Annotated in this window: 48 protein-coding genes (1 of these 48 only partly in view); 23 read left to right on the top strand and 25 right to left on the bottom strand. The window is 36.8% G+C overall.

All coding sequences use genetic code 11. The features are described 5' to 3' along the window. The first annotated feature begins 158 nt into the window (after positions 1-158). The 6 genes from BC008_RS16530 (at position 159) to BC008_RS16505 (ending at position 4,244) form a co-directional block, all read left to right on the top strand. A complete protein-coding gene (locus tag BC008_RS16530; RefSeq protein ID WP_058183681.1) occupies positions 159-557 on the top strand; it encodes a PepSY domain-containing protein in 399 nt (132 codons plus the stop codon). A 293-nt stretch (positions 558-850) separates the two neighbouring features. After that, entirely contained in the window at positions 851-1,129 is a 279-nt protein-coding gene (locus BC008_RS16525) for a response regulator (RefSeq protein ID WP_027846289.1), read from the top strand. A gap of 244 nt (positions 1,130-1,373) precedes the next feature. Continuing rightward, on the top strand, positions 1,374-2,141 hold the full coding sequence (locus tag BC008_RS16520) for a DUF6817 domain-containing protein (protein WP_027846288.1): 768 nt from the start codon (positions 1,374-1,376) through the stop codon (positions 2,139-2,141). 121 nt (positions 2,142-2,262) lie between these two features. Further along, positions 2,263-2,901 carry a hypothetical protein gene (locus BC008_RS16515; RefSeq protein WP_036268279.1) on the top strand — a complete coding sequence of 213 codons (639 nt, stop codon included), beginning with the start codon at positions 2,263-2,265 and terminating at the stop codon, positions 2,899-2,901. 93 nt (positions 2,902-2,994) lie between these two features. After that, complete coding sequence (locus tag BC008_RS16510; RefSeq protein ID WP_027846286.1) at positions 2,995-3,663, top strand: cytochrome b/b6 domain-containing protein; 669 nt, start codon at positions 2,995-2,997, stop codon at positions 3,661-3,663. Positions 3,664-3,854: 191 nt separating this feature from the next. Beyond that, on the top strand, positions 3,855-4,244 hold the full coding sequence (locus tag BC008_RS16505) for a 6-pyruvoyl trahydropterin synthase family protein (RefSeq protein WP_027846285.1): 390 nt from the start codon (positions 3,855-3,857) through the stop codon (positions 4,242-4,244). 1,104 nt (positions 4,245-5,348) lie between these two features. Here the strand turns inward: BC008_RS16505 and BC008_RS16500 are convergent. The 3 genes from BC008_RS16500 to BC008_RS16490 form a co-directional block, all read right to left on the bottom strand. Further along, complete coding sequence (locus BC008_RS16500) at positions 5,349-6,767, bottom strand: sensor histidine kinase (protein WP_027845701.1); 1,419 nt, start codon at positions 6,765-6,767, stop codon at positions 5,349-5,351. A gap of 464 nt (positions 6,768-7,231) precedes the next feature. Further along, positions 7,232-7,987, bottom strand: a complete 756-nt coding sequence (locus tag BC008_RS16495) for a DUF4079 domain-containing protein (protein ID WP_027845702.1) — start codon at positions 7,985-7,987, stop codon at positions 7,232-7,234. 430 nt (positions 7,988-8,417) lie between these two features. Beyond that, the gene (locus BC008_RS16490) at positions 8,418-8,903 is read right to left on the bottom strand and encodes a DM13 domain-containing protein (protein ID WP_027845703.1); all 486 of its coding nucleotides are present in this window, start codon (positions 8,901-8,903) and stop codon (positions 8,418-8,420) included. A 327-nt stretch (positions 8,904-9,230) separates the two neighbouring features. Here BC008_RS16490 and BC008_RS16485 point away from each other — a divergent pair, with 327 nt between their 5' ends. The 3 genes from BC008_RS16485 (at position 9,231) to BC008_RS16475 (ending at position 13,561) form a co-directional block, all read left to right on the top strand. Then, the gene (locus tag BC008_RS16485) at positions 9,231-10,283 is read left to right on the top strand and encodes a DMT family transporter (RefSeq protein ID WP_027845704.1); all 1,053 of its coding nucleotides are present in this window, start codon (positions 9,231-9,233) and stop codon (positions 10,281-10,283) included. 1 nt (position 10,284) lies between these two features. Further along, the gene (locus tag BC008_RS16480) at positions 10,285-12,579 is read left to right on the top strand and encodes a glycosyltransferase (protein ID WP_027845705.1); all 2,295 of its coding nucleotides are present in this window, start codon (positions 10,285-10,287) and stop codon (positions 12,577-12,579) included. Positions 12,580-13,189: 610 nt separating this feature from the next. Next, a complete protein-coding gene (locus BC008_RS16475; RefSeq protein ID WP_027845706.1) occupies positions 13,190-13,561 on the top strand; it encodes a hypothetical protein in 372 nt (123 codons plus the stop codon). Positions 13,562-14,027: 466 nt separating this feature from the next. Here BC008_RS16475 and BC008_RS16470 read toward each other — a convergent pair whose 3' ends face one another. Together BC008_RS16470 and BC008_RS16465 are read right to left on the bottom strand one after the other, a co-directional pair. Beyond that, positions 14,028-14,954 (bottom strand): TauD/TfdA family dioxygenase, encoded by a 927-nt coding sequence (locus BC008_RS16470; RefSeq protein WP_201026133.1) that lies wholly within the window; start codon positions 14,952-14,954, stop codon positions 14,028-14,030. 89 nt (positions 14,955-15,043) lie between these two features. Then, positions 15,044-15,832: a class II aldolase/adducin family protein gene (locus tag BC008_RS16465; RefSeq protein ID WP_027844630.1), complete on the bottom strand. Its 789-nt coding sequence runs from the start codon at positions 15,830-15,832 to the stop codon at positions 15,044-15,046. A gap of 752 nt (positions 15,833-16,584) precedes the next feature. Between BC008_RS16465 and BC008_RS50535 the strand changes: the two genes are divergently transcribed. Further along, a complete protein-coding gene (locus BC008_RS50535; protein WP_063800775.1) occupies positions 16,585-17,265 on the top strand; it encodes a hypothetical protein in 681 nt (226 codons plus the stop codon). A gap of 259 nt (positions 17,266-17,524) precedes the next feature. Here BC008_RS50535 and BC008_RS16455 read toward each other — a convergent pair whose 3' ends face one another. From BC008_RS16455 to BC008_RS16425, 7 genes are all read right to left on the bottom strand, one after another. Continuing rightward, complete coding sequence (locus BC008_RS16455) at positions 17,525-20,212, bottom strand: DEAD/DEAH box helicase (RefSeq protein WP_027844629.1); 2,688 nt, start codon at positions 20,210-20,212, stop codon at positions 17,525-17,527. Positions 20,213-20,673: 461 nt separating this feature from the next. Next, positions 20,674-21,489 (bottom strand): pyrroline-5-carboxylate reductase, encoded by an 816-nt coding sequence (gene proC / locus BC008_RS16450; RefSeq protein ID WP_027844628.1) that lies wholly within the window; start codon positions 21,487-21,489, stop codon positions 20,674-20,676. A 210-nt stretch (positions 21,490-21,699) separates the two neighbouring features. Further along, positions 21,700-22,311, bottom strand: coding sequence for a cell division protein SepF (locus tag BC008_RS16445; protein ID WP_027844627.1), 612 nt, complete (start codon positions 22,309-22,311; stop codon positions 21,700-21,702). Between the two features lie 468 nt (positions 22,312-22,779). Further along, the gene (locus tag BC008_RS16440) at positions 22,780-23,451 is read right to left on the bottom strand and encodes a YggS family pyridoxal phosphate-dependent enzyme (protein ID WP_027844626.1); all 672 of its coding nucleotides are present in this window, start codon (positions 23,449-23,451) and stop codon (positions 22,780-22,782) included. Beyond that, entirely contained in the window at positions 23,448-23,726 is a 279-nt protein-coding gene (gene pipX / locus BC008_RS16435) for a transcriptional coactivator PipX (protein ID WP_058183680.1), read from the bottom strand. Before pipX ends, BC008_RS16440 begins: the two co-directional genes overlap by 4 nt. Positions 23,727-23,874: 148 nt before the next feature. Next, on the bottom strand, positions 23,875-24,354 hold the full coding sequence (gene acpS, locus BC008_RS16430) for a holo-ACP synthase (protein ID WP_027844625.1): 480 nt from the start codon (positions 24,352-24,354) through the stop codon (positions 23,875-23,877). 48 nt (positions 24,355-24,402) lie between these two features. Then, positions 24,403-26,196: a chorismate-binding protein gene (locus BC008_RS16425; RefSeq protein ID WP_027844624.1), complete on the bottom strand. Its 1,794-nt coding sequence runs from the start codon at positions 26,194-26,196 to the stop codon at positions 24,403-24,405. Between the two features lie 1,008 nt (positions 26,197-27,204). Here BC008_RS16425 and BC008_RS16420 point away from each other — a divergent pair. Further along, positions 27,205-28,422 carry a serine/threonine protein kinase gene (locus BC008_RS16420; protein ID WP_058183679.1) on the top strand — a complete coding sequence of 406 codons (1,218 nt, stop codon included), beginning with the start codon at positions 27,205-27,207 and terminating at the stop codon, positions 28,420-28,422. Positions 28,423-28,689: 267 nt separating this feature from the next. On the opposite strand, the gene BC008_RS16415 is transcribed toward BC008_RS16420, so the two are convergent. Beyond that, positions 28,690-29,688: an energy-coupling factor transporter transmembrane component T family protein gene (locus BC008_RS16415; protein WP_027845404.1), complete on the bottom strand. Its 999-nt coding sequence runs from the start codon at positions 29,686-29,688 to the stop codon at positions 28,690-28,692. A 23-nt stretch (positions 29,689-29,711) separates the two neighbouring features. Further along, complete coding sequence (gene der, locus BC008_RS16410; protein WP_027845405.1) at positions 29,712-31,073, bottom strand: ribosome biogenesis GTPase Der; 1,362 nt, start codon at positions 31,071-31,073, stop codon at positions 29,712-29,714. 348 nt (positions 31,074-31,421) lie between these two features. Between der and BC008_RS16405 the strand changes: the two genes are divergently transcribed. Beyond that, positions 31,422-32,306, top strand: coding sequence for a metallophosphoesterase (locus BC008_RS16405; protein ID WP_321170081.1), 885 nt, complete (start codon positions 31,422-31,424; stop codon positions 32,304-32,306). 74 nt (positions 32,307-32,380) lie between these two features. Here BC008_RS16405 and plsY read toward each other — a convergent pair whose 3' ends face one another. From plsY to BC008_RS16385, 4 genes are all read right to left on the bottom strand, one after another. Next, positions 32,381-33,073, bottom strand: a complete 693-nt coding sequence (gene plsY, locus BC008_RS16400; protein ID WP_027845407.1) for a glycerol-3-phosphate 1-O-acyltransferase PlsY — start codon at positions 33,071-33,073, stop codon at positions 32,381-32,383. Positions 33,074-33,201: 128 nt separating this feature from the next. Beyond that, complete coding sequence (locus BC008_RS16395) at positions 33,202-34,473, bottom strand: DUF3086 domain-containing protein (RefSeq protein WP_027845408.1); 1,272 nt, start codon at positions 34,471-34,473, stop codon at positions 33,202-33,204. A 245-nt stretch (positions 34,474-34,718) separates the two neighbouring features. After that, positions 34,719-35,117, bottom strand: coding sequence for a DUF3119 family protein (locus tag BC008_RS16390; RefSeq protein ID WP_027845409.1), 399 nt, complete (start codon positions 35,115-35,117; stop codon positions 34,719-34,721). Positions 35,118-35,666: 549 nt separating this feature from the next. Continuing rightward, positions 35,667-36,464 carry an MlaE family lipid ABC transporter permease subunit gene (locus BC008_RS16385; RefSeq protein WP_027845410.1) on the bottom strand — a complete coding sequence of 266 codons (798 nt, stop codon included), beginning with the start codon at positions 36,462-36,464 and terminating at the stop codon, positions 35,667-35,669. Positions 36,465-36,992: 528 nt separating this feature from the next. Here BC008_RS16385 and BC008_RS16380 point away from each other — a divergent pair. From BC008_RS16380 to BC008_RS16365, 4 genes are all read left to right on the top strand, one after another. Then, entirely contained in the window at positions 36,993-37,289 is a 297-nt protein-coding gene (locus BC008_RS16380; protein ID WP_027845411.1) for a hypothetical protein, read from the top strand. Positions 37,290-37,921: 632 nt separating this feature from the next. Beyond that, a complete protein-coding gene (gene sppA / locus BC008_RS16375) occupies positions 37,922-38,743 on the top strand; it encodes a signal peptide peptidase SppA (RefSeq protein ID WP_027845412.1) in 822 nt (273 codons plus the stop codon). Between the two features lie 247 nt (positions 38,744-38,990). Continuing rightward, positions 38,991-39,371 (top strand): chorismate mutase, encoded by a 381-nt coding sequence (aroH, locus tag BC008_RS16370; RefSeq protein WP_027842461.1) that lies wholly within the window; start codon positions 38,991-38,993, stop codon positions 39,369-39,371. A 192-nt stretch (positions 39,372-39,563) separates the two neighbouring features. Next, the gene (locus BC008_RS16365) at positions 39,564-39,851 is read left to right on the top strand and encodes a hypothetical protein (protein WP_027842462.1); all 288 of its coding nucleotides are present in this window, start codon (positions 39,564-39,566) and stop codon (positions 39,849-39,851) included. A 529-nt stretch (positions 39,852-40,380) separates the two neighbouring features. Here the strand turns inward: BC008_RS16365 and crtR are convergent. Beyond that, complete coding sequence (gene crtR / locus BC008_RS16360) at positions 40,381-41,274, bottom strand: beta-carotene hydroxylase (RefSeq protein ID WP_027842463.1); 894 nt, start codon at positions 41,272-41,274, stop codon at positions 40,381-40,383. A gap of 355 nt (positions 41,275-41,629) precedes the next feature. On the opposite strand from crtR, the gene pyk reads away from it, so the two are divergent. Beyond that, complete coding sequence (gene pyk / locus BC008_RS16355) at positions 41,630-43,399, top strand: pyruvate kinase (RefSeq protein ID WP_027842464.1); 1,770 nt, start codon at positions 41,630-41,632, stop codon at positions 43,397-43,399. Between the two features lie 105 nt (positions 43,400-43,504). Here the strand turns inward: pyk and BC008_RS16350 are convergent, their stop codons facing one another. Together BC008_RS16350 and BC008_RS16345 are read right to left on the bottom strand one after the other, a co-directional pair. Continuing rightward, complete coding sequence (locus BC008_RS16350; protein ID WP_027842465.1) at positions 43,505-44,623, bottom strand: glycosyltransferase family 4 protein; 1,119 nt, start codon at positions 44,621-44,623, stop codon at positions 43,505-43,507. Between the two features lie 236 nt (positions 44,624-44,859). Beyond that, positions 44,860-45,846, bottom strand: a complete 987-nt coding sequence (locus BC008_RS16345) for a GDP-mannose 4,6-dehydratase (protein WP_027842466.1) — start codon at positions 45,844-45,846, stop codon at positions 44,860-44,862. A gap of 45 nt (positions 45,847-45,891) precedes the next feature. Between BC008_RS16345 and BC008_RS49520 the strand changes: the two genes are divergently transcribed. The 5 genes from BC008_RS49520 to rfbD all read left to right on the top strand — a co-directional run bounded on the left by BC008_RS49520 (position 45,892) and on the right by rfbD (position 50,250). Further along, positions 45,892-46,056 (top strand): hypothetical protein, encoded by a 165-nt coding sequence (locus BC008_RS49520; RefSeq protein ID WP_161938124.1) that lies wholly within the window; start codon positions 45,892-45,894, stop codon positions 46,054-46,056. A gap of 520 nt (positions 46,057-46,576) precedes the next feature. Beyond that, the gene (rfbB, locus tag BC008_RS16340) at positions 46,577-47,647 is read left to right on the top strand and encodes a dTDP-glucose 4,6-dehydratase (protein WP_027842467.1); all 1,071 of its coding nucleotides are present in this window, start codon (positions 46,577-46,579) and stop codon (positions 47,645-47,647) included. Positions 47,648-47,778: 131 nt separating this feature from the next. Then, complete coding sequence (gene rfbA / locus BC008_RS16335; RefSeq protein WP_036265070.1) at positions 47,779-48,660, top strand: glucose-1-phosphate thymidylyltransferase RfbA; 882 nt, start codon at positions 47,779-47,781, stop codon at positions 48,658-48,660. 135 nt (positions 48,661-48,795) lie between these two features. Beyond that, positions 48,796-49,341: a dTDP-4-dehydrorhamnose 3,5-epimerase gene (rfbC, locus tag BC008_RS16330; RefSeq protein ID WP_027842468.1), complete on the top strand. Its 546-nt coding sequence runs from the start codon at positions 48,796-48,798 to the stop codon at positions 49,339-49,341. After that, on the top strand, positions 49,342-50,250 hold the full coding sequence (gene rfbD, locus BC008_RS16325) for a dTDP-4-dehydrorhamnose reductase (RefSeq protein ID WP_027842469.1): 909 nt from the start codon (positions 49,342-49,344) through the stop codon (positions 50,248-50,250). Between the two features lie 58 nt (positions 50,251-50,308). Here the strand turns inward: rfbD and BC008_RS16320 are convergent, their stop codons facing one another. The 3 genes from BC008_RS16320 to BC008_RS16310 form a co-directional block, all read right to left on the bottom strand. Next, positions 50,309-51,154: a glycosyltransferase gene (locus BC008_RS16320; RefSeq protein ID WP_027842470.1), complete on the bottom strand. Its 846-nt coding sequence runs from the start codon at positions 51,152-51,154 to the stop codon at positions 50,309-50,311. A gap of 103 nt (positions 51,155-51,257) precedes the next feature. Next, entirely contained in the window at positions 51,258-53,057 is a 1,800-nt protein-coding gene (locus BC008_RS16315; protein WP_027842471.1) for a glycosyltransferase family 2 protein, read from the bottom strand. A 108-nt stretch (positions 53,058-53,165) separates the two neighbouring features. Then, positions 53,166-54,800 carry a hypothetical protein gene (locus BC008_RS16310; RefSeq protein ID WP_058183678.1) on the bottom strand — a complete coding sequence of 545 codons (1,635 nt, stop codon included), beginning with the start codon at positions 54,798-54,800 and terminating at the stop codon, positions 53,166-53,168. A gap of 561 nt (positions 54,801-55,361) precedes the next feature. On the opposite strand from BC008_RS16310, the gene BC008_RS16305 reads away from it, so the two are divergent. Further along, positions 55,362-56,909, top strand: coding sequence for a radical SAM protein (locus BC008_RS16305; protein WP_027842473.1), 1,548 nt, complete (start codon positions 55,362-55,364; stop codon positions 56,907-56,909). 14 nt (positions 56,910-56,923) lie between these two features. On the opposite strand, the gene asnB is transcribed toward BC008_RS16305, so the two are convergent. Then, positions 56,924-57,671, bottom strand: partial view of an asparagine synthase (glutamine-hydrolyzing) gene (gene asnB / locus BC008_RS16300; protein ID WP_161938123.1) — the 3' end only. The gene runs 1,124 nt beyond the window's last position; only the last 748 of its 1,872 coding nucleotides appear in the window; the start codon falls outside the window, past its right edge; the stop codon is at positions 56,924-56,926.

The raw sequence follows: 57,671 nt of genomic DNA, 5'->3' as shown, positions 1-57,671 counted from the left end.
AAAGCATTTGTGTATAGATTTGAGTATATCAAATTTTATGTCTAATTTTAATCAGTCCAATGGAGCCAAAATAATTCGCAAAATTACAAAGTTCTTGACATTGATCTTCTAACTTAAAATCAACCAACTAAACACTCATAAGTTAAGAGATTCAAAAGATGGAAAACTCAATCAAAGCTCTACTAACTACTCTTTTAGTTACTACTTTGGGAGTAGCAGGAGTGTCTCCTGTTGTCCGAGCAGAATCTCCCAATGAAGAGCAACAAGAACGTCAAATAGCAGCCAAATTACGCCCCTATGCTAAGATTACAGCCGAACAAGCCAAGAAAGCTGCTCAAAGTACTTTAAAAGGTGAAGTTGAAGAAGTCGAACTGGATGCAAATGAAAATCGCAGTTTGTATTACGAAGTAGAGTCAGAGAAGACAGTAGTCTACGTGGATGCGGGAAACGGTAAAGTCTTAGGTAGCGAACCTGCGGGTAAAGAGGGGGCTGTCGAAGATAGCTTACAAAGTAGTGTTAAGGTCCCTAATAGCGTTCAACTCCCCTCTGATCGATAAATAAAATTTTTGATTTGACATCTGATTTCGTTTCGGCGATTAGCGGGACTTAGACAAAAAATAAGGAATAAAAAGCTTCAAATCCCAGTCATGACAAGCCACTGGATTCAAACCCCTGTATATCACTTTTAGCAGAGTGTAGCGCTAACAATAACTCAGATATATCGAGAAAAAAACCAATTGGTGTAAAACTATCTGTCCATGAAGGTTTGAGGCTTTTTTGAATCAAAAAATGTCTAGGTTCCGTTACAAATTATTTTGATAATTGTAGCCTTATTTTAAAGAGGAAAGCAATGAGGTTCTTAATTGTTGAAGATGACGACCGCATCGCTAAATCCTTAGCAGAAAATTTGAGATATCAACAGCATATTGTTGATATTACTAGAGATGGAATTGAGGGATGGGAATATTCACAAGCGGCTGAATACGATTTTATTTTATTAGATATAATGTTGCCCAAATTAGGTGGAATTAAACTTTATCATAGGTTAAGAGCTAATAATTCTAAGGTGCTTATTCAAGCCTATTTTATCCTGGATTCAGGCAAAGTATTTACATACTTTGAGCCGTAATGATGTTAAGAGATTTTGTTTTAAGAAGATGCTATCAGTAGTGAAAATTAATTTGGACTAAATCGGTTTAATATTTCCTAGTTCTTAACTTTTTATAACTAAAATTTTAAAGGCTCTTAGACCTTTCAAAAAAAATAAAGGTGATTTGTTGTTGGGGAAATTACAGAGTGTATTGCCGTCTTTGGTAAATATTCCATACGTTCCTCACACAAGTTACCTTTACTTTTTATTTGAGGAGGAATCAATGCACTCATATGCTCAAACTAATCTACAACTGTACAACCAGATCATTGAAGCTAAGTACTCCGATGCCGATTTGACCCGTACTTTTCAAGCTTATGAACTCGCAATGAAACTATTTTCCGGAAGATACCGGGCGAACGGGAAGCCTTTTGTGGCTCATTCGATTGGTACCGCTAGTATTCTCATTACACAAAGTTCTCCGGTAAGTGTTGTAGTTGCGGGTCTCCTCCATGCTGCTTATGCACAAGGGGATTTTGGAAACAGACAATACGGGATTACTCAGGCTAAACAGAAATACTTAGCACAGCTAGTGGGTGAAGAGGTAGAGTCTATTGTGGCTCTTTATACATCATTAGCCTGGGATGAGCAAGCTATTAGTATTGCTCGTAGTAGAATAAATGAGCTTTCGCAGGTAGAGCGACAAGTTCTACTAATTCGGCTTGCTAATGACTTGGAAGATGAGTTGGATTTAGGAATGCTCTATTGTAAAAAAGCACAAAATTCTACTGCACAACTGCATACTCTCTCGATAGTCGAAGTTGCATTAGAGTTGGGGTACCCACTCTTAGCCGAACAACTTGTCGAAAGTCTTCAACGAGCAAAAATAGCGAATATTCCATCTATGTTACAGCGGGAAAAAGGATCGTCTTTTACTATCTCACCTGGTTTAAGAGAACCTTTTATCTTTGCTCTATTGAAGTCAATTAAGCATATGCTAACCAACAAAGTTGTCACTAAGCTTATGCAAGCTTGGCGTAGAATAGATTAGTGATATACGCATTGGTAACAAGTCGAAAGTAAGTATAGGTTGTCAATTAATCAAGGTACAAAAAATAATTGACACAAAAATAATAGTCAGAAAAACAGTTTAATTCGGCGAGGTGAGACATGTGCAACCTCTGCAAAAATTTATTTTTTTGTTTTACCCACAAAAACGAAAATGGAGGATAACTGTGGATAAAAAAATTTTAAACCTTAAGCCGAGAAATCTACCTACTTACATTTATCACCTTCTTGCTGAAATCGGCTTGGTTCACAATCGCTTTGTTTATAAATTACAAGGTTATCAATTTAGATCTATTAGCGTTGCTACTAATCAACCGCTTAGAGTTGGTGACGTAGTAGATAATAGCTGTTGCTATTTTGGAAATCAATCCACCGAAATTATTCCTGACCTTATAAGAAAACGCGTACTTTCTGGAGTAGAGGAAGAATTGCAATATTACCACGGATGTCAAATTGACAGACTGTGCTTTTCTTATGCAGATAATCAGATTAGTAGCTGTGGGAATGGATATTGCATAGTTTTTATTGAATTATCTTCCGGAAAAATTGGCGATGAGATGAGAAGACTTCAAGAATTAGAGTCTGAAAATAAGCTTAATAGAACGGAGGTAGAACTATTGCTATCGCTAGAGGAAGAGTACTCGACACAAACCCATAATCTCGAGTATTGGAAACAACGTATTCCTGACTGGGATAAACGTGTTGAATTTATCGGCGAAATTCCAAACGACCTCATTTATTAATAACAACTAGTAACTAACCTTTAATTAACCTTTCAGCAAAAATATTGATTTTGCTATTGTTCAATAAACTCTTAATTTAGAAATCATTTTAATATGCCACAGTCTACTCCATACCAACCTGTTCTACTACGAATATTACACGCTACAACTGGACTACTAGCGATTTTGGCGTTAGTTTCAGGTTTTTGGGTTTACAACACCTATGATAAACGTTGGGGTAGTTTAGCTTTACCAAAACTAGAGGATATTCAAGGTATTCATGGCACTATCGCTTTAATATTTCTATTACTTCTCCCAGTTTTTGCTTTGTACAGTTTCCATATCGGTCATCATCGCCTATTACAAGAGCAGTCTTTTAAACAATTGACACAACTTCGTTCATCAGTTTGGTGGACATCTATACATCGTCTGGTAAATACATTGATGTTGCTTGCGGTAACCTTTTCCGTGCTAACTGGTCGAATGATGAAAGAAGAATGGCTTCCTGCTGGAGAAATTTACCACCAATGGTATCTCAGTCATTTAGTTGCATGGACATGTGTCTTGATTAGTCTCGCATTACATCTACTATTTGGAGTCAAAGTAGGGGGAGTTCCGCTGTTATTATCGATGTTTCATTGGGGAGTACGCGATCGAGATACCCCACCTTTTTGGTTTAGAGGAATCAGAATTAACCACTCCAACTGGCTACTGAAAATGACTGAAGTATTCGTGATTGGGGGTATTATTATGGCATTTATTCTGCCAGCTTTTAGTTCTTAAAATGTAGTTGGGAGTTGAGGAATTTATCAGTCAGCAGATCGCTAAAGCTATTTTCTTACGGGCTACAGTTGTCGGTCATAAGCTTTTATTTTTCGGCAACGTTATTATTTTTGGTCAATATAGACTGAGATAAAATGAAAATAGGCATACAATGGTTGCTTACCATTTCATTGCCTAGGAGGTGAATCGTAATGCCCAAATGGAAACTAGTAACAGAATTTTCCTTTAGTAGTGCCCACTATATTAAAGATTATGATGGGCCTTGCGGTAGGATGCACGGACATAATTACACGGTAAAAATGGAAGCTACTGCATCCGAGCTACACACTTCAGAATACTGTCCTCATCCGGTAATGGTTGCTGATTTTAGGACGCTGCGCTGGGCGAAAAGAGATGTCACCAAAGGCGGACTAGACCACTGTATTTTAAACGAAGTCATGCCTCCAGAGTATGAAACCACCGCCGAGATGATTGCTAAATATATTTATGATAAAACTAAGAAAATTTTACCCACAGGTGTGAAGCTCAAGGTTTCAGTATCGGAAACACCTAATTCTTGGGCTGAGTATGAAGATGATTAATTCGAGAATAGGGATAATTTTTCAAAAATTCAGGTTTGAAGCTCAGGTTTTAATTAAATTCAGACTTGAAAATTAAAGGCTAATTTAAATCAATTGTATTGAGCTATTTAATATTTTTTGAATCCAATTAATAAGCGATCGCACTGCATTCGCTTAGCTTACATCTTGCACCAACAAAAATTGATGTAAATGTATTACTCAGTAAAAAGCCAGAACCCTTAACTTAGTGATATAAAGTCATAAAAATTAGGTAGCCTTATGGCATGTATTTTGAATTTATCTGGGTTAACACTCACAGGTGCAAGATATGAGTTAGCCTTAAATAATTATTACCATTACTGATAAATAATTTAAATTAATTCGTAACTTCCAAACCCTGAAATTTTGTTTAAATAGGATTTTGAGATGATTTTCACTCCCCATGAGTTTTTCGTTTATTATTTTTTATAATATTGGGATAGGGTAGGGAAGTAACTTCCAAAATTATCCCTAAACTGATAACTTACAACAATGTCATTTAGCCCAAATTCCCACCTTGAAATAAATTTTCAGGCTCATAGACAAAGTACGTTAAAACGCACTCTTAGCATAGCTAAACCCTTGACTAGTCTGATTTATCAGACTTTGTTTATGAGCCTGGGATTTTAATCCAAGGCGGTTATTGAGAATGCTGCAAGATATCACTGTTTTTTTGATGACGTCGATAATTGAATTTTGCTCAAGAATAAATAGAACTTGAATTTACGAAGCTCACACCCAAGAATCATTTATTCTTATTAATTTTGCACTTATTCACTTTGAAATTATTCCTGGAAACTAATTAAACAGAAATCGAATCAAGAATGGGAGAAATAAAACGAAGTGAGAAATTACTAATAAGAAATTAAATATACTAAAAATTGACGAAGTTAATTGACGGTATTTTTTTAGTTTGTAATCCTAATATAGCAGACAAATATTAAAAACATACAGTATAAGTTGCTGATAAAACCCTGGTTATTTATTTTGCGTTCGATTTACATAGCTGAATAATCTCGTAAGCTAAATTCTGAATGTAAACTATTAAGATTACCAATTACCAATTCTCAATTATCAAAAATACACCTAAACCGGCAAACTAACTGTAAAAGTACTTCCTTCACCCTGCTTAGAACGCACACTGATATTACCACCCATCTGCTCAACCAAAGTCTTGACAATGGATAAACCTAAACCAGTTCCACCAGCCCGGTTACGTGCTTCATCTACTCGATAAAAACGTTCAAAAATCCGCGATTGATGTTGTAAAGGAATACCATAACCTCGATCGCAAATCTGAATAATTACTTCTGAACCTTGTCTAAAAATACTTAAAGTAATTGGCTGATTAGCTGGAGAATATTTAACTGCATTATCAATTAAATTTAATAAGATTTGTTTGAGCCGATTATAGTCAGTTTTAACTTCAATAATATTATTTCCTCCTTCAATTTTAATTAGTCTATTACTATGTTGACGCGCCATTTCTACAACTTCGGCAACAATATCATTTAATACATAATATTGAATTTTCAAATGTAAATGACCGCTATCAGCGCGTGCTAATTCTAATAAATCTTCCAGTAAACGAATAGTGGTTTCTGCTTCAGAAGCAGCAGTTTCTAAAGCCTCTTTTTGGGTTTCAGTTAAATTCTGCTTACGTCGCAATACACTTTGTAAATATCCATGAACAATCGCCAGTGGAGTACGTAATTCATGGGAAATGTTACTCACAAATTGTCTTTCTTTCTCCCAAGACTCAGAAAGACGTGAGAGCATCATATTACAAGTTTTAGCTAATTCCCTAACTTCACTAGGTGCATTTTCCAAGTATAGATGTCCTTTACCTAAATCTTCGACAGAAATCACTTCTGTCATATGACTTAATTGACGTAAGGGCTGCAGAGAATGCCTAATATAAAAGGCAATGATCGTTGAAATTGCAATAATTACTAGCACACTCGCAACAGAAAGGTTTTGAACAAGTGTAATAAACATTCTTTGATCGCGAGTAATATCATGCATTATAAATAAATTACCCAACGATTTTCCTCTACTATCCTTCAGAGGAGTCCCACACCATACAAAGTAACGATTACTTAATTGACGAACTTTTGGTGATAAAGGCGCTTGTTTGAGAGCAAGTAATTGAGATTGCTTCAAACTTGAAGATTTATCTAAAGATTTTGACTGTGCAAGAACCTTACTATCAGAATTTATAACCCACACCAACGTATTACTAATAGTTGACTTATCAACTGCTTTTTGCAATGCTTCTTCTTGAGAATACATTTGCCTGTAAACTTGCATATCCCGTGGGATACTTTCATTAATTTCTGCAACATTATCCTTGTGAGATTGAATCAAGATTTGCTGCATTCTCCAACTAGTTAAACCAGCCAGACCTCCTAAAGCTACAGTCGATAAAATTGCGATCCCAGCTGTTAATCGAAAGCGTAAAGAAGATGAGTCAATTGTTCTCCAGAGTTTACTAAATTTTTTCACTATTTTGCTACTACTATTATTTTGCTATTGAGCTTGAGTTTTGAGAAATATATTTGTTGTTAAAACTTGTGATAATCTTAAATAATTAATAAATCTCATAAGACTTATAAGCTCACGTCTAATTCATTAAATATTATCTGTAGTGCATCCTTCTTAACTTAAATTTTGTTCAGAGTCAGTAGATATTATTATAATTTATCTAAATATTAATAAAATAACATCTCGAAATTGAAACTACTTTATTTGGCAGTTAATTGTTAATTTTATGTCAGATTTTATTAGCATTACTATTAATTTACAGAGACGTTATCTATAACGCCTCTGAAGGCTTATGAGGAGCAAATAAATGTACACTAAGGCGGAAATAAAGCAACCATTTATAAAGTCCAGAAGCTAGGGTAATATAATACTTTTGACTTATGTCCTACGGACACGCTTTTGCTAATGACTTCCGCGCAGTGGTACTAGTAATTACTATTACTGTTAATATTCAGCATTGACTGCTGATTAGGTGGATTATTTGGTAGACATGTTTTATTTTGGAAATCACACTGAAAAACATAAGGTTTCTGCCAACTCAAAGGAATTTCTAACAAATCCCTCGCTCCTGTCATACCTTGACCAATAAACAGCAGTAATGCAAACGTATTTAGAATAGTATGAATTATCCGCCAGCGATTTTTGCGATCGCGATAAATTTCTGGCACAATTGCTAGGGAAAAAACCATTAATAGTGCTGCTGCAATTCCATAATAATAGTGCGACCAGTACCACTCATTAGTACGCCGAAATACACCATCTTGAGACCCAAGAATTACTAAACCTGCACCGGTTAAAGTTGCAAAAATTCCTCGCCATAATGCCTGTTTGGCTTTATACAAAAAAACTAAAGAAGTAATAGTTGCAACAAACATTAAGACAATAAATATTGCTTGGAATGGTGCTTTAAACCACAATTTATTTTTAATAATATTGTCTGTAAAAATTGGGTAGGCTAAACCAATCAAAGTCAGTCCGACAACAGAACCTGTTAACCAATTACCAAAACGTCTGTGTTCTGGACCCGCAACAGCTGGTATTTTACTCTTTTTTTTGTCTGCTGTTTGTAAGCGACGCTGGCGAGCTTGCCATGCAAAATTAGAAACATTCCCAATAAGTGGAAATACGAAAATGACTGCAAGAGCAGGATGTATGAGAGAAATAAAATCTGTAAGTTCCATGCTGATATTTTGTGCAAACCCCTATGTAATTTTTGTATTCTGGTCGATTGTCAACTGAAAAATGTACTTTTATTGATTCTGTATAAATTTTTTAATGGCTACAGACTTTAAAAGCTACAATTCTGAATTTTCAATTCCTAATTCCAAATTCCAAATTTAGAACCTCAAAATTTAAAACCTCAAAACTTAGAACTTCAAAACTTAGAATAAAAGAAAAATACTATATATAGAAACTTGTAAGTAAGCGAAGTAAACAAAAACTTTACATTTCACAACATATTACGAAAAAGCGAATAATAAGCCCTTAATTAAAGATGTACCCTGCTTTGAAGGCAATTTAGACCAATAGATAATTAACTTTTGGATTTAAATTACCAGTTGAACACTGTTATTAAAAAACTAAATCGATAAGAAATAAATATAGTTTAGATTAGACCTTAAAAGGTGCGTAACCAAAAGTCGCATTGAACTCTCGACACCAAACCGCAACTGATTTAAACTCTGAAATATTTATATTTGCAGGTATTTCATAACTTTGAGTTCCGCTAGTATTTTTCAATGGTGCAATACTGACGTAATCTTTCTCCTTAATACCAGTAATTGGTAATGTATCGTTGCGATGTAAAATTACAAACAGGTCTGGACCGCTATCTGTCTTGAAATTCCCATCGAACTCCAGGTATTTTTTGCCATTTTCTGTTACCACCTTAACTTCACCCTGGGTTGGATGTTCTGCAGATTTAAATGTCCCAGATAAATTCTCAGCATTGGAAGTAGAAACTTTTTCTACAGCTGTTTTTTGGGTCTGAGCTTGATTTACAGCTTCAGTTTCTGGTTTTTGAGATACTTCTTGCGCAGAGCATCCAACTGTTAATAAAGTTGCAAAACCTACTAATACTAAAGATTTTAGCTTCATTGTGCTTAGTGTCCTCAAATCGGTTCATGATTCCACTTTAAAGCTTTGTAGCAGTAACAAAATTAATATAGGCTGAGAAGTTGTTAAAAATTTCTACCAATTTCGAGATTGATTTCTAATCTCATTTTAATGTAACACTTCATAGCTAATTTTATACTACATGATTGAATATGCTTCAACTGAAATATGCACCTGAGAGTCGTATCAGTTTTTATGATGCATATATATTTTTTCTCTGTTGCACATTTTACATATTTTTATGGCAATTAACTACTGGCTGTTGAAATCATCTTAGAATACCCATGATTAGAATACTTTAAACAAATCATGAGCAGAATAATTTCCCAAGTCTCAAATTTTATTAGTGGTACCCGAGGAAAAATTTATTTGTGGATTGCGGTGCTAATATTCGGTGCTGCAAACGCGATTACTCGTCAATTAACTGAACTCGGAACCCAAAATCTAATTGATGGGAGAAATCCGATTTCTTCTTGTAATGTTTTATTTGCTGGCAATATTTGCGCTTTATTATTATTAATCGCTGTTTATTGGCGACAATTGAATATTAATAATTTAAAACAAATTTCTACTCAAAATTGGCTGAGTATGATTGTTGTTGCTATTTTATCCGGAGCAGTTGCACCAGGGTTAATTTTTGAGGCTCTTTCTCGAACAATGGTGACAAATGTAGTGTTAATTGGGCGGATTGAAACTCCCTTAGCATTAGTTTTATCTATCTTATTTCTCAGAGCTAGAGTTGATATTTGGACAATTACTGGTGCGATTATTTCTCTATTCGGAGTATTTGCCACAGTCATTCTTCAAGGCATATGGGAAAATACCATGAGTCCTGATAATTTTGTCTCTGTCGGTGTCGGAGAGATCATGACTGCTCTCGCTGCTTTGGGTTTAGCAATCGCTACAATTGTCAGCCAAGCAAAGCTACAGCAAATACCTTTAGGAATTTTTAGTGTATTTAGAACTGTGATCGCAACAGTTGTCTTTTTTGTCGCAGCAATATACTTCTTTAGTCCTCAACATTTTATGGATATTTTTTCACCCTTCCTATGGCAATGGATGTTAATTTATGCTGGCGTGATAGTTGTTTTGGGACAACTTGCTTGGTTTACCGGGTTAAAAAATTCTACACCATCTGATGTTTCTTTAGTTAGTTCTTTTACGCCAGTGGCAGGTATATTAGCAGCTTATCTAATTTTGGGAGAAGCTCCAACCCTTGCCCAATATATTGGCGGAAGTATCGTTTTATTTGGAATATTTCTCAATCAAATCGGTATCCAACGCCAGTCCAGATTGCAAGTCAAAAAATCTGAAGAAGTTCGATTAGAAATAATTGATAAACCTGGATTTAAAGGAATGTAAAATGAAGCTCACACACCTCGATAAAAAGCGTAAAAACTATCTAGCTCATAAATATTCTTTTAAACCTCGAAAGGCAACATTAGTTTTATTACTTACTTTTATTTTATCTGCAGTTGTTGTTTTTGCCTGGTTTAGCGGTGAAAATAGAATTAATGCTATTTTTGCCGAAATTAATTTATTACAAGAAAATCCTCCTCTGTGGTTGGAGGTACCAATGGTTGCAGGGAAATATTTATTAGTCCCAACTGTAGTTTTATTACTAATAGTTTTGGGAATTAAGCAAATTTATCCCCAACCACGTGTTTGGAATCGAAGACTAGTAATTGGTATTTTGCTGGTTTTAGCAGTTCGTTATATTTTTTGGCGTTCCTTATCTACCCTTAATCTTGTCGATCCACTCAATGGGGTATTCAGTTTGGGATTATTTTTCTTGGAAATTTTAGTACTTACCAGTACTAGCATTCAGTTGTTTTTAATGTTGAATAGCAAAGATCGGCGTCGAGAAGCAGATCTTAATTCAATTGCTGTTACTGAAGGAAAATTTACCCCATCAGTTGATATTTTTATTCCCACCTATAACGAACCGACATTTATTCTCCGACGTACAATAATTGGTTGTCAGTCTTTAGATTACGCGAATAAAACAATTTATCTCCTCGATGATACTCGACGTCCCCAAATGAAAGCCTTAGCTACAGAATTAGGATGTGAGTACATTGTTAGACCCGATAACCGTCATGCAAAAGCAGGTAACTTAAACCACGCGCTGACAAAAACTAATGGTGAATTAATTGTTGTTTTTGATGCAGACTTTATCCCAACCACAAACTTTCTCCAGCGTACTGTTGGTTTTTTCCAAGATGAAAAAATCGCCTTAGTACAAACCCCTCAAAGTTTTTATAACGCTGACCCTATCGCTTATAACCTTGGTTTAGAAAATGTCGTGACGCCAGATGAAGAAATATTCTATCGTCAAATCCAACCAATTAAGGATGGAGCGGGTAGCGTAGTTTGTGCGGGAACTTCTTTTGTTATAAGACGCAGCGCACTGCAAGAAACAGGTGGTTTTGTTACTGAATCTTTGAGTGAAGATTATTTCACTGGAATTAATTTATCTGCGAGAGGTTATCGGTTAATTTATTTAAATGAAAAACTAAGTGCTGGTTTAGCTGCAGAAAATATAGCTGCTCATGCAACTCAGCGCATACGTTGGGCTAGAGGTACTCTCCAAGCATTTTTTATTAAATCTAATCCGTTAACAATTCGTGGATTAAAACCAATACAAAGGATAGCTCATTTTGAAGGTTTGCTTAACTGGTTTGCTGTAATTTCTCGAATCGGATTTTTAATGATGCCGTTAGCTTATTCCTTTTTAGGTGTGATTCCGATTAAAGCAAGCTTAGAAGAAATAGTATATTACTTTTTACCCTTTTATTTAGTACAATTAACAGCATTTTCTTGGTTAAATCATCGCTCGCGTTCTGCAATTCTTTCTGAAATTTACAGTTTAGTACTGGTTTTTCCCTTAGCACTAACGGTCATTCAGGTAATGCTTAACCCATTTTCCAAAGGGTTTAAAGTTACCCCCAAAGGGACAGCTAATAATCGCTACATTTTTAATTGGGGTCTAGCATGTCCCCTAATAGTTTTGTTGATTGCTACCGCTATTAGTTTATGGCGAAATCTGGGGATGTGTTTGTCATTACTCTGGCAAAGTAGTAATACACCAGAATTAGTACAACACTTCGAAGGTTTGAATTTGGGTTGGATTTGGAGTGGATATAATCTCTTGCTGCTGAGTATTTCCTTACTAATCTTATGGGATGCTCCAAAACCAGATCTTTATGAATGGTTCGACCTACGCAGAGTAGTACGTCTAAGTTTCAAAAATCAAAATCAGCAAACCCAAAAAGGTCAAGATATTTGGGGAGTAACCACCATGATTTCCGAGGTCGGTGCAGAAATTGCTTTAACTCAAAAACCTCCCATAGATTTAGCCCAAGTGGAATCAATGAATCTAGAAATTGCTGAAGAAAATTTACAACTTGACTCCCAAATCATCCAAACCGGATCGAGAGATGAGTTTCCTACGGTAAGAGTTAAATTCCCCTTAGTTAGCGTCGAACAACACCGTAGTTTAGTAAAAATGTTATTCTGTCGTCCCGGTCAGTGGAAAGGTCGGTGTACCCCTGGTGAATGGGAATCTCTGTTGATATTGTTCAAAATTCTGATTAAACCGCGTATTTTATTCCAAAGAAGATTGGATGTGAGTGCAACAGTTGTCTCTAAAACTTAGTTGAGAAATAAAACTCGATCCAGATACTAAAAAATTATGTTGTCCTGTGTCTCCTATCTCGTCACCTAAATTAGCAGCTTCATGAAATTTAGATAAACACGATTAAACTTTTTGTGTAATTCAATCCTTACAGTAGTAACGATCGCTATTTTTTCATAGAATATTAAGCAAAATAATTTAAGACCAAATATAAAGTTAAAATTCCCAACAAAAAAATCTAAGAAAAACAAATCCAGAAAATAAAGGCCCAAACAAAATTGAGCGGTAAGTTGGGTTGGATATTACCTAATCAAATATTCCTATCCAGTAATTTGTGCTCATCCGTCCCCAAACGATCTATTTCTGGTAGACTTCTTGATGTGGATTATTCTCTTGGGTAAAAAGGCAATTAATGATTTCTGTTTGTTTTTCTCAGGGGAACTTATTAACTTCAGATTAGTCAATACGTGACTGAAGTATATAAATTTTACTTGAAGGAGTAAAAAAAGGTAATTCTACCTTCTTTGAGTTTATTGAATAATCTAGTCAATATTCCGGATAAACTTTAACTTGACCAGTATATAGTTTATCGGATAGTCTTGGCGTTCAGCTATCTGTTATAAGAAAAGTAATGAACAAAAAATTTATACTTACTTTACTTTCCAGCCCGACCATCTTCGCTTCTTTTATTTCCTTAGTGGCACTAGTCAATCCCGTTTCGGCAGCTGAGACACAAGTTCAAACTCAAGGGGATAAAAACTGTGTCATGAATCCGCATGGCGGGTATAAATTGATTTGTACTCGAGTTTCTCAAGTACCAAAAGTTAAGCGTCCGATCACTGTAGCAAAAGCCGATCCAGTACAATCCGTAACTGATGATATTATAGAGATTAAATTCACGGATGAAGAAAGTGATAGCGCGATCGCACTATTTGGTTGTGACTGTCCTTCTTGTCTCAACGCTTTAAGAGCTATGCGCGGTCAAGAACCGATTATATTCTAAAGTTTAAATTCTAGTACCTTTAATTATAGGATTTGATTTTCGTTCGTATTAAGCCTAGGCGATAAGGTCTTTGGTAGTAAAAAGAGTGTCAAGAAGACACGTAAAAAATTAGGTATTTTTAGCGTGCGTTATGACTGACGGTCTAGCGCACCAAATTTTTTTGACTGTACTTTACCTTTGAAAAGGTAACAAAACACTTTACACGTTTTAAGTGTGAAACACAGACTAACGGGACTTAGACATTTTTTTGCTCAAAAAACAGCCTCAAAGCTTTATAAATCAATGGTTTTACGTCGAATTGGTTGTTTTCTTGATATATCTAGGTTTGAGCGATTTTTAAGGCTTTGAAGTTAATCCCTTATTATGACTGACTTCGAGGCTTTTTCCTGCTTGTTTTTTTGTCTAAGTCCCGCTAAGACAAAAATAAATGAATAAAAATCCCCAAAGTCATCCTAAGTTTGAAATGCTAATACGCAAATGCAGGAGAGCACAACCGTATGTAGATATCGCGTTTATCATCCGTAAAACTTCTTCGACCATGCATGACACTGCTATTATCTATCATTAAGATATCACCTTTGTGCCAATTAATTTCTATCGTAATTCTTTCAGCTATTTCATTTAGTTCAGACATAATTTGATTGTCAATCTCTGAACCATCATCAAAAGATATGCTCTCTGGAGCAATAACCTTTCCTGGGAGTAAGCTATTAATGAAAACCATGTCTTCCCCATTTTTACTTGGATGTATTGCTGAGGAAATATAATAGAGATCAATTGACTCATCTCCATTGACTCGTAGTTGAGTATCGTTGCTTTTACATATCTGTTCTAATACACTTAAATCCTCAGTTTTATATCGCTTTATCCACACATCTTTGTCCAGATGACCGTGAAATCTCAACTTTTTCCGACTGAATAACTCTTTTAACGAATTACTAAGTTCATTAAAAAAACGTTTTCCATCACAGACAATTGTTGCACCGTCTTCCGATGCGGGATGAGCGCAGAAAAACCAAAGCATTTTGGGGAGATTTTTCTGATAGTACATTTCCCCATGTAACTTAATTTCATCTTTGAAATCATTGACACTTAAAACAGTCGAATTATTATTAATAACTCTACGTTTGAATACTCCTCCTGTATAATCCATGAAGTTAGTACTCAATTCATCGGTAAATTTTGTAAAAGTCTCTACATCAGCTTCAAAGCCTCTGAATAACAATAAGCGATGAGATCTGAACAGGTTAATAATTGATTCTTTATCCAGATCGACAATACTAATATTTTCATTTTCAGTATTGATAATTTTTTGACCAAATGTTTCTGAAAATGACTCTGCATGGAGTTGTGCGCTTACTTCATGCATACCCTTTGAGCTTGTCGCTGTCATAATTTATTCTCAACTTATTTTTATTCTTAGCAGTACTAACCAAAAAATGAGTTACGAGCCCCGTACATATCAATAAAACAAGAACAATGCTAATTAAGCACCTCTGGTTCTTGAGACACAATCATGTCATATAAGGATTGAAAGCTAAACCATCCGATGAAATGAGAGCCAACTTGGCTATGAGTCAAACGAGCTGTTTCTGCATCGATAACTATTGGTTTTCCTGCTGCTTCAGCCATCAGTTGACTATGACAGGAACGATCCATTGTTATAAACCACCATGCAGCTTCGTCTACTGAATGACCAACAGTTAGTAAACCGTGATTGCGTAGTATTATTGCTTTTTTTTCTCCAAGGGTATTACCAATACGTTCACCTTCCTCCGTTTTTAAGACCACTCCAGTGTAATCATCAAACAAAGCATGGTCTTCATAAAAAGCACAAGCATCTTGGGTTAAAGGGTCAAGCAAACGCCCAAGGGTTGACCAAGTTTTCCCATGCAGCGAATGAGCATGAGCAGCCGCATTAACATCTGGTCGAGCTTGGTGGATTTGGGAATGAATCGCGAAAGCTGCTGTATTTACAGGTTTGTTTCCTTTTACGACCTCACCCTTATGATTGACAAGTAGTAGATCTGACGCTCGAATTTGACCAAAGTGCATTCCCAGTGGGTTAACCCAAAAACAATCGGGATATTCAGGATCTCTAGCTGTAATGTGTCCAGCAATACCTTCATCAAAACCGTAATGAGCAAATAAGCGAAATGCAACTGCTAATCTTTGTTTGCGGTGAATACGTTCGTCCTCTGTACTTTCAAACGTGGGTGTTTTTATCGGTTCTAGATTGGGTGTTGATTTATCTTTCGTGCTGTATGACATTTTGAAAATTCCTGATTTTTTATATTTCTAATTCACGTAAACATGTGAATTAAATTCAGTACTTATAATATAAAGGGTGTCGATAACCGGCATAAATCATTAAGTTATATGTATAATTGCGACCGCGTTATTTGTTTGTAATGATTCTTCTTGTCTCAACAAGTTAAGAGCAATGCACAGTCAAGAACCAATTATTTTTAATCAGTTTTAATTTAATGAAAAAGTTACTTTTTATTCACAAAAATATTTATTATTAGGACTTACGCACTTTTTACCTTAGCGTAGCAAGTCCCAAAGGGACTTATTTTCAATAGTTTGGGATGAAGCGTACCTACCATGAATATTTCCTTGTAGAAATGCTGAACCGCGCCTTACGGCGTAAGCGGAGCTAGAGGCTCTGCCGTTTAGGCTTGATACTAATCTATGGTCGCAGTGACTATGTTTACGTTGTCCGTAGGTAAGTTCTGATTATATCGCTAATTCTTCAATGGTAAGCGCGGGAGATTTTTGTTTTTAATATGACGATTTTTTAAATCCGTGGGTTTTGAAGTTATTCAAGCCTATTTATTGCCCTTTATTAATTTTACACAACAGCTTGAATATTAATTTATAAAGGTTTTAGATTTATTCAGTAAACCCTAATTAAATAAATAAACAAGTAAATATAAATTCCATTATTTAAAAAATATAATTGATAGAATTATACATAGTTTATCATCAGAATTTCCTATACAAAAAAGATGTTTAAAATTATGTCTACCTCAGTAAAAGTTGCTGGGCTTATTGCTTTGTCTGGCTTTATCTCCGCAATGACAGCTGTGCAAATTCCTCAAAAAGCACTTGCAAGAAATGTTTGTAAAATAGCAGATCCAAATGACGTTTCACTTAATGTTAGAGATCGACCTAATGGTAAATTAATAAATAGTTTAAGAAATGGTAGAAAGGTTTATATTCATAAAATTGGTTATGACAAAAAAGGTCATTCTTGGGCAAGAGTAGGTGGTTATTATAAGGGCAGATACAGAAACTGGGGCTGGGTTTTTCGAAGATATATTGATTGCAATTCATCTACTACATCAATTACTGAAGCTGATAAATTTAGATTTCAAATAAAAAACTGTAAAAGAACAAAAGGTGAAGTGATTTGTGGCTTAATAATCACGAATACAACCGACAGAAATCAGGAGATATCTTTTTCAGTAGAAGACGGTCGGGCTATAGACGTATCAGGAAATGTATATGATATTTCAACTATTAGACTAGGGAGAAAATCTGATTATGCTGTATCCACGACTCTAACACCTAGAATTCCTACCAAAGTCAATTATTATTTCGCTATACCATGGGGTATAAATCGTCTGACAGCTATTGAATTTCGATATTACAACAATGGAAATCGCAAACTAGCTATTCGCAATATTCAGATTGAATAAAAATTCAAATATTTTTTAGTCAGATGTGTTTGAGTCAAATATACCTTAGAAACATTTATCTGGCTCCTTACTTTGTGTTGCTTAATTGTCAATAAATATCTTTAAAAAACGCTAAAAAATACCCCAAAAATACTTTCTCCTTCTAAGAACTATTTTCCAAGAAGGAGAATTTATATTATTAAGCCATAATCCACACACCACATTTGACTGATTACCCATTCATTACCCATTTTCCTAGGGTAATTATCTAAGCAGATAACTATTCGACAATTTCATTGACTGGGAATCTATCAATTAACTGCATTGCACGATAAGCGTTACTCCGCAACTTATCCGATATATGGGGTACATGGGGAATTTGTGACAACAAATCTAAAGACCGACGTAAAATCCTGACAATATCACCTTCATCCAAGCTCGTATTATCACATAGTTCCGTCCACTCAACTCCCAAAGCCCACTGTTCGACAATAGAAATTAAGTTGATATAACGATTTTCTAAGCCAACTGGTAGCGCCACACCATGACGATACTGCACTTTTAATACGGAGCGACGAATTTTTTGTAGTTGCGACCAAGTTTGATCGACTTCCTCTGAAATTCTGTAATTAACTGAACTGTCAGGACGAGGATTTTCAGTAACTAAAGCCGCCGCGATCGCTGCTAAATGCTGTGGATCGATGTCATCTAATTTGCCACTTTGGAGCGCCAAACCTAACCACAATTCATTCTCACCCCGAATGGCTGCAGCCATCTGTCCCAAATCGGTCGGGACCGGGACTAAATTTTCTATACAGCTAAACTGTTGGAGAATTTCAATCAAGTTAACAAACTCTTCCCAATGATGTTGGGATTGCTGTTCTAACTGCGATCGCAATTCTTCAATTTCTTCCTTCAGTTCAACAGCACGGGCTCGTTGCTTGTACAAGTTACCTGTATTACCAGCTTGGTAAAGGGGATGAGCTTCGATCTGTTCTTTTACTCCCGCAAGACGAACCATTTGTTCCTTGACTTCTGGGGCTTGATGTAAAGTCGGATCGGGGTCGGGGATTTGACTTGCAACTTTAGCAGAGTCTTCATTACCGTCAATAGAACGCCCTGGTTCGATTTGCATGTGGGCTGGTGGTAAAAAGTCCGGAGCTAAATCAATTCGTGGTAGCTCGCCATACAAATCTAAGACATCAGCATTAGTCGCTACGTACCAACGATTATCCTGTCCCAAACAAATCAGGTAAGGAGCGCGACCAGAACCAGGAGTTTTACCAACTAAGACTGCAGTTATCGGTCGAGAAACAAGAATATACTTACCTTTAAGACTTAAAAGTGTCCCACTTACGGCAAAACCCAACATCATTTTTATTTCTTCTCGTCGGGTTTGCTGTGCTTGTTCTTGTAAGGTTTTTAGTAACTTTTGCTCGACTCGTAGGCGTTGGCGTAATTTCTCATATTTTGCTAGTTCGTCATCCCCCACCATCGCAATTTGCTCTTGGATATGGGCTAATTGCCTTTCCATTTCAGCGATATATTCGTATTGGGGGCGAAGATGCATGTTAGCAAAATATTGCCCAAAACTACGTTCTACCAGTTCCTTTGCTTCTTCTAAAGAATGGGTTTGTAACAGATTCAAAACCATTCCATAACTGGGGGTAAATTGACTAACCAGGGGATCTGACTTAGAAGTAGCTAAATAAGCAGCTTCTTTTGCACCTTCAAAAGGAGTTTGCAGAGTTACAACATGACCCCTCTCATCCATTCCCCGGCGACCGGCTCTACCAGCCATTTGCAGGAATTCAGAAGCATTTAACAATCTGTGTCCCGTATCAGTGCGCTTGGACAAAGTGGAAATAACCGTTGTCCGCGCCGGCATATTGATTCCTGCTGCTAAAGTTTCAGTAGCAAAAACAACCTTAATTAAACCCTGTTGGAATAATTCTTCAACCAAGACTTTCCAAGCCGGTAAAATCCCAGCATGGTGAGCAGCAATTCCCCGGTACAAAGGAGCGATTTGTCCCGCCCGTCCGGCTTCTGGATTACGGGTTAAAAAGTCATCAATTTGTCGGCGTAATATCTGAGACTCTTCAGCATCCACCAGCCACAGATCGCCAACTTCTGCTACAGCTTTATCACATCCCCGACGACTGAAAATAAAGTAAATTGCCGGGAGCATATCCCGTGCTTTGAGTTGGCTTAGTACATAGCTGATGCTTGGGGCTTCGGGTCTACCGCCCCGACCTCTTTCACCGCGACCTCTCTTACCTCTCTTGGACAAGCGGGGATTAATTTTAGTTTTTGACTCGTTGAGTAAAGGAAAAACTCCTTTAACGTTACCAAAATGAAATTCTAGCGGTACTGGTCGAAAATCAGAATAAATTAAATCCGTCGGACCGTGAACTTGATTTAACCAGTGAGTCAGTTCGTCACTATTTGCAACCGTTGCTGAAAGTGCGACCAATTGAACGTTGCGGGGACAGTAAATAATTGATTCTTCCCATACGGTTCCCCGTTGTCGGTCATTCATATAATGGCACTCATCGAGTACCACAGCTTCTACATCCACCAAAGATATACCGACTTGACCAATTGGCGTTCCATAGAGCATATTACGGAATATTTCTGTGGTCATAACCAAAATAGGTGCATCTCGATTGATAGACGCATCCCCGGTCAACAAACCGACAGAATCAAAACCAAACTCTTCTCGAAAATCTCTTAATTTTTGATTTGATAGAGCTTTCAGAGGTGTAGTATAAAATACTCGCTTCGAATGTGCTAGAGCGCGGTAGATAGCATACTCACCCACAAGAGTTTTTCCAGAACCCGTAGGTGCACAGACAACCACCGAATGTCCAGCATTTAATGATGCGATCGCTTCCCTTTGGAATTCATCTAATTCAAAGGGAAATATCGAATTTAGGTCGATTTCACCAGACAGGGCAGGATAATTCACACAATTAAAATTTCAACCAGACTGTTTACTATATTAACCACCATGTTGTCAACAACTGTGATTACGGATAAAATCTTACCGTTCAAAAATGAAGAATGTAAGTATATCTCAATGCTTGTTGTGAAAATTATCAAATTTAAATTTGATAATTTAAATCCTCAAACTTAAATCCTCAAACTTAAATCCAACATTTTCATCATTAGACTCTCATATAGAAACTTGCCCGTAAAAATTTCCTATAAAAGTTTCCAGTAAAACTTTCCAGAAAACTTTTCAGTAAAAATTTCTAATCAGAGACTCTCAAGCTTCTGCTCCATTACTTGCTTGACTACAAATTTGTCTTACTACAAATCTGCTATCTTACAAGTACCACGCGCAACCAGAAAAGATATTACTTAATATTTTTTGGAAAATATTTTTGCTCATTTTCCCATTCTCCATTCTTCATTTTTCATTACCTACTATCCATTTCCCAGTTCTTTAGATCGTTCCGTCGCCGATTTCACAGCTCCGATCACAGCAGAACGAAAAGCAGCATTCTCTAAATGAGCTACACCAGCAATAGTCGTCCCACCGGGACTAGTAACCTTATCTTTTAGCTGTGCTGGATGAATTTTAGTTTCTGCTAATAATGTAGCGCTACCCAGAACTGTTTGCAAAGCGAGTTTGTAAGCGATTGCTCTTGGTAGACCCACTGCAACTCCTCCATCAGTCAGAGCTTCTACAAACAGAGCAACATAAGCCGGACCGCTACCAGAAAGTCCAGTAACAGCATCCATTATATTTTCAGGAACTTCTACAACTTCGCCCACGACGCTTAAAAGTGTCTGTGCAACTTTAAGGGAATTTGTATCGGCATAAGAACCGGGACAGATTGCTGTAATTCCTGCTCCTACTGTAGCTGGGGTGTTAGGCATTGCTCTTATGACAGGACAACCCGGGAATGCTCGTTCTAACTGAGACAATCTTACACCCGCCATGACAGAAATAATAGTTGGGGAGCAGTTGGGACTTGCTAATTCCCACAACTCTTGAGATATGGCGCTGAATACTTGGGGCTTAACAGCCAATAAAACAACTTCTTTCGCTTTTTTTAATAATTCCTGATTATTATAACAAGTTACGACGCCATATTGCGTTTCCAAATCTTGGCGACGTTCAAGCGCTGGTTCGCTGACAATAATTTCCCCAGCTTGATACATGTTGCCCACAATAAGGCGGGATAATAGCGCTTCTCCCATTATCCCGCCACCGATTAAACCAAATTTGACAGACAAGTCAATTTTCCTCAAGTTAATCTTGGATTTCAGATTTTAGATTCTAGATTAATTATGATATCTAATCCAAAATCTAAAATCTTAAATCTTCAATTTTTAGTCTCAAAAATTTTCATTACTAGCGATTTTCACTTGTAAATATTGACAAATTCAAATTCGAACGCTTCAAATTTGATCGCTTCAAATCTGATACCTTATAAATTTGAAATTCTATTGTGCCATCCGAGCAGCATCATTCCCCCAAGTTTGATTGGTTGAAGGTGCAGGACGTGAAGGACGAGGTGCATGCTGAGGTACTTCATGAAGCACTCCTGCTTGGGTACTTACTTGTACACAACTTGGTGTGAATAAAAATATACTTTCTCCGATCCGTTCTTGGTGGCCATCTAATGCGTAGGTTCCACCGGCAACAAAATCTACTGCCCGCTGCGCTTGATCTGGATCCATTATAGTTAAATTTAATACAATTGACTTACGTTCCCGCAAAGCTTGAATTGCTTGGGGCATCTCTTCAAAAGTCCGTGGTTCAATAACTAATACTTCGGAAATTCCGTTTAGTGCTCCTGGCATACCAATAACATTACTCATAGTTTTAGAAGCTGTCGCTGTTGCTACATCAGTATTCATTGTAGGCACTGATTCACGCCAACGTCGATTTTGTGCGGGCGCTTCTTCTACTGGTGCAGGCTGGGGGGTTTGGGGATTTTGCTCCCGGTATATATTCTCGTAGGCACTTGGATCTATCTCTTCTTCTTCGTAGTAATAATCTACAGGCTCATTTAGACCTACAAAATCTCTCAGTCTGGTAAATATATTATTCATAGTTCCAACTCCAGGGTGCGAATCTTTATCTACGTTTTATCTACTGAATACTAAGCAAAAACTATAGTTTCAATTTTTACTTAAGCTATATAGCAGACAACTATGGCATTTTAGCGCCTTTTGTAACATAAATTACTATTATTTGAGGTTTATGACGTTTGTTAACGTTTTAACCTGATCGGCAGACGCAATAATTGAGACAAGATTATATACTAATTAGTGCTGTAAGAAAAGTTGCTTGTTCCCCTTATTTAGAAATTATTAGTCTTTGTTATTTTCAAAACTTTTGTCATCTATTAAACCACGAGATTATGGCTTTTTACTAGTAAAATATTTCCCTTTTGTCAACTTACATGTGGTTTTTACCGAAAATATCTGTTGATATTTACGACTAAATGCGGGGCTCGCCTTTCCCCATGAATCAGCGATCCCCGCAAATATTCTTCCAAAATTTCCTCTCTTAAATGCTTACAGAGGGCGTTCTCCAAACAAAATTGTTCCAAGTCGAACCATTGTTGTATCAGCTTGTAATGCTATCTTATAGTCGCCAGACATTCCCATCGATAAATCTGACATCTTGAAATTTTGCCAGTTTCGATCCCGGATTTCTGTCGCTAACTCCTTGGTTCTTTTGAATACATCTAAAATCTCAACGTCGTTTAATCCCAGAGGTGGAATTGTCATTAAACCTTGAAATTGTAATCTTTTGCAAAGAGCAAGGGCGGGTAAATCACCTTTTAGTTCATCTATATTCCAGCCGGATTTGTTCGGATCGGGAAGAATTTTAACTTGTAAACAAACTAAAGGGTTTATTTCTAGTTCTGATGCTAGTCTATCTAGTCGTTGAGCAAGCTTTAAACTATCGAGAGAGTGAATCCACGGAAAATTAGAGATAATCTTTTTCGCCTTATTGCTTTGGATATGTCCGATAAAATGCCAAGTAATATCGGATAAATCTTCCAGTTCAGTTCTTTTCCCCATGGCTTCTTGAATGCGGCTCTCTGCAAAATCTCTAATACCCGCCTCATAAGCGAGGCGGATTTTGTCGCTAGGGACTTTTTTGGTAACAGCAATTAACTTCACACCCTGAGGAAGGGTAGAGCGAATTTTGGTTATCCGTTCGCTGATCGAACTGCTCATTGGAACGTACGTTGAAAAATACTCTGCAAGCTATCGTACTCTCGGGGGTGTCCCGTACGTCGCAGACTTCGCAATCTATTTTCCAATAACATTCTTGCTTCCGTGCGACCTATGGGCTTAAACTTCAAGCCTTTAGTGTCGTTTGTTACTAGAAAAAAAAGTCTTTGGGCGTACAGTGTAGTAAATAGCTCTTGGTTTTCATCTACCATACAGATCCTATAGAGCAAACCCCAAGTCGGATGATTTATGTATGTTTCTGAGTTTTCTGGGTTCATTTAATACAGAAGGTATGAGTAGATATTAAGATGCAAACAATTAAATGTCTTCGATGCGGACAATTGCGGCTTCAATTTGCTAGAATATCTTTCCAAGCTTTGATAATCCAGTCCTCGAAGGACGCTGAATTGAAGAGGTAGCAAAACCTCAAAAGTAAACGAATATGGCAGTTGCAATAGCATAATTGCGATCGTGGCTTAAACTTAATTGCCAGAAATTGGAGGAATCCGTGGTGTTTGACAAACTTGCTGGCGGTTTTTCCAACTGGAGAAAATCCAGTAAAGAAAAATCATCCTTCGCTGATTTTTGTTCTCCCAGTGTTGCGGCAACTGTTGCTGCTCGCTCGTGTAAAGTAACTGATGGCTTACCACTTTTAGCCCAGCCAATTTCCACATCGGTGTAGCTGACGCCACGCCATCCAGTTCCTAGGGCTTTAACCACGGCTTCTTTAGCTGCCCAACGTCCTGCTAGTCTTTCAAAAGAGGGATTTGCAAGATTTTGGGAATAGTAACCGCAATGTTGCTGCTCAATTGGAGTATACACACGCTGCAAAAAGCGATCGCCAAAGCGCTCAACAGCCGCCTGAATACGTGGAATATAAACAATATCAGTTCCCAATCGAATCATTTTTTTTTCAATAAATAACCAAATGATGGATGTGTAATTTACAGTAGTTCACGACCCATCGTTGAGCAACTTAAGTGCTGCTAGCTGCGCTTGTGCTTTATGCAGAGATTCATCCCATTCCCTACGAGGATCGCTATCTGCAACAATTCCTGCTCCAACCTGTCCCCAAACAACGTTTGATTTTAAATGTAGATGCTCAGAGTGTTGACGCTCGTAGACTCCCCATGGGGAACTTTCACAATAGTAAGATGTATTGACTGATGCATCAAGGGGATCTGAAGTCTTTAACTCGGAAAAAGACGCTGGGGGAGAATCGAGCAACTCTTCGGACTTATACTTTTGTTTTGTTTGCTTCCGCAGCAAATCTCTTACTTTATCGTAAGGGGCTAAAAGCAGAGTGCGGATCAAAATATTTAAATCTAAATAACCTCTTCTATCCAGGTAACCGCAGGAACCATAAAATAAACTGCGTCTAACGGTTTCTAATTCTTCAATGATGGACATGCAGCGAACCTTAGGACAACCGGTAATTGTACCACCAGGAAACATGGCGCGAATCAAATCAACCGTGTCGCTTTCAGATTTTAAGCTACCTTTGATGTTGCTGACAAGATGCATTACGTGACTATAGCGTTCTATTTTCAAAAATTCGTCGACTATCACACTCCCCCATTTACAAACTCGTCCAAGGTCATTACGTTCAAGATCTACAAGCATGATGTGTTCTGCTATCTCTTTAGTATTACTGACTAGATCGCGTGCTTGAGTTAGATCTTTTTCGGGGGTTTCCCCGCGCGATCGCGTCCCAGCAATTGGTCTAGTTTCAGCTTCTCCCTTGGGAAATAGCTTGACTAACCTTTCTGGAGAACAGCTAGCAATTTCTCCCCAAGGTGTTCGCCAATAGCTAGCAAAAGGAGAAGGATTAATTTTCTGTAACGCAAGATAAACTTCCCAGCCAGATGCAGCAGTTAATGTTGCAAATCGCAGTGAAAGATTAGCTTGAAAGATATCACCAGCCCTAATATATTGTTGAGCTTGCTTGACAGCTGCTTCATATTCGGACTGGGAACAGAAGAAATAGGGTAAGGGGGACTGGGAATTGGGGTCTGGTGACGCCTTAGAAAAACTAGATATGTAAGTATCTACAGCGTCATATGGGAATGGTGAAGAAAAAGAGCTATTCTTTTTCTTTTTCTTTTCTTCTGTCTTCCCTTCATCTCTTCCGTTCCCAGTGTAATTCTTAAGCTTTTTTTCCAATTTATCGAGCTGAGTTATGCTGCTAGCTGCTAGCCATAGATCTTGTTCTTGATGATCTAAAACAGCAAAATATTCAGGTTCGTACCAAAATGCAACAGGAAAAGGTAAAGAATCTGTTTTTGATATTGGTAGTTTCTCAATTTCCCAGGCTAAGTCATATCCAAGCCAACCAAGCCAACCACCAGTAAATGGTAAGTGGGAAGGAGGAGATAAACAAGAAGAATCAGCATTATTTTGAGGTTCGGTTTCTGTCTGTTGTAATAAATTTTCCAAGAAGGGCAAAATTTTCCCTAATTCTGGAGTCCAAACTTGGAACTGTCCATCAACGATCCGCGGAAAACCTGCACATATCGAATACCTCGCAAGTTGAGGATTTTCCTTCGGAGTAGGATAAGGACTCTCCAAAAGAGTTGCGATACAGGAATTTAGATTAGAGTTTGGGTTTGAATTTGGAGCTAAGCTTAAACTTAAATTTGAACTTGAATCTGAATCTGAATTTGAGGCGGGAAAAAACAAACTAGCAAAAATATAACTACCAGTGCGATTTTCAAGCGGAAGCGATCGCCAATACCAAAGCTTTGTCATCTTATTTTTCGTACAATTAATTATCCCAAGTTGGGTATATAAACAAATATTACTTTTCTCAGTTTTTCGTTACCAGAAAGTAAAAATCTTTTTTTTCGCGTCAACACAGTGAGAAAAGCTTAGTTTGGCTTGTAATAGTTGGTGTTCAATCGCCTGACATGGAACAAGTTCCGATTTATGTAACTTAGAACACAGTATTTCTTATTAAAACTCAAGAATAAAAATTTACTTCTAGAAATAGTAAGTACTGCTAAGGTTAATTTTTTGTTTTTATTGGGAAATATGTTTCATTTTTAGTAACAGTAGCAACTTTCCATAACAGCCAATAGTAAAACTAAGGAAAATCATATTATAGGTTTTCTTTATCTATATTTTTTTTCAATTCTTAACATATAAAAATATAATTTATTTTTTAGATAAGAAAATATACTCTACTTTTTTTACTAACATTTTATCGCAATATTTACGACCTTAGCCAAGTTTGATGGAGAGTATAAATTGTTAATATATAGTTCCTGGTATTAGTAGAAATTATTCACTGAATCGCGATGAAATTTGCCCCTAAAATTAGTTAAAACAATAGAAAATCAGTTTGTTTGAATCGTTGAGAGAATAGAATGTTTTTTATACTAAAGAAAAAGCAAAGAAAACTTGAAATCATAAGGATGAAATCAACAATTTTATGCAATTTAAATGGCACGAAAAGTCATTAAAACCCATAAGCTAGGAGCTAAAAATATATACAGTAATTGAAAAGAGATCTAAACTAGGAAATGCTTTGCATGATTTCAATTTGCCTTTGATATGGTAATTTATGGCACGAGAATCAGAGATTATTACAACCAGACTAAGACTAATTTTGATGAAGTTTTGCTGTTAGTGGCTCAATTCAAAGGAAAAGATTTGAACCGCGAACGGGCAGAGTTTAGCAATCTGCGGAAAAAAGTAAGACTTTAGCCACAAATATCTAAATCGCAATCCTACACACAACAAGTTAGATAACTAGCTATGGAATATTTCAATCTCGAGGGTAATAGTAAATTTTTCCCAGACTTTTCCCAACAGGGTTATATTGTTGAACGCAAGTTGGGAAATAACCTGAATGGAGGAAGAGCTACCTATCAAGCAACTGACATTAATACAAAGCAATTTGTTGCGATCAAGCAATTTCAGTTTGCAGTAAATGGAAATAGTTGGTCAGATTATGAAGCCCTAGAGAGCGAAATTAAGTTTCTTCAACAGCTAAATCACCCCAGTATTCCCAAATATATAGACTCTTTTGAAACTGAATCTGGTTTTTGTCTAGTACAAGAATATAAAAATGCCCTTTCGTTAGCACAGCCACGATATTTCAAACTTGAGGACATCCGGAAAATTGCGATTTCAATATTAGAAATATTAATTTATTTACAACATCACGTTCCACCAATTATTCACCGAGATATAAAGCCAGAAAATATTTTAGTAGACGATAACCTCAATGTTTATTTAGTTGATTTTGGTTTGGCAAAAATTGATGGTCAAAGTTCAACTTCACATAGCATTGTCAAGGGTACATTAGGATTTATGCCACCAGAGCAAATGTTTTGTCGCCCTCTGAGTGCAGCTTCCGATCTGTATGGTTTGGGAATGACCTTAATTTGCTTGCTTACAAGAACTCCATCTTCTCTGATTGGTGAATTAATTGACGATAACCATCGGGTTAATGTTAGATCTCTACTTCCGAATCTTAACCCTCGCTTCATCAGTTGGTTAGAAAAGATGGTGGAACCAGTATCTCAAGATCGTTACTCAAATGCAGATGAAGCTTTTGTAGCTTTAATGAATCCTAAAATTAGTGACTTGAGCAAAGTAGAGATTGCTGATAGAGGAGATGTTTTAAAGCCGATTGGTTTATTTATGTTACCAATTAGTCTTAGTTTAATTTCAAGCATGAGCAACGGTTTTATGTCTCGCTGTGCGCCAACTTTAAGGGAACGAGAAAAGATAGATCTAAATCGCCGCATAATTATCCCTCCCATTCCTACCGAACGTAGATATAGCAACCATATTAGATATCTAGATCTTCGCCAAAGAGATCTCGAAAACACAAAATTCCAAAATATGCGAGAAATAATAGAAATTAAATCTCAGAATTTTAAATTGAGGATTGTGGAAACAGAGGATATCAATATTCCAGAAGACAATTTTATTGAACAAATCAACCCTTACCAAAGTGATAAGTAAGGAGTAAAAATTAATAAGTAAAAAGTAATAAGTAAAAAGTAATAAGTAAGAATAAGTAATGGTTAACCAGTAATATTTCTCATATAGGGTTCCTTATAAATTTATAGATATTTGGAATGGAGAGAAATGCAAGTTTATTAAATCAATAGTTGGGTGATTTCAAAGCAAGAAAACAAGAAATTATTACTCATTACTCATTACTCCTTACTCCTTACTCCTTACTCATTACTTATTACTTATTACTCATTACTCATTACTCATTACTCCTCAGACTTGAGCGCCAATTTGAAAACGTATTCCCCAGAAAATTATTAAAGCAATTAGCGCCACCCAATCCCAAGATTTTAAACGTAATTCATGCCACTGTACTCGATGCTGGTTCGGACTAGTAAAACCTCTCGCGACCATTGCTCCAGCCATTTGTTCTGCACGCATAAGTAAGTTATCTAAAAGTTTTTCTATTACCATCAGCCAAACTTTGACTGCACCCTTCCAGCCCAACTTACGCCAATTAATTGCCCTAGTGACAACAGAACGAGCTAAATTTTGAATTTCTTCTAGTACTAAAGGAATAAAGCGTAAAGATAAAGTTAAAGTTAGAGTTATTTCTGTAACTGGTATATTCAGTTTCCGTAGGGGTCGGCTCAAACTTTCAATAGCTGCTGTAATTTCCTCGGTGGCAGTAGTTAATAAGTATAAGTTAGTGCCATATATGATGGTAAAGAAAATAGTACTTAAACGTATAGCTAGATCAAAAGAATAACGAGTTACTCTTATCGGTCCAAGCCCAAATATAGGTCCAATTTCTAACAGTACATAATGGTAACTTTGCTCGTATTCCATACTATTAGTGGAAATTGAAGTTGGATTCGGACTTACTTCAGGGGAAGGGGATACTTTGTTTTGAACAATATTTGAAGTTTGTGGCTTAGATTCGGGATATAACTCTTGTTGATCGACAGGTAAACGCGGCTGATATTTTACCCCTAAGGCGTCAGGAGTAATGGAAGCAATGAATAAAACCAAAAGGCAAATTGTTAACAACCAGCCCATTTGTTGACGCCATACTCTGCGGGGAATTCCCGCTGTTAGAGTTGCTAAAACCAATAAAACAACCAGTAGTATACGCCACTGGTTATTAGCAAAAATATAAGTTGTCAGAAAACTCATCAACCAACCAAACTTAACTCTTGGATCGAGTTTATGTAACCAAGTATGTGGTTGTTCTAAGTAAAGACCGATAGGTAGGGAGCGCAGTAAATCCATTTAATATTAATTAATCGTTTCAACTAAACGCGGGCTGCTCTGTTAACGTTACTAGTCTCAACATCTCGAGCTTTTTTACTTCTCCACAGCAAACGAATAGGGGTACCTCTAAATCCTAATTGTTGGCGGAATTGTCTTTCAATATACCGGCGGTAGTTATCCCCAAAGCGCTTAGCTTCATTAACAAATAAGGCGATTGTTGGCGGTTGACTACTAACCTGGGTACCGTAATAAATTTTACCTTGTCTTCCTCCGCGACTAACTGGTGGTGAATGCCAAGTAATAGCTTCTTCTAAAACATCGTTGACGACAGAAGTACTAATTCGACGTTTATGCTCTAGGGCTGCACTGTCTACCAAATCTAATATTTTGCCTACCCGTTGTCCAGTCAATGCACTAACAAAAATTGTAGGTGCCCATTCAGAAAAATGGAGTCTTCCTTCAAGAATTTTTTGGTACTCGTAGATTGTGTAGGAATCTTTTTCGATTGCGTCCCATTTGTTAATAACAATTACACAAGCCCGACCTTCATCAATAATTCTTCCGGCTAATTTTTGGTCTTGCTCGGTAACACCATCAACAGCATCTATTACCATCAGCGCTACATCACAACGGCGAATTGCTTTAAAAGCACGATTGATACTAAAAAACTCCGTACCGTATTCAATATGTTTCTTTTTGCGAATTCCTGCTGTATCAATCAGTCGGTAAGTTTGTTCTCCCCTGACGACACAGGTATCAATTGCATCGCGGGTAGTTCCGGAAATTGGACTCACGATTGCCCGTTCTTCGCCGACAAAGGCATTTAACAAACTGGATTTACCTACATTCGGACGTCCGATAATGGCAACTTTTATCTCATTATCTTCCGGTAGTTCCTCTACTGCGGGTAAATGTTTAATAAGTTCATCTAGCAGGTCGCCTGTACCGTTACCATGAATTGCAGAAATAGCATAAGGCTCGCCCAATCCCAAATTCCAAAATTCTGCAGCTTGAATTAAGCCTTGGTCGGGGGATTCGCATTTATTTACAGCTAATAGTACGGGAACCTTTTGTTGGCGCAACCATGTAGCTATTTCTTCATCTGCACCAATTGGACCTGTACGACCATCTACAACGAAAATTGCAGCACTGGCTTCTGTCAAAGCTGTCATCGCCTGCTGACGAATCAGGGGTAGAAATTCCGTATCATCATTAAATACCAAACCACCTGTATCCACAACCACAAATTCACGATCGCCCCAATAGGAAGGTAAATAGGTGCGATCGCGGGTCACCCCTGGTTGGTCGTGTACAATAGCAGCTTTTTCTCCAGCTAAACGATTAACTAGGGTCGATTTGCCCACATTGGGGCGTCCAATAATTGCAACAATCGGAAGACTCATAACTCGGACTTATAATCCTATAAACTTTTATTTTATCTAGATTTATTAATTAATATTAATCATTCACTCTTTGTCTTTTGTCCTTACCCCGAGCATTAAAGACCTATAGGCAAAAACTATTTACAGCCAAAAACTCTGTGACAAGGAATGTGGAGACATATTAATTTTAGTGCAAACGATTTTCAAAGTTAATTAATGATTTAAAAATAGTAGCAGCAAATCCATATGATGCGATCGCAACTTTTTTTCTAAATAGCTGATTAATTTTTTTCATAAGGTAATCAATGTTAAGTGACAAATCCTTAATCAGTACTTAGAATTTGGTGTTACCTTTGTTGGGGATTAGTCGTGAAAATACGTAAATTGCTCAATTGGAGAGTAATAAGACTGGGTCACAAAAGCTTGCAAATTTCAGTTAAGCGATTTTTAGGATTATGCTTATTTTTGATTTTCTGTGTTTTATTATACGCAAAAATAATTGAGCCAAATTGGATTGATATTCATAGAGTGCAGCTAAGACTTCCACATTTAGCTTCAGAATTTAATGATTATCGAATTGTGCAAATTAGCGATTTGCATACTGATAAATTCATGACCCAAAGACATTTGCGTCGTATTTTCTATTTGGTGAACCAGCAAAAACCAGACCTAATTGCTATGACTGGTGATTTTGTGACGGAATACCAGCAAAAATTTATCCCCTATTTTCAAAATAGCTTGAAGGTTCTTAAATCCAAAGATAAAACTGTTGCAGTATTAGGAAATCACGATTATTTAGCAAATCCCCAAGGGATTAGAAAAGCACTACGAGCAAATAACATTCTTGAACTGAGGAATCGCGTTTACAGTATCAAGCGGGGTAATTCGATATTAAATATTGCTGGTATTGATGATGTCTTAATGGGTACAGCACGTTTGGATTTGGTCTTACAACAATTACCACCTGAAGGTGCAGCAATAATTTTGGTACACGAGCCAGACTTTGCTGATATCAGTGCTGCTACGGGTAAGTTCGATTTGCAGTTATCAGGACATTCCCATGCAGGACAAGTACGCTTACCATTTTTTAAACCTCCAGTCCTTCCCACCTTAAGCAAAAAATATTATGAAGGTTTAAATCGGGTAGGGAATATGAATGTTTATACCAATCGTGGTATTGGTATGACAAGCTTGCGTATTCGCTTTGGTTCGCGTCCTGAAATTACTGTGTTTGATTTAGTCACAGGTAAGTAACATTTTTATTACCTACCATTAATGAACTTTTCATTTCAGTACAAGCAACATGATATTTATGACAGCGAATAAATTTAACTGGCTGGATTTACAGTTTGTTCTACATCCACATCAACCTTTTGTCCTAATTTCGATTCAGTTCCAGCAATTAAGCGTCCAATATTACTTTTATGTCGCCAAACGACGTATAAACTACCAACTACACCGAAAATAATATAAGGCAAAGGTTGGTTCAAAATTACCATCGATACAGGAGCAGCTAAAGCACCAGAAATTGAACTTAAAGAAACAAACCGGGAAATTGCGATCGCAATTCCAAATACACCAACACAAATTAAAGCAACTTGCCAATTCATGGCGAATAAAATACCAATACTGGTCGCAACAGATTTACCACCACTAAAACCTAAAAATATTGATTTACTGTGTCCTAAAATGGTGAAAAATCCTGTTAAAGCAACCATTGAGGACAGCCAAATATCTACATTAATCGTCCCTGGAAGTAAATCTTGAGCGGTAGCAAAGTTAAATAACTCGCGAGCGATCAGAATAGCCACTACCCCTTTGAGACTATCAATAAATAGTACGGATGCTCCGGGTCCTTTACCTAAGGTCCTTAAAACATTAGTAGCACCAGTAGAACCAGAACCAAATTCTCGAATATCAATTCCTTTTAATAATTTAGCTGCAAGGTAGCCAGTGGGAATTGAGCCCAATAGATAAGCTACGACCAAGACACAGAAACATAAAGTTAACCAAATATTCATAACTAAATAATTTTGAGTCAAAAACAGGAAATAAAGAATTAGGAATTGGTATTTGGGAATTGAGAATTGAGAAGGAGAAATTGGGAGCTAGAAATTGGGAAAATCCAGTTTCTAATCTCCATTACAGCTTAAAAATCATCGTCATAGTAAGAGTTTCTCATCATTTTTGGGTCAGGAGCAAAAGCTAACCACAACGGAAATTCCAACAACCCAAGACTGATTTCTTCCTCCGAATCATCAATGACAATTAATGGTAGTAATCTAGCTTTGACTAAACGCTCTGCTTTTTGAGCAACTGCTTCTGGGGTTTCAAATAATGCAACCCCTCGGTCTGGACCAAAGTCAGGACGACCAACCCCCAAACAATCTTGTAAACCGCGTCGCCATTCACCCAAGCGTTCTGGACTATCAGCCAGTATTAAAGTACGGACGCGATCGCCATATAGCCGATAAAGTATGGAAATAATCGCCGAAGTCACCAAAGTATTTTGCAATCTGCTACCCAGAGTACGTAATGCACCCCTTCCACCTTGTTCGAAGAACCATTTAGATGCGCGTTCGGCGTGAACTGGTTCAAAAGTGCGACGTAATTGCCATGGCGGACCGTAGTAATCTGGTTTTGTGCGGTATTGATCGATGAACCCACGAATTTTTTTTGTCGTATCCTGAAAACGCTGTTGGGTAAATTGTGGTGTATCTGATTCAGGTTCTTCTATCTCACGGGGACGACTTTGAATAACTTGTGGTTTTTCTTTTGGTTCGCTCGGTGGTGGAGATAATTCTAACTGTTCAGCAGCCGCAGCCAAATCCTGTAAACTACCGGTTAGGTAATCTTTAAAACCTTGAACTCGAATGGCTAAATCCTGGGAAGCACCAGCAAACGTACTGCGCATTTCCTTACGAATGCGTTCTTGACGTTTTTCTAATTTCTCTACAGCAATTTGCAAAGTTTGCTTGCGTTTTTCAAGTTCTTCAAGGGCTTCCTGTACTACTCGTCCCATTTTGGTTTGGGTTTCCTGCACCTGTTGGGAAAGTATTTGTTGAGTAGCTTGGAGATTTGCTATTTCCGTCCGCAGTGCTTTTTCTTGGCGTTGTAATTCGCTTATTTTACTTGATTCTGAATCTACAGACATAAATGAAATATTATTGACAAGTTTTTGAGATTTATCCCCAGATTCCAAAACCGAAGTTTCATCTTGGGGTTTTACAGTTTGTGGTTTTAAATTGAGTGCAAAAGAGTTTTCTGCTGTTTCTGGGGCATTGCTTGATGTTAGAGTCTCAGTATTTGCTTTTGGTGTAGAATCTTCTTGAGGATTTACTGACTCTGCTTGTGGTTCCTCTTCAAGCCCCTCTGAACTTTCTTCAATTGATTTTTGATTTTCAAATTCTTCTTGATTCATAGAAACAATAAGTTTTACATCCTTTAATAATTAATTTTCTTTTCTCTGTAATTTGTTGTTTGTAACATAGTTTGATAAATAACCCAGTCACTATTGATGCTATGAATTACAGTTTATAATTGCTAGCAGTTTATATGTAAAGAGAAAAAGAACAGCATTTACTAATTCTCATCCGATTCTTTTTCCCTATTTGAGTAAATTTTAGTTATATTTACAAACATTGACAGACAATACAGCCATACAGACTATCCCAGATTCTGATTTCTTGGATAGTGCTGCTCCAAACAGGTTTTAAGAGTCTTGGGGTCAAATATAATTGGTAAAAAGTGAATACTTTTGGTTTCTTTGAAATAAAATAGTATTGGAATTTGTGGCCAAAAAATTTCCCAATGTTGCCATTCACTGTATGGAAAACGGCGGATTAATTTTTCTCCTCTGTAAATATCTAAATCTGTAGCAGTAAATCGCAAACGCAGAGTAACTGCTTGAAACATCAAAAATACGCCAAAAAGTGCAATTATTCCTGCTAATAAGGGTTGTACTATCAGTAGTAGAGCACCAATTAATACTAATACTAGAGGAATCTTATAATTAGGATTTAATTCGACAGTTGATAGCGCATTCGTACTTGTTGAAGTGGTCATAGTTTTCCACCCTGAATCTTAAAGTAACATTTCTCTTATTTTAGAATTTAAGAGCAAGCTCCCCAAATACTCTTCCTATCCGAGTAGAAAGTTACCTAATTGAACGAGAAAGGGGAGTGTGGGAAGAAAAGGAGAAGTTTTTGTAGATGATTGTCTTGGTTGGAAAAGAATAATTTATTTGCTAAGCAATAGTTTCTCTTCCCAGAGTTTTACTTTTCCCAAAAAATCATTTCTCATAAATAATTTGTATAGGTAATATTGGATTAGCCATAAACATTTAGGAAATTTAGAACAGAAATCAGGAAAATTTGGGACAATATTTTAGAAATTGGAAAATTTTTGTTTCCTATTTTCTTGCTTGATGAAGATTTTCGTCAAAGGAAAAGATGCATGCTTCCAGTAAATTGATTCCAGTAAATGGACAAGTCTGCTTTACCAAAGATTATTTCCTTAATTGGCGGTGAAAGGTGACAAGCTTATTTCCTTACCCCTATTTCCTTCAAAAAAAATACTATGACGTAACCTGATGAGCCATCTACAGTCATAAAACTAAAATCCCTGTAATAATGCACTTCCAGCACCCTGGAACATGACCCAAGTAAGGAAGAAGTTACTAATAAAAATAACTAACAAAGAAGTTACAACTGCAGTTGTGGTAGATTCTCCCACACCTTTCGCTCCACCAGTAGTTGTCAAGCCCCAATTGCAACCAATAACGGCAATAAAAGTACCAAAACAAAATGCCTTCACCATGGCGCTGATAATGTCCCAAAAACTAAGAAAATTACGCGCTGAATCTAAAAATGAAGTGTCTGATAGATTATAAAGATTAGTCGCTATAATCAATCCCCCAGTCATTCCTGTCACTAAAGATAACAGGGTCAAAATAGGTAACATTAAGCAACAAGCAAGAACTCGGGGAATTACCAGATAATCTACTGGATCGGTTTTGAGGATTAATAAAGCATCTATTTGTTCGGTTACCCGCATAGTCCCAATTTCCGCCGCAAATGCAGAACCCACTCTTCCGGCTAATATCACTGCTGTGAGTACGGGGGAAAGTTCTCGCGTCAATGCGACTGATAAAACTCCACCGACGATATTCCCCGCACCAAAAGCGATAAACTCCCGTGCGACCTGAACAGTAAAAACAGCACCGACAAATACAGCGGTCAACAAAGCGATAAATAGGGAATCTGGTCCCACCGCAGCCATTTGTTCCAAAGTGTTACGTCGGTGTATTTTGCCCTTCAAAAGATGAACAAATACTTGTCCGCCCAAAAAAATTGATGACAGCAGTCGCTGACTCCACATTCCTAAACTGGATTTGGTTTTTATCTGGCTCAACGTTCACAAGCTAACTCAGTAACTGCCGTAATCATAGCGAAATATGAGTTATGAGTTTATATATTGAGTTGATAGATTATTAAGACTTGAGTATTTGTGACGATTTTTCAGTAGCTCGGGATTACTCAGTTACATTGCAATTGCTGTATTTATCTTTCTGAATCAATCTCAACATCCTTACTTTCTAACTAGGAAGACAATCCAAGCGAATCCCTGTTCCGAAAAGTTGTAACTTCTCTTAGTCTTTCACTGGTAAAAGTTACTAAGTTTAAACTTTCTCTCAGAAAGTCAATTTCGAATGAACAATATTACCCTATTCTCTCATAAACTGTGCAAAAGCTTGCAAGTAAAGGTTTACATCCAAAAGATAGCCCTGTATATTGGCAATTTGAACGAAATGTGAACTTTGTTGTTTTTTAATGAAAACTTAAGATTTTTGAAAAAACGCCCCATGGAGGTGAATCTACCTTATTGTAGATATTGAAAAAGCAGGTCTTATTTTTGCAACTTCACGGAGCCTGTATAGTGATGAACATTTTTGCTAACTTTATCCGTTCGCTGCTACTATCTATGGTGTTCAGCTTTGTAGCACCAATGTTATTTGTTGGTAGCCTCTGGACTGTAATTATCTTAGTCAGTTATTTCCCTGGCTTACAAGAGCTAACACAAGTTATTGCCCAAGATATTTCCCAATTTCTCATGGTTTTTGGTAGCGGAACACCATTACAAGGTGTTTTAGTTATCTGTTTAACTTGTTGTTTTGTGGGAGCGCTATTTGATGCCTATGCTTTCTACCGGTGTCAAATTCTACGTCTAAACTCTTAAAGATTTCTCAAATTACCATCTTATAAATGGTGATGTACCAAGCATGAGACTGTAGCTAATTAGCAAAGGAGTAATATACTTACATTTCAAATATTTCCAAGATGTCAAAAATATTTTCCAATCAAAGCCTAAAAATTTTGCGATTGGAATTTGAAATTTTAATTACTCAAACACCCGAGTAAAGGATCCAAAAATCAACTTTCAACTAGAAATTTTCACCAATAATGTGCTATTGATTGTTTGCCACAGATGAAAGTGGAACTAAACTTGATTAGGGAAATGAAGATATTATCTTGTCTGTAGAAATGATATGTCGGAAAGATGTGTCAATAAATCACAGCATAAATAGTCGAAAGCTATAATCAAAAGCTATAGAATTATGCTGTTTTGAGGGTTAATAAGAATCAATTAACAATAAAACTAAGTAACTCACTACAAGATAAGCTATAATTTCATTCATAAAAAAACAAGAAGTCTTTAAGTAATAAATATAAATAATATAAAGTGACAACATCACCGTACGGCAAAAATTTGCAGACTTCTTCCTTCCCGATCCTTAATTCTATTTTCATTTACAGCTTACTGCTATTTGAAGCTTAACATTCAATTTATAGTGTTTTTTTTGACTACTCATGATTTGGCCTTTTAAGCCTAGGTTTCGTAAACAAATTGCCAGAATTGAAATTAACGGTGCGATCGCCGGAGCTACCCGCAAGAGAGTGTTAGAAGCACTCAAAACAGTGGAAGAGAAAAAGTTTCCGGCTTTATTACTACGGATTGACTCCCCCGGAGGTACAGTAGGAGATTCTCAGGAAATTTATAGTGCCCTAAAGCGTTTGCGCGATAAATTAAAAATAGTTGCTTCTTTTGGCAACATTTCTGCATCTGGTGGTGTTTATATTGGTATGGGTGCAGAATATATCATGGCCAACCCAGGAACAATTACAGGCAGTATAGGTGTTATTTTGCGTGGTAATAACCTAGAAAGATTGCTTGACAAAGTTGGCGTTTCTTTCAAAGTTATTAAATCTGGTCCCTACAAAGATATCTTGGCATTCGATCGAGAACTGACCGAACCAGAACAAGGTATTTTGCAGGAACTCATAGACACCAGTTATCAACAATTTGTGCAAACAGTTGCTGAAGGACGTAATTTAGAACCAGAAACAGTTAAAACTTTTGCCGATGGGCGGATTTTTACTGGACAGCAGGCTTTAGAACTGGGTATTGTAGATAAACTTGGAGCAGAAGAAGATGCTCGTCGTTGGGCTGCTGAATTAGTAGATCTAGACCCGGAAAAAACACCTGTTTATACTTTTGAGGAACGTAAGCCTCTTTTGAGTCGTATCTTACCGGGAAATCGTCAGGCAAAAAGTAAAATTGGAACTGGAATCGATTGGTTAGAATTTGAAATTTCTACCAGTGGTCTTCCGTTGTGGTTATACAGACCTTGATAGCGAACAGTTATCAGTTAACAGTTAACATTTAACAGTGTTAGCTAAGCGTGGCGCTAGCCATACAGTGGACAATAAACATATAACTGATAACTGAAATCTGTTAGCGGATCCGTAGGTAGCGCAGCTATAGCGTGCACGGTAGCGCATTAACTGATAACTGATGATAACTGATGATAACTGATAACTGATAACTGACAACTGACAACTGACAATTAGAAGCAAATTAATTGGAGGATTTTTTTTTGTGGAGTGGCGAATACAGGCTATTCGTGGTGCAATAACTGTTTCTGAAAACACAGTTGAAGCCATGCGAGAATCAATAACAGAATTGTTAGATGAGTTAGAAAAACGTAATCATTTGCACCCTGCTGACATGGTTAGCGTTACTTTCTCAGTAACACGCGATTTAGATGCAGCTTTTCCCGCAGCGATCGCCCGTTCTCGTCCCCACTGGGATTGCGTTCCCATGCTTGACGTTCAACAGATGTATGTACCCCAAAGTTTGAAATACTGTATTCGACTTTTAGTTCATGCTTATTTGTCCGACCCTTCAAGCGTTCAACATATTTACTTGCGTGATGCTGCTAATTTGCGTCCTGACTGGAGCAAAGCTGTTGTTAATTAATCAATCTAAAAACGATTTTTTTTCAAAGTAGAAACTTTCTGCGAAGGAAACCTAATATAAATTTTTTATAAACACTGCAGTTGGGGAAAATTTAACCTGCGTCTGAAGATAGCGGTTACGGACATAACATTCAACTACATAACCCCAATTGTAGAATGAGCTTATGTTCTATGTGAAAATACTTAAGAAAATATGAAGCTTGACGGTGATGGCAACAATGCTCAACCCACGGCATTTGGCGGACAAATATTCACTGACCGAGGAACAGGTGTTCATGTAAAGTGTGAAGATTTTATCACCATTCTCTCTAAGAGTGAGGCTCCGCTAGTAATTATGACTGCGGAAGGTTTGTTCACAAAAATCTACAAATATGCAACAGCTTACAAAGGTTTTGTGTTTTTTACAGAATCTTTGGATAAGCTCAACTTTTCCAAGGAAATAGAGCTAATTCAGGCTTTAAGCCTTTCGACTAATATCTAAAAAACAAATTGCGATCTCAAAAAAATAACCTGCAGCATTCCCAACAAAAGTTGGAGATATTTCCCAACAACGAGGTGCGAACAATATACGCTAAATAATTACAACATTAGGAATTAGCGCGCCTTGTTTTTATCATATAGGTGAAACCCACTTCCTCAATCTATTTCCTATAGGATTCTGAGGACTAGCTAGCGATAGGTAATATCATCTCCTCGTAATTTAAGTGTTAGAAATTCATCTGCCGTGTCTTCAAATAAAGCGATGGATAGGATTTTGCTGATTAAGCACCAATAGTTATTTTAAGGTTGTAGAGATGTTCTAAACAACATCTCTACACAATTTATTTCTTAAAAAAATCGTGAATTTTGGCTATATTTAACTGTTAATTGCTGAGGTAATTTAGAATCACCACCTCAGCTAAAGGTGAGTTTTATTCAATTTTCGATAATTTGTTTTCAGAAGTATTCAAACTTTAATAGACCCATAATGGGGGATGGAAAAATACCCAATCCCCAATATTTTCTACCTGCTACTTTTCCTGAGCATGGTGGAAACGGATACCTAGGAAAATGTCATACAGAAAACCAAAAAAGTCTTTCTTCTGTAGTAATCCCAGAGATTGATGGGATCCTTTTTCATCAAGTAGGGGTTTCATCATGTAGTATGCAGGTTGGTATTTATACCATGGTATGGAAGGCCATAAATGATGAACTAAGTGATAATTCTGTCCCAAAATTAGGATGTTGAGAATTGGACTTGCATAAACACGAGCATTTTTCCAGCGATTGCGTTCCGTGAAAGGACGATGGGGTAAATAATCGAAAAATAACCCTAATGCTAATCCCACAACACCAGAAGGTACAAACCAGAAATCTAGGATATAACTTAAAAAGTGGTAGTGAATGGAAACGAGAACAATTGTGACGACAAACAAACGACTGAAAAACCATTCCATAAGTTCTCGGTCGCGCCACAGTTTGTGTTTAAAGAAGAAAATTTCATGATAGAAAAAACGCACAGCAATTAGCCATAATGGACCACCAGTAGAAACGTAATGGTCGGGATCTTTTTCCGGGTCGTTAACGTGAGCGTGGTGCTGTAGGTGAACGCGGGTAAATACTGGAAAGGCAAAAGCAAGCATTAAAGCACTACTATGCCCTAATATTGCATTAATTGCCCGGTTGCGATGAGCAGATTTGTGACATGCATCATGAATTACGGTGCCTGCAATATGCAAAGCAACAACATTCATCAAAAAGCACACCCAATTTGGTATTTGCCAAACCCAATAACCACAAACAGATAAAGCTACTATTAACACCGCCCCAACAAACATCAGAACAGTTGGGTTTAGATCGCCCGGAGGTGCTAAAAATTCCCTTGGCGGCGCTGTCAGCGGCTTGTGTGCCTCCGAGGTCAACATTTCGAACTCCTTAATCATCAAATATTGCGAGTATACGACACGGACTGGCGCATAATAAAGTTTTGTGTACCAAGATTTATTTCCAGCTTGACACATTAGGTGTCCAATAAAGGTATGATCCCAGACGACATTAGAAAGCTAAAAGCTTGAAGTGCTTAAGTATTTAAGAAACTATGATTTCCGTTATAGTTTAAGGCTCTTTTTGGCGTATTAGCAGCATTTATGAGTAAATTCGGAGCACTCATACATCTGCTGAAATTCTATGTGAAATTCCACGATTGATTCGCCAACAACTGAAAAGAAGTAGCTTTTAATTTACGATAATTCCCGAGATAGATTCCTAAATTCAGTCTTTATGCAATTGAAAGATTCTCTACGTCGAACAAAAATAGTTGCCACTATTGGTCCTGCGACAAGTAGTCCTGAAGTTTTGCGGGCAATTATTGAAGCAGGTGCAACTACACTACGATTAAATTTTTCCCATGGTAGTCATGCCGACCATCAGCGTAATATTCGCACAATTAGACAAACAGCATTTGAGCTAAATCAGCCAGTTGCCATTCTCCAAGATTTACAAGGTCCCAAAATCCGCCTTGGCAAGTTTGAAAATGGTTCTATAGTTTTACAAAAAGGCGATCGCTTTACCCTTACAAATCGTCCAGTGGTGGGCACACAGGAAATAAGCTGTGTGACATACGAATATCTAGCAGAAGAAGTCCCTGCTGGTTCCAAAATTCTGCTGGATGACGGTAAAGTCGAAATGTTGGTTGAGGAAATTAACCGCGATAAAGGCGACTTACACTGCAGTGTTACGGTGCCTGGTAAACTTTCTAACAACAAAGGTGTGAATTTCCCGGGGGTTTATTTATCGGTTAAAGCAATGACCGATAAAGATCGTGAGGATTTAATTTTTGGTCTCGACCAAGGTGTGGATTGGGTAGCACTTTCTTTTGTTCGCAATCCCCAGGACATGATCGAAATCAAAGAACTGATTTCTTCCACAGGGAAACAGGTTCCAGTAATCGCCAAAATTGAGAAGCATGAAGCGATCGAACAAATGGACGCGGTTTTGGCTTTATGTGACGGTGTAATGGTTGCCAGGGGTGACCTAGGGGTAGAATTACCAGCAGAAGACGTTCCCGTATTACAAAAGCGTTTAATTGCTACAGCTAACTGTTTGGGGATACCAATTATTACTGCTACCCAAATGTTAGATAGCATGGTAAGTAATCCTCGTCCTACCCGTGCAGAAGTTTCAGATGTAGCAAATGCAATCCTGGATGGAACCGATGCTGTGATGCTTTCTAATGAAACTGCTGTCGGTCAATTTCCTGTTGAAGCCGTGGCGACTATGGCGCGAATTGCCGAACGGATAGAGCAGGAAGAAGTAAGTAATGTCAACGCTAGCCAGGCTCGAGATTCTAGACGTTCAATTCCCAATGCCATATCACAAGCTGTAGGTCAAATTTCCGAGCAATTGGGTGCTGCTGCAATTATGACTTTAACCCAAAGTGGGGCAACCGCTCGTAATGTTTCTAAATTTCGCCCCAAAACACCAATTTTAGCCGTTACACCCCACGTTAATGTCGCTCGCCGACTACAGTTGGTATGGGGTGTTAAACCACTATTAGTGTTGGAATTACCTTCCACTGGTCAAACATTCCAAGCAGCAATAAACGTAGCTTTAGAAAACCAGCTCGCTTGTGAGGGGGATTTAGTGGTGATGACTGCTGGAACCCTCCAAGGGGTATCAGGCTCAACTGACTTAATCAAAGTGGAAGTTGTAACAGCAGTTCTTGGTCAAGGTATTGGACTGGGACAGGGTTCTGTAAGTGGTCGCGCTCGAGTTGCAAGCACTGGGATGGATGTTAGCAACTTTAACCCCGGAGAAATTTTAGTCGCTGAATCTACCAGCGCTGATTTTGTTGAAGCAATTCGTAAAGCTAGCGGTATTATTACTGAAGATGCAAGTCTCAATTCTCACGCAGCAATTATTGGTTTGCGTCTCGGAGTACCTGTAATTGTCGGCGTAAAAAATGCTACTAAAACAATTAGAGATGGAGCAATTCTCACCATGGACGTACAGCGAGGAACTGTATTTTCTGGTGCAGTTGGGAATGCTTAGGGAATGGGGAATGGCGACTGGCGGCTTGGTAATAGGTAGTTGGTTTCGGGAATTCTGCATTTTTCGGAGATTTTTCTGATGTTGCTCCCAATCCCCAATCCCCAATTAAATAAACCGAGATAGAATCTCTGCTGTTGCTTTTCCAGTTTTATCCCAAGTAAACTTACTGGCTTGTTCTAAGCCCTTTTGGGAGAGGTGAGAACGTAACTGGCGATCGCTGGCTAAGGTTTCCATAGCTGCTGTAATCTCATTGCGGTTATAAGGATCGATTAAAATTGCTGCATCGCCAGCGACCTCCGGTAACGAGGAGATATTTGAGGTAATCACCGGAGTTCCACAAGCCATTGCTTCAAGTACGGGAAAGCCAAAACCTTCCCAAAGACTGGGAAATACTAAAGCAACAGCTTGACTAATCATATGTGGTAATTCTTTTGCACTCACATAGTTGAAGAACTTTACCTGTCCCCCAATACCCAGTTCTGTCGCTAGCTGCTGTAAGTGGGGAGTGTAACGCTTATCTGTAGAACCAGCTATCCATAATTGGTAATCTTTTTTATAAGTTAATCCTGCAAAAGCTTTAATCAAACGATGGACATTTTTGTGAGGATCCTGGCGTCCAATGTAGATAAAGTATTGGCTATTATTTGCTGGAGGTGAATCCTGTGAAGATGAATTCTGTTGATGAGAAGTTTGGGGAAATTTAAAACGGTTAGCATCATAAGCCAAGGGAATCGGAGTGACTTTATTCGCTTCAATGGAGAAAAAATCAGTGACATCCCTCGCAGTAGCAACAGAATTACAAATAATATGCTTTGCTTGTTTGAGTACTTCGGGAATGTAGTAACGGTGATAAGGGGTTAGGGGCGAGAAGCGTTTGGGAAAACGTAAAGGAATTACATCATGAACTGTGACTACATGGGGAAACCTATTGTAAAGTGGTGCTTCTGGAAGTGGAGAAAATAATAACTGTGACTTGAGATTGTGGCAAATTTTTGGTAACTGAAATTGTGTCCACCACAAGCGAGACAAATGACCTTTTGTACCTTGAGCAGGAGTTAAATTATTAGGAATAGAATAGCAATTAAAATCGGGATAAGAATAATCTTTTGCCGTCAGCAGGGTAGGCTGTAAAGATTGTAAATAAGGAACTAGATTCGTCGCGTAATTACTAATACCTGTAGGTTGGGAAAATACAACAGATAAATTAATTAATATTTTACCCATACCTTTTGCTCCTATAGAATTTTAAATAGATTTATACATATTTAGGTGAAATTGGTAAGATATGAATCTGAAAAGATCCAGTAAGAACTGGATTACTATCTAAGAATTTTAAGTTCGGTCGAAACTTAATTCTTAGTTAAAAGATAGTTTTGCTTGTAAAGAATATAGGTAAGAGATTAAATATAAGTAAACTCCACTTTACTTGGCTGCAATTGGATTGCAATCAATTACAACTTTTAGCATGGTATTGGTAATGTACCGCTATCTTTTAACCTTTTCAAATCGTAGTCAACCATAAGTTTTACCAATTCCTCAAAAGAATACTGTGGTTTCCAATCAAGTTGAGTATTAATCTTATCTACACAACCGACTAATTGTATATTTTCATTTGGACGGTAAAACTCTGGATCCACAGAGACATGATTTTGCCAATCTAAACCAAGATACTCAAAAGCACATTTGACTAATTCTTTCACAGAATGGGTTTCCCCACTGGCAATAACATAGTCATCTGGATTGTTTTGCTGTAACATTAACCACATCGCATAAACAGCATCTTCGGCATAACACCAATCACGTTTGGCATCTAAGTTACCCAATTTAAGTTCTGTAGCTAAACCAAGTTTGATCTGTGCGGCAGTATTGGTAATTTTACGAAAAACAAACTCCGTACCGCGACGTGGAGATTCATGGGTATAAGTTATGCCACAACAAGCGTAGAGATTATAATGCTGTCTGTAATTAACGGTCATCCAATGGGCGTAAGCTTTAGCAACACCATAGGGATTACGAGGGCGAAATGCTGTAAGTTCTGTTTGAGGAGAACTATCAGGTTGACCAAACACTTCACTACTAGAAGCTTGATAAAGCCTAGCATCTGATTTACAACGACGGATAGACTCAAGAAGTCGAGATACTCCAAGTGCTGTATATTCGGCAGTTAAAGCAGGTTGAGTCCAAGAAAGGGGAACATAACTCTGGGAAGCAAGGTTATAAATCTCATCCGGTTGGGCTTCAGCAATGACATCCATCAATGAAGATTGATCGAGCAAATCACCAGATATGATTTTAACTTTGCCAGAAAGGTGCTTTATTCGCTCTAAGCTACTAGTGCTGGTACGACGAACTAATCCAAAAACTTGATAACCTTTGGAAATGAGAAGTTCGGCTAAGTAAGAACCATCTTGTCCAGTTAATCCTGTAATTAGGGCTGCTTTATTCATAAATTGATTTATCTAATTTGTTAGCGGATTGGATTTGTTAGCGGATTGGAAAATTCATTTATTCGACTTTCTAACTTAACCTTACATAGCCTATCTTTGCCAGATTACCAAGATAAACGCTGTAAGGGTCACGAACTCAAACCTAATGGACGGGTTAAAAGAATTGGTTATCTGAATGTGAAGTTACCTAAAATCACTGAAAAAGCGTAAACTAATAATGCAAATGTGCCCATAACAGTTAGCTTAAATCTTGTTAAAAGGAGGATACAGGCAAAAATCGTAAACTATAAAATGTCAATCCTACTGATAGTTCAAAATTTTTAATAATATTCAAATCTAATAAGATTCAAGACATTGTTTTTATACATGGTATGTTAGCTCTACCTAACTAAAGCGTGCCTGTTTTTAAGAAAAATGTCCTGTGCCACTCAAAAAATATCATTTAAAGCATATAAGCACATTATTTTTTGGTTTCAGAAATTGAATTATGTTGGATAAATTCAGGACTTAGGCACGGATTACATATTTATCTCATTACGTGTAACTAATATCACGCTTTGCTAACAGCTTTGCTGCCGGCTAGCGACAGCGTTAGTGGAGCGTGTCCGTTAGGACTCAATAATCATAAAACCTTATTTCCGATTATGAGTGCGTAAGTCCTAAAATTAATCCCCCACAGAGCGAACTGCTGAGTAAATAAGTTGAGTAAATATTAATTTATTATTTTGATATGCAAAAATTATTAATAACGGGTGGAGCAGGTTTCATTGGTGCAAATTTTATTCTCCAAGCGAGAATGGAAAACTGGGCAAATATTATCAATTTAGACAAGTTAACCTACGCTAGTAACTTACAAAACCTAGCAGAATTAGAAGAAGATAAAAATTACCATTTTATACAAGGAGATATCGCCGATTTAGAGTTAGTAAGTAATCTCCTTGAACAATATCATCCAGATGCAATTATTAATTTTGCAGCTGAAAGTCATGTTGACCGTTCGATTTTGAACCCATTAAGCTTTGTTGAAACTAATGTAGTAGGGACATTTAAATTATTGGAAACAACTAGGCTGTATTGGGAAAAGCTATCCTCACCCCAACAAGAAAAGTTTCGCTTTGTGCATGTATCTACAGATGAAGTATACGGTTCTCTAAATCCAACAGATCCGGCTTTTCGCGAAGATACTCCCTATGCACCTAATAGTCCCTATGCAGCGTCAAAAGCTTCTTCCGATCATTTTGTCAGAGCATATCATCATACTTACGGCTTACCTACCATAACGACGAACTGTTCTAACAACTATGGACCGCGTCAATTCCCAGAAAAATTAATTCCTTTGATGATCCTCAATGCTTTAGATGGAAAAACTTTGCCAATCTATGGAGACGGTCAAAATGTGCGGGATTGGCTTTACGTTAGGGACCATTGCGAAGCAATAAACCTTATTCTTAGGGAAGGCAAATTTGGTGAGACTTATAATATTGGTGGTTTAAACGAGCAAAGCAATTTGGCAGTTGTTGAAAAAATTTGTACCATTCTCGATGAATTAGTGCCAAAACCTGGTTTAAGCTATTCTTCTCTGATTACATTTGTCAAAGACCGCCCAGGTCATGATAGGCGCTACGCAATTGATTGCGGTAAACTTGAAAAACTTTTAGGTTGGCGACCTAAAGAAACTTTTGAAAGTGGTTTGTTCAAAACAATTGAATGGTATGTAAATAATTCTAATTGGGTAGAATCTATTCGTTCCGGTGCTTATACAAATTGGATCAAGCAAAATTACGAACACAGAAAATTTTAATCTAAATAAAGGTATATTAGCAAAACAATTCTGCAGAAAATTTCGATTTAAAGAAGTTCCAATTTAATTTTTTTGGAACAATTTTTTAATGAATTGTATTAATTTTTTTACAATTATACTAGAGGTAGAAAATGAAAGGAATCATTCTGGCAGGCGGTTCTGGTACCAGATTATATCCCCTAACTCGTGTTATTAGTAAACAGCTGATGCCAGTTTATGACAAACCTATGATTTACTATCCCCTATCTGTATTAATGCTAGCCGGGATACGTGAAATTTTAATTATTTCTACACCGAGGGATTTACCTCTGTTTCAGCAACTATTAAAAGATGGTAGTCAATGGGGGTTAAAGTTTGATTATATTGAGCAATCAAAACCAGCAGGTCTCGCACAAGCATTTATTTTAGGCAAAGACTTTATTGGTAATGAGCCAGTTTGTTTAATATTAGGTGATAATATTTTTTACGGTCATGCTTTGACTGAAATATTGGCTCGGGCTTCTAATTTAAGTCAAGGTGGCTTAGTATTTGGTTATCAAGTCAAAGATCCCAATCAATATGGTGTAATTGAATTTAATACAAAAGGACAGGTAATTAGTTTAGAAGAAAAACCCGTAATTCCCAAATCTAAATATGCTGTACCTGGAATTTACTTTTATGATTCTCAAGTGGTAGAAATTGCTGCTAATCTTAAACCTTCTGCTCGCAATGAGTTAGAAATTACTGATGTGAATTTAGTATATTTAAAAAAGGGTCAATTAAAAGTAGAAATCTTGGGTCGGGGATACGCTTGGCTAGATACTGGTACTCACGAATCTTTGCTTCAAGCAGGTAATTATATTCAGACTTTAGAAGAGCGACAAGGTTTGAAAATAGCTTGCATAGAAGAAATCGCCTATCGATTAGGATATATTGATTCGACCCATTTACGTAGGTTAACAGAACCAATGGCAAAAAGTACCTACGGTCGCTACCTGGTAAAAATTTTGGATGATGAGTTACTGAATATTTGATTTTTTCAATGGGATATATGACAACATTTATTCTTATACTTGTTTGCATCGAAATATATTAAACTATTTGTGAAACTATTTTTATATAGTTAACTTCAATACATAAAATATTCAGGGTGAAGAAAGAAATTAGTAATGAAAATAATACAAACACAAATTCCTGATGTGTTAATAATTGAGCCACAGGTATTTGGGGATGAACGCGGTTTCTTTTTTGAAAGTTATAACGAAAAAGCTTTTTTAGAAAAGGCTGGGATCTCAGCAAATTTTGTCCAAGATAATCACTCTCGTTCAGCTAGAAATGTTTTGCGTGGCTTGCACTACCAAATCAAACAACCCCAAGGAAAACTAGTAAGAGTTGTAGCAGGTTTAGTATTCGATGTTGCTGTAGATTTACGGAAAAACTCTAAAACATTTGGTCAGTGGGTTGGTGTTCGCTTGAGTGCTGAGAATAAACAGCAGCTTTGGATACCACCAGGATTCGCTCATGGTTTTATTGTGCTATCTGATTACGCTGATTTTTTGTACAAAACAACAGACTTCTATGCTCCACAGCATGAACGTTGTATTCTTTGGAACGACCCCAATATCAGAATTTCTTGGCAAATTCAAGAAGAACCTATTTTGTCTGAAAAAGATAAACTTGGTAAGTTGTTGGGAGATGCGCAGGTGTATGAATAAATGAAAATTTTACTTACGGGTGTAACTGGACAGGTTGGTTGGGAATTACAACGTACTTTGATAACTTTGGGTGAGGTGATAACTTCGGGACGAGATACTAAAGGTGCAAGTTTACAAATGGATTTAACCCAACCTGATAGTATTCGTTATCTTATCCGAGAAGTGAAACCTGATTTAATAGTCAATCCCGCTGCTTACACCGCAGTGGATAAAGCAGAGTCAGAGCCAGAATTGGCGATGATGGTTAATGGTACCGCACCAGGTGTAATTGCAGAAGAAGCAAAGCAAATAGGTGCAGCCGTTGTACACTATTCGACAGATTATGTTTTTGATGGCGAGAGTCAAAAACCTTATACAGAATTAGACACAACTAATCCACAAAATATTTATGGAAAGACTAAACTTGCTGGGGAGCAAGCAATTCAAGCTGTGGAAGTACCACATTTAATTTTGCGTACCAGTTGGGTTTACAGTCTGCGAGGGAAAAACTTTTTACTAACTATGCTTAGACTGGGACGGGAACGCAAAGAACTCAGGGTTGTTGACGATCAAATTGGAGCACCTACTTGGAGTGGAGCGATCGCAAAAGCAACTACAGAAATTTTGGCTGGGGCTAATGAGAATGTATCTGATTACCTAACTCATAAGGCTGGAATATATCATTTAAGTGCGAGTGGAAAAACCAGCTGGTATGGTTTTGCTAAAGCGATATTTGAGAATGATATTAATGAGCAAAAATTAGAAAGTTTAGTACCTATTAGTTCCGAAGAATACCCAACACCAGCAAAAAGACCTGCTTATTCATTACTTGATTGTGGAAAATTATCTAATAGCTTTGGCGTAGTTTTATCAGATTGGGAAGAGAGCTTAAAGGTGGCGATAGCTCCAAATAATAAAATTCAGATATAGCCAGTTATTAGTCAGTTATTGATTACTAGATAACCCCAGTAAATATTTATAGCTTTATTTATAGCTTTTTACCGAATAAATAATTTGATACTCCGATGAACTTACCCAAACTTAACTTGGGTCTAAAAAATATTAGAAGTAAAGCATAAATAATAATTCGACTTAACCTCATAGTAAGAATTATATTATTTGTATATCTCTCTTGAGTTAATAAATAACTGTAAGTACTATGTTTGATTTTGCGAAAAATATTTCTGTTAGTGATTGAAGATGGTTGGTGAATTATTCCGAATTCTTTGGTAATTGCAATTAAGTGTCCCTGATTTACATAGCGTCGACAAAAATCAAAATCTTCGTAGTATAAAAAATAAGCTGGATCGAAGTAAGGACAATCGGGAAAATTTTTTAAATAAATAATCAGACTACAGCCTGAAATCCAATCGCAGGGGATATAAGCTGAATCTGTGTTTTTTAATAAATCTTCAGTTAAAATTGCACCAGTTTGAGGAATAAAACGACCACCAGAAAACCAAATTTCACCTTTCGGGTCACGTACAATTGTTCCGAGTATTGATATTTGTGGATACTTTTCAAAAAAGTCTTGGACCTTATCCAAATTATTTTCTAAAAAATAAGCATCTGGATTAATTAACCAAATAATTGCTTGGGGATTACGTTCAAAAACCCATTTAATTCCAAGGTTACAAGCTAATCCAAAACCTAAGTTTTCTCCAGCTTCTAAAATAGTGACAGATTCACTTTTAAGTTGAGAAATATAATTATCTTTTGGAGAGTTATTTATAATAACGATTTTATAGTCAACATTGGGGTCAACTGATAGAGAATCGATTAATTTAGCAACTAAATTACTTGAATTATAATTGACTGTTAAGAGATAAATCACTTCAGTTCTATTTGACTAGATCATTCGTAATCATGGATTATTAATCACGCGTTAAACTAAAGCGATAACGCACTCTACAAATACTGTTCTCCATTCCTTTTTTTTAACAAAGAATTTCATAATTCGCAGATTTATAAGACAAGTTAGGATTATAATATGGGTCCTTGCCTAATCTTTGTAAATAATCCTGCCATTTACGATTAAATTGCTGAAATTCTCCTGGTTTTAATCCTTTTCCTCTACTGATTGATTCATAGTGAATCAGTTGAGCATATGATGTTACAACATTTCGATATCCTGCTTGATGCGCTTTCAAGCACAGATCCACGTCATTATAGTTAAGAGGAAAACTCTCATCAAGTCCTCCCAACTCACCGAATACTTCTTGTCGCATCATCAAGCAAGCAGCAGTTACAGCCAAATAATTTCTGGTGACAATATTGGAACAATGGTAACCTGGATGTTCACTGTCACAACCGTAGAAAACATGACAGGGGTTTCCATCAAGAATTACTGTTCCTGTATGCTGTATTTTACCATCAGGTGATAAAAGTTTTGCTCCAACAGCACCAACTTCCTTTTGTTGTGACACCTCCAACATTGACTCAAGCCAATCTGGAGAAATGATCTCTGTATCATCATTGAGCAACAGCAGAAATTCACCTTTAGCTTGATTTGCACCTTTATTGATTCTCATTGAGAAATTAAAAGGTTCACCACAACGGACTAGCTGAGCACCATAAGTTGTAATTTTCTTCAGAGTTGATTCCGGAATATCGTAACCATCTACTACTATAATTTCATAATTTTTATAAGTACTTAACTTTTGAATACTACGAATGCAATTCTCCAATAAACATAGATTGCCAGAAGAAGTATTCAACTCTATACCTGCACTAGGAATAATTATACTCACCAGAGGTTGCCCGACAATGCCTCTTCTCAACCTATAAATACCGGGGTTGGGAGTTTCTTCTATGGTACCTGATTGTGAATTACGTACAAGCATATCCTCCAAAGCTTTTCTTCCACCAGTATAAGCCCAAGGCTTTGCTTCGGAACCAGATGCAGCAGAAGCAGGTATACTACGCCAATGGTAAAGAATTTTGGGGATATGATAAATATTTTTGGTTTTTTCTACAACTCTTAGTGCGAGATCGTAATCTTGGGAACCGTCGTATTCGCTGCGAAATCCACCAATTTCGTGGATAATACTTCTTCTATATACACCTAAATGACAGGTATACATAGTTGCATATAAGTATTCTGGGGACCAATCTGGTTTAAAACAAGGAGAAAATCGCTTTCCTTTAATATCTATTTTGTCTTCGTCGCTATAAATAAAATCTGCATCAGGATGCTGGTTAATTAGCTTCGCATTTTCATATAAAGCATTAATTGCTAACTCATCATCATGATCTAAAAGTGCTATATAATCACCCGTTGCTAATTCTAAGGCTGAGTTACTAGCTGCTGAAATATGTCCATTTTCTGTACGGAATACAACTTTGATACGCGAGTCAATTTCTATATACTTATTTAAAAGCAAGGAAATATGGGGTTTTGAGGAAGCATCATCGGCGATGCAGAGTTCCCAATATGGATATATTTGATTACGAACAGATCCTATTGCTTTTTCCAACCATTTTTCCTCGACATTATATACAGGAATAATGACTGAAAATTTCGGTCGTAACTTCCATTGAGTTATTTCCTCTTTGGCTGTGGCAATATATTCTTTAGTAAAAAGATTTTTTGCTATCCACTTTTGATAATTTATTTTTTCTTTGAAGGATGATACTTGACGTTGATAAAGGTACTTTAAGAGCCTTTTAAATCCTTGTTTGCGCTGAAGTTGATGAAGTTTATTAATTTTGGTAGGAACACGAAAATTAGCGTACATTACTTATAAAAGGATTAACTGTGCAATAGTTGTTGCATGGATTTTAAGTGTTACCACATACCATTGGCAAACATCTGTTGTCAATCAATGTGACAGTTGTATTAATTACTAATTTATTTTTGTATTCTCCACCACAGTTTGAATATTTTTAGTTAACTCACTGGGTGTTTTAAAATCACGCAAGAAAATTCTTGCATATTGTCGCGTAACAGTTTTTCCTGGTTTAACTGTTCCAAAATCAAGAACAACAGATCTATTTTTTAAAGAACCTTCACTAACCTTTTTACCACTATCTTTTTTTAACTTATCTAACAACTTATCTATAGGAAGAGGTTTTTCTTGCAAAAGAAATCTATCATTACCCCGTAGCGGTAAGTGCAAACTATCTGAACTAAAGGTTTTCTCAATATATAAATATCGATTGGACTGAAGTACGTATCCCGGATCTGTTGTTGATAAAGCAAATCCAACTTGATGTTTGAAATCAGCAGAAGCTATCCATTCATTCTCTTTTGGATTTGTCTTAATTACAGAAATAGAATCCAAATTGGGATTGCTACTACTGATTAAATGTACATCGTCTAAATGAGTGTTTTCTAACCAGTGATAAGCAGCATCTTGCCATATCCAATTGATGCGAGCTGGTTTGTTGTCACGATTTGTAATTTTGACCGTTGTCCAAGCAATACCTTGATTTACTTCCAAACTATGGGTAACTTCTAAATCCACAGGTATTTGAGACACTCTTTCTAGAAACTTGGGTTCGATATAGCGATATAATTTTGGGTCGTTAAAATTGCGTTTGAATACAGCTTTTGCTGCATTTTGGGTTGATAAACTTAACTCTTTTTGCCAGTCTAAATAAGCTGCATAAGCAGTTTTTACAGTTCCATTAACTGGTTGAAATACTAAGATATCATCTGGAAAACAAGTGTATTCTGTAGGACCAAGATCCTTACCATGGAAGCGAACTCCCCATGATGCATCTTTTTCATTTCCGATTTGAACCCCCATTGCAATGTCTTTACCAGCATCCCGAAACCATACAAATTTATTTTCATCGGTACTCTGTTGAACGACATTTATTAATCCCTCTTTTTCTGAACCAATCAATTTTATTTCTGACAACTCTACATATTGAGATTGGTTACCCGGATCGAGACGAAGTTTTACTAAATGTTTAACATCTGATAAGGGTATTTCTACTTTACGCCAAACCCATCCTCCGTCTACAAAAATCGTATTACTGTTTTGATTTGAGAAGCCATCACCATTATCTGCAAAAAGCTGTAAGCGGGTGCTCTGTTGAGTTCTGATTAAGGCTTCAACTCTAAGATTTTGCCATTTGTCTAATTGAATATCTACGAGTGGAGAAATAATTCTTGGGTCGTTCCCTGTAGCTGTAACTTGCAAGATTTTAGGAGAGGAATTTGTGCTATTTTTGGCGGTACCTTCTACATTCCAGACATGCTTTTTTTCTCCAAATCGCCAAACTCGAATTACTTTATCTTCAAGTCCTTTGATAGAAAATCCTGATGATTGTGACTTAAGTTCAGCAGGAGGTAACAAATTCAAGGTTTTCTGTTTTTGTGGAACTTGGGGAACATCTTGACTTAAATCCAAAGAGGTCGGAAGTAGAGATATTCTGTTGTTAACTAATAAAACTAATAAACAGGTTAAACATACTATTCCTACAAATGTAGGTATAATTAATCGTTTCTTTAGTAATGTAGTTAAATTCATTAATATCTATTTAGTAATTTTATGAAATTATAGTAGATATTAATCAAGTTTTTCTCCAATTTTTTGGCAAATTAGCTGACATACTTTGGTATAAATGTAGAACTCAAAGTATCAAACAAGACCGCAGATCGAGTATTTTATTCGTAACGATAACAAGCTAAGTAATCCCTAACGGGACTTAGACAAAAAACAAGGAGGAAAAAGCTTCAAAGCCAGTGATGAAAAGGGATTAACTTCAAAGACCCAAAAATTGCTCAAAGCTAGATATATCAAAAAAACAACCAAAAAATCATTGACGTATAAAGCTTTGAGGCTTTTTTGACCCAAAAAAATGTCTAAGTCCCGCTAAGTATTAATGCATAACTTCACATCAAAACACTATTTCATCGTTCATTCGCCGCAAGTCTAAGAGGATAGGTATCAGTTCTCTTCAAAAAATGGAGAAAAAATAATGTTTGTTAATAATTAAATATATCGTGGCAATATACCATCCTGCAAATACCAGTTTCATGATAAAAGAAAGAATGGTTTTTAGTTTATAAATACAAGGAGCCTTGTAGAATGACTATTGGTATTAATAATCAAAATTTTAGGGGAAGTATCGATTTTTGTATTTTTTTTCCTGATGTAGAAAACATTAAAGGAACTATTTATATACAAGGTTGGTTATATGATAAAAAATTTACAAGACAGCTTCCATTGATTGAGATAGAAAGTAACAATAATATAATTGCTTCATTTTTATGTGACATAGAAAGATTAGACGTTAAAAATCATTTTAAAGATGCTCCTTTGAAAAGCGGTTTTATGGCTTATATTCCAGTTGCAGATACTTCATGTCTATCTGCTCCTCTGAATATTTACTATAAATCTGGTAATAATAAATTTAAAGTAGCAGATACCTATATCTTTAATATAGATGAATTTTTAAAAGATCCTCATCTACTTAATAAACTTACCTTTAGACAAAAAGAGAAGTTAAATAATTTAATACTCAATGAAAAAGAAAGAATTCATAAGGTCAGTTCCCTTAAATCAAAACCACTTTATCTAATCATCGATCCAAGTTTTTCCTGTCAACTAAAATGCCCTTATTGTCATGGAAACATGGTGCGAGAAGCTGGAGTTTCTCTACCAATGATGCAAGAGAATACGGTAGATTCTGTTTTAGCAAAGTATGGTGAGACACTTATTCAAGCTCATTTTTTTAATTGGGGAGAGCCACTATTAAATAAGAAATTTCCATCATTTGTACAAAAAGCTCATAAATATGATGTTTGGACAACTTGTAGTACCAATTTTAGCATCAATATTTCTGAAGAATTTCTCGATTTAATCATCCTTTCGGGTTTAGATCTCCTCATAGTTTCTGTTGATGGTATGACTCAAGAAACTTACACGAAATATCGAATAGGAGGAAATCTAGAACTAGTCTTGAGTAATCTTAAAAAGTTAGTAGCAAGAAAAAGAATTCTTGGTTCTAAAACTCCTAATATTAGATTTCAATTTTTAGATTTTCCTTGGACTCATAACCAAATTGAGGAGGCTAGGGCGATTGCGACAGAGATAGGAGTTAATGAATTCCATGTTAAAGAAGGCTGTATTCACCCACCAAAAAAATTAGTGAACCTGACAAGAGGACAAAATGCAAAACAGACGTTTATGAACCAAGATAATAAAAATAATTTTATAAAATTACAACAAGAAAAAAAAGACAAATTTAAGTTCTTTGGATGCGATCATCTATATCATCAGTTAAGCATTAATTCTGATGGTAGTGTTCACCCCTGTTGCTATGTTTATGAACCAGGACATACTGTCGGAAATATATTAGATGAAAATGATTGCTTTAATAATAAGATCATGCAATCTAGTAGAAGTGTATTTCACAGTCTCCATGAAGAAAATATATATGGTTACAATCCATGTGTTAATTGTTGGATTCTAGGAGATCGAGAAGCCCAAGGTCATAAGGAAAGCACTATTAGTTTTCAGCCCGCCTTTGAGATGATAGTTAAAGAACCTCTTAGTCATTTTATTAATCACCATTCACCCAGGGGAATGTTCTACTTGTTTAATAATTGGTTCAAAGAGAAAATAGCCCATTGAATGATGCAATGAAACTATATACAGTTAGCATATTTACTACGCAACGAGTCTAACTTTTCAGTAAAGATTCGATACCATTCAATCAATAGTATTAAAGCGAAAATCAAGCGTCCTCTACTAATACTTTGCTGAAAGTCAGTATTCACAATTTGAGCGATCTGATCGATATCTAAACCAGGAAATTCCACTGCACTAAAATACTCATTGATTCCACCATGTGAATCAAACCATTGTCTTAACCAGTCTTCCATAGGTAAGACAAATCCCTGTTTGCGTCGTTGCATTATTTCTTTCGGTAACCAACGCTTAGCCACACGACGCAAAGCTATTTTACTTGTTCCCTTAGACATTCTTTCACGTTCTGGAAGTTGTAGACCGATCTCAACTAGTTGTGGTTGCAAAAATGGAGCCCGTCCCTCTAAACTGTGAGCCATAGCCATCCGGTCATACTTCACCAGCAAATCGTCGGGTAACCAGGTTACCATATCTGCACTAGTGGCTCTCTGCAAAGGATTTTCACTCTTGTTCAACCAAGCAATCAACTCTTCTTCCCAGGAATCCATCTCGAAATGCGATCCATATCCCCCTAAAAGTTTCTCGCGTTCTGCTGCATCTGATAACAATGGAAATCCTGAAGGTGTTACGGGTAAAGGATTATGAGCTAATCTTTGATAAGAATTAGCCATGGGATCTCTGGGACTGATTAAGTCCTTGAGATTACTTTTCCAGCTTTTGAGATTCCAATCTTTTTGGCTGAGGAAA

The sequence above is a fragment of the Mastigocoleus testarum BC008 genome (genome assembly GCF_001456025.1).
Classification (GTDB): Bacteria; Cyanobacteriota; Cyanobacteriia; order Cyanobacteriales; family Nostocaceae; genus Mastigocoleus; species Mastigocoleus testarum.
This window is presented reverse-complemented; position numbering and strand designations above follow the sequence as displayed.

Excerpts from the sequence above, each read along its gene's own strand:
- BC008_RS16475 (WP_027845706.1), top strand. The coding sequence starts at position 13,190 with ATGAACAAAAAATTTATACTTACTTTACTTTCCAGCCCGACCATCTTC.
- BC008_RS50535 (WP_063800775.1), top strand. The coding sequence starts at position 16,585 with ATGTCTACCTCAGTAAAAGTTGCTGGGCTTATTGCTTTGTCTGGCTTT.
- BC008_RS16345 (WP_027842466.1), bottom strand. The coding sequence starts at position 45,846 with ATGAATAAAGCAGCCCTAATTACAGGATTAACTGGACAAGATGGTTCT.
- acpS (WP_027844625.1), bottom strand. The coding sequence starts at position 24,354 with ATGATTCGATTGGGAACTGATATTGTTTATATTCCACGTATTCAGGCG.
- pyk (WP_027842464.1), top strand. The coding sequence starts at position 41,630 with ATGCAATTGAAAGATTCTCTACGTCGAACAAAAATAGTTGCCACTATT.
- BC008_RS16505 (WP_027846285.1), top strand. The coding sequence starts at position 3,855 with ATGCCCAAATGGAAACTAGTAACAGAATTTTCCTTTAGTAGTGCCCAC.
- BC008_RS16305 (WP_027842473.1), top strand. The coding sequence starts at position 55,362 with ATGACTATTGGTATTAATAATCAAAATTTTAGGGGAAGTATCGATTTT.
- rfbD (WP_027842469.1), top strand. The coding sequence starts at position 49,342 with ATGAAAATTTTACTTACGGGTGTAACTGGACAGGTTGGTTGGGAATTA.
- BC008_RS16520 (WP_027846288.1), top strand. The coding sequence starts at position 1,374 with ATGCACTCATATGCTCAAACTAATCTACAACTGTACAACCAGATCATT.
- BC008_RS16365 (WP_027842462.1), top strand. The coding sequence starts at position 39,564 with ATGAAGCTTGACGGTGATGGCAACAATGCTCAACCCACGGCATTTGGC.
- crtR (WP_027842463.1), bottom strand. The coding sequence starts at position 41,274 with ATGTTGACCTCGGAGGCACACAAGCCGCTGACAGCGCCGCCAAGGGAA.
- BC008_RS16485 (WP_027845704.1), top strand. The coding sequence starts at position 9,231 with ATGAGCAGAATAATTTCCCAAGTCTCAAATTTTATTAGTGGTACCCGA.
- BC008_RS16420 (WP_058183679.1), top strand. The coding sequence starts at position 27,205 with ATGGAATATTTCAATCTCGAGGGTAATAGTAAATTTTTCCCAGACTTT.
- plsY (WP_027845407.1), bottom strand. The coding sequence starts at position 33,073 with ATGAATATTTGGTTAACTTTATGTTTCTGTGTCTTGGTCGTAGCTTAT.
- pipX (WP_058183680.1), bottom strand. The coding sequence starts at position 23,726 with ATGAACCCAGAAAACTCAGAAACATACATAAATCATCCGACTTGGGGT.
- BC008_RS16470 (WP_201026133.1), bottom strand. The coding sequence starts at position 14,954 with ATGACAGCGACAAGCTCAAAGGGTATGCATGAAGTAAGCGCACAACTC.
- BC008_RS16310 (WP_058183678.1), bottom strand. The coding sequence starts at position 54,800 with ATGAATTTAACTACATTACTAAAGAAACGATTAATTATACCTACATTT.
- BC008_RS16445 (WP_027844627.1), bottom strand. The coding sequence starts at position 22,311 with ATGAATAATATATTTACCAGACTGAGAGATTTTGTAGGTCTAAATGAG.
- rfbC (WP_027842468.1), top strand. The coding sequence starts at position 48,796 with ATGAAAATAATACAAACACAAATTCCTGATGTGTTAATAATTGAGCCA.
- BC008_RS16525 (WP_027846289.1), top strand. The coding sequence starts at position 851 with ATGAGGTTCTTAATTGTTGAAGATGACGACCGCATCGCTAAATCCTTA.
- BC008_RS16315 (WP_027842471.1), bottom strand. The coding sequence starts at position 53,057 with ATGTACGCTAATTTTCGTGTTCCTACCAAAATTAATAAACTTCATCAA.
- BC008_RS16390 (WP_027845409.1), bottom strand. The coding sequence starts at position 35,117 with ATGACCACTTCAACAAGTACGAATGCGCTATCAACTGTCGAATTAAAT.
- BC008_RS16530 (WP_058183681.1), top strand. The coding sequence starts at position 159 with ATGGAAAACTCAATCAAAGCTCTACTAACTACTCTTTTAGTTACTACT.
- BC008_RS16440 (WP_027844626.1), bottom strand. The coding sequence starts at position 23,451 with ATGAGCAGTTCGATCAGCGAACGGATAACCAAAATTCGCTCTACCCTT.
- sppA (WP_027845412.1), top strand. The coding sequence starts at position 37,922 with ATGATTTGGCCTTTTAAGCCTAGGTTTCGTAAACAAATTGCCAGAATT.
- BC008_RS16490 (WP_027845703.1), bottom strand. The coding sequence starts at position 8,903 with ATGAAGCTAAAATCTTTAGTATTAGTAGGTTTTGCAACTTTATTAACA.
- der (WP_027845405.1), bottom strand. The coding sequence starts at position 31,073 with ATGAGTCTTCCGATTGTTGCAATTATTGGACGCCCCAATGTGGGCAAA.
- BC008_RS16415 (WP_027845404.1), bottom strand. The coding sequence starts at position 29,688 with ATGGATTTACTGCGCTCCCTACCTATCGGTCTTTACTTAGAACAACCA.
- rfbB (WP_027842467.1), top strand. The coding sequence starts at position 46,577 with ATGCAAAAATTATTAATAACGGGTGGAGCAGGTTTCATTGGTGCAAAT.
- BC008_RS16380 (WP_027845411.1), top strand. The coding sequence starts at position 36,993 with ATGAACATTTTTGCTAACTTTATCCGTTCGCTGCTACTATCTATGGTG.
- BC008_RS16510 (WP_027846286.1), top strand. The coding sequence starts at position 2,995 with ATGCCACAGTCTACTCCATACCAACCTGTTCTACTACGAATATTACAC.
- BC008_RS16495 (WP_027845702.1), bottom strand. The coding sequence starts at position 7,987 with ATGGAACTTACAGATTTTATTTCTCTCATACATCCTGCTCTTGCAGTC.
- rfbA (WP_036265070.1), top strand. The coding sequence starts at position 47,779 with ATGAAAGGAATCATTCTGGCAGGCGGTTCTGGTACCAGATTATATCCC.
- BC008_RS16425 (WP_027844624.1), bottom strand. The coding sequence starts at position 26,196 with ATGACAAAGCTTTGGTATTGGCGATCGCTTCCGCTTGAAAATCGCACT.
- BC008_RS16395 (WP_027845408.1), bottom strand. The coding sequence starts at position 34,473 with ATGAATCAAGAAGAATTTGAAAATCAAAAATCAATTGAAGAAAGTTCA.
- BC008_RS16465 (WP_027844630.1), bottom strand. The coding sequence starts at position 15,832 with ATGTCATACAGCACGAAAGATAAATCAACACCCAATCTAGAACCGATA.
- BC008_RS16350 (WP_027842465.1), bottom strand. The coding sequence starts at position 44,623 with ATGGGTAAAATATTAATTAATTTATCTGTTGTATTTTCCCAACCTACA.
- BC008_RS16480 (WP_027845705.1), top strand. The coding sequence starts at position 10,285 with ATGAAGCTCACACACCTCGATAAAAAGCGTAAAAACTATCTAGCTCAT.